The following is a 55,939-nucleotide window of genomic DNA, read 5'->3' on the forward strand; positions in this document are numbered from 1 at the left end:
GCCTGCAGGACCCGCTGGCGGAACTGGTCAAGGTGCCGCCCGAATCGATCGGCGTCGGCCAGTATCAGCATGACGTGGACCAGCGGCAGCTGGCCAAGACGCTGGAGGCGGTGGTCGAGGATGCAGTGAACGCGGTGGGGGTGGACCTGAACACCGCTTCGGCGCCCCTGCTTGCGCATGTGGCCGGGCTGGGACCGTCGCTGGCGCAGAACATCGTGGCCTGGCGCGACGAGAACGGCGCCTTCCCGTCCCGGGCGGCGCTGAAGAAGGTCGGCGGGCTTGGCCCGCGCGCCTTCGAGCAATGCGCGGGCTTCCTGCGCATCCGCGACGGCAAGGAGCCGCTGGACGCCTCGGCCGTCCATCCCGAGGCCTACGGCGTCGCCCGCCGCATCGTCGCCGCCTGCGGCCGCGACATCCGCCAGATCATGGGCAATGGCGCGGCGCTGAAGGGCATCCGGGCGGAGGCCTTCGTCGACGCGCATTTCGGCCTGCCGACCATCCGCGACATCCTTTCCGAGCTGGAAAAGCCCGGCCGCGACCCGCGCCCGAGCTTCGTTACCGCCAGCTTTGCCGAGGGGGTCGAGGATATCAAGGACCTGCGCCCCGGCATGGCGCTGGAAGGCACGGTGACGAATGTCGCGGCCTTCGGCGCCTTCGTCGATATCGGCGTGCATCAGGACGGGCTGGTGCATATCAGCCAGCTGGCCGACCGTTTCGTCAAGGACCCGAACGAGGTGGTGAAGGTCGGCGACGTGGTCAGGGTGCGGGTGACCGAGGTGGATGTGGCCAGGAAGCGCATCGGCTTGACCATGCGCAAGGATGGCGGTGCCGCCGCCCGCGAGGCGCAGAAGGAGCGCGGACCCAAGGCGCAGCCGGGACGCGGCCCGAAATCCGCCGCCCCTGCGGGCAAGGAGCAGCCCGGCGCCCTGGGCGCGGCGCTGCTGAACGCGCTGCGCAAGGATTAGGGGGCTCTGCCCCCGCCGCGCCTGCGGCGCGACTCCCCCGGGATATTTGGGCAAGAAAGAAGCCGATCAGGGGGTGAGCAGAGCGGCGCGAAACGCCGGATCGGACAGCACGACCTCTTTCGTGCCGAGTTCCGCCGCCTGGCGGAGCGCGCGCGCGGTCTGGATCTGTGCGAATTCGACCGCCTGCGCCAGGCTGCGGCCTTGCCCCAGCGCAGCGGTGATCAGCCCGGCGAACAGGTCTCCGGTCCCGGCCAGCGCCACCGGCAGATGCGGGGTTGGATGGCGCGTCAGCCCTTGCGGTCCCAGGATCACGCTTTCCAGCATGCCGGGCGCGGTTTCGCGCAGCCGGCAGCCGGTCACGATCAGCTGGGCCTCGGGCGCCATGCGCAGCCCTCGCGCGGCACGGTGGATATCGGCCAGCTCGGCGATGGGTTGGCCGGTCAGCCAGGCGACCTCGAACGGGTTGGGCGAGGCGATGTCGGCCATGGGCAGCAGCCGGTCGCGGAAGGTGTCGGCGATTTCCCGGGGCACATAGAGGCCCGGCTGCTCGTCGCCCAGCACCGGGTCGCAGTAATAGCGCAGGCGCGGGTTCGCGGCCTTGGCCCGGGCGACGAAATCGGCCGTCAGCTGCGCCACCTCGACCGAGCCGATATAGCCGGTCAGCAGGACATCCGCGCGCCCGGGCAGGCCGCGATCCCAGAGGCCCTGCAGGAGATCGGCAAAGAAATCGCCGGGCAGCGGCCGGCCGCGCAGGCTGGGATAATCCGGGGTGTTGGAGAAGATCACCGTCGGGACGGGCGCCACCTCCAGCCCCGCCGCCAGCATCGGGAACACCGCCGCCGAATTGCCGACATGGCCCATGACCACCTGGCTCTGGATCGAGATCATCAGCGGCCGGCTCATGCGCTGCCCTCCAGTCGCCTGGACCAGTCCTCGACCCGGCCGCTTTCCAGCCGGCGCACGGCATAGCGCCGCCAGCCCTCGGCCAGCACCTCCAGCGCGGCGATGCCCTGCAGCTCGTCCAGGTTCAGCCGGTCCACGTAGAGCGCATGCCAGAGCCGGCGCAATGTCCAGTCGGGCGCCACGCGGTCGATCCGCTCCAGCCGGTCGCCGGGGGCGACGATGCCGGGCTGCAGGACGCGGTAATACCAGCCGGTGCGGCCGCTTTGCTGCACGCGCCGCGCCATGTCCTCGACGCCGAAGCGGCGGTTCAGCTTCCAGCAGGGCTGGCGCCCCTGCGAGACCTGCACCAAGGCCGAGCCGAGCCGGAAGATGTCGCCCACCGCGACATCCGCCTCGATCAGCCCCCGGGTGGAGATGTTTTCGCCAAAGGCGCCGGGCGCCTCCAGCAATCCCCCGATTTCTCCGTTTTCTAAATACTCCACGGGGGGCCGGGGGTGTGAAACCCCCGGTGTTTCGGCCAGGCGCGGCCGTCCAAGCTCCACGCGCCAGGCTGCATAATGATCGAACGGATAGTGATGCACGGCCTTTTCCGGCCCGCCATGCACGCGGCGGTCGGCCTGTTCGTCGCCCTCGAATCCCTCGGGGCCAAGCGCCAGCGGCCGGTCCGCCGGGCGCTTGTCGATGCCGCTGAGCTGGTCGCTGCCGGGCAGGGGGGCGGCCTTGCCCGTCAGCAGGATGATCTGGGCCATGGTTCCCCCGGCTTGTCTGGATGCGGCCAGATTAGCCGAGGAACCGGCAGGCTCAAGGGATCATGGCCCGAGCGCGCCGGCTTCGGCCCGATTGCCGCTCTGCCCGTTCTCTGCGCGCGGCCCTGCGCATCTGCCCGCTTCCTGCGCAGATTGTGGCTGCGCGGTGGGGGAGGCGTCGGATGCGTTGCAGGCGCGGGGTTCCGCTGGCACCTGCTGGGACGGGAAAGAGCAGGAAGCAGATGGACAAGCGCCTTTCGATCGTCGTCATCGAGCCCGACCCGGAGCGCGCCGCCCCGATCGTGGACGGGCTGCGCGAGATCGGCGACCACGATATCCGCATCATCTCCGAGGAGACCGGGCTGGCGCGCCATATCGCCGAATGCCGGCCCGACATCGTGCTGATCGACCTGGCCAACCCCTCGCGCGACGTGCTCGAGGAGCTGGCACTGGCCTCGGGCCCGACCGAGCGGCCGGTGGCGATGTTCGTGGACCGTTCGGACGAGCACCTGACCCGGGCGGCGGTCGAAGCCGGGATCTCGGCCTATGTCGTGGACGGGCTGCGGCCGGACCGCATCAAGCCGGTGCTGGACGCGGCCGTCGCGCGCTTTCACATGTTCCAGCGCATGCGGGCCGAACTGGCCGCCACCCGCGCGGCGCTGGAGGAGCGCAAGGTGATCGACCGCGCCAAGGCCGTGCTGATGAAGGCGCGCGGCATCGACGAGGAGGCCGCCTATGCGCTGTTGCGCAAGACGGCGATGGATCAGGGCAAGCGCGTGGCCGAGATCGCGCAGCAGCTGGTCCTGGCCGCGGGGTTGCTGTCATGCCGCTGACGCCCCTGCGCCTGGGCTATGTGCCGCTGATCGACGCCGCGCCCCTGATCGTGGCGCGCGAGCTGGGCTTTGCCGCCGAGGAGGGGCTGGACTTCCAGCTGCTGCGGCTGGGCGCCTGGGCGCAGGCCCGCGACATGCTGGGTGCCGGGCTGATCGAGGCGGCTCATATGCTGGTGCCGATGCCGGTGGCGCAGGCGTTGGGGCTGGGGCCGGCGTTGCCGGACCTGGATCTGGTGATGTTCCTGTCGCAGGGCGGGCAGGCGGTCGCGGTCAGCGCCGCGTTGGCCGCCAGCATGCGCGAGCAGGGGCATGATTTCGATTTCTGGGATGCCCGCAAGGCGGGGCTCGCGCTGCACCGCGCCGCGCCCGGCCGGTTGCGGGTGGGCGTGCCGTTCCATTTCTCGACCCAGCTGGAGCTGATCCGCCACTGGCTCGGCGCCTGCGGCTTCGACCCGGCGCTGGAGGTCGTCACCGTGCCGCCGCCGCTGATGGCCGAATCCATGGCCGCGGGCGAGGTCGATGCCTTCTGCGTCGGCGAGCCCTGGGCGTCGAGCGCGGTGGACCGGGGGCTGGCCGCGCTGCTCTTGCCCGGCACGGCGATCTGGGCCTCGCCGCCGGAAAAGGGGCTGGTGCTGCGCCGCGACTTCACCGAAAGCCAGCCGCAGCTGACCGGCGCGCTGATGCGGGCGGTCTGGCGCGCCGGGCGCTGGCTCGACGAACCCGAGAACCGCGACACCGCCGCCGAGATCCTGTCGCGGCGCGAATATCTGGACCTGCCGGCCGAGCTGGCCGAGCGCGGGCTGACCGGGCGGCTGCAGGTGACGCCCTCGGGCGAGATCCGCCATGTGCCGGGCTTCGTCGCCTTCCATGCCGGGGCGGCGAATTTTCCCTGGAAAAGCCTGGCTGCATTCTTTGCGCAGCGCATCGCCCTGCGCCACGGGCTGGAGCCGGCGCCGGCGATGGAAAAGGCGATGGCGCATTTCCGCACCGATCTTTACCGCCGGCATCTGCGCGAGGCGGGGGCGGCCTTGCCCGGTGCCTCGGCCCGGCTGGAAGGCGCGCTGGCCGAGGACCGCGAGGTCGCGGCGGAAAAGGGCCAGATGATTCTGCGCGCCGATGCCTTTTTCGACGGCACCGTCTTCGAGCCGCCCTTCGCCGGTTGAGTGTTTTGCAGGCAGGCCGGGCGCGGGGTTGCCCGGCTTTCGGGCGCAGGCTGCCGCGGATGCTGCGATGCCGCATCAAGGCTTGATCCGGCCCGCGCCCTGACCCAATCTTGCCTCATGGCCCGGCGCAACGGCGCGCCAACGGCCCGCTCGCAATGATGCGGCACGGGTTTCCGCAAGGGCGCGGAGATCCTCTCCTCCGAAAGTGCAAATCCGCTGCGGCCTTCCGCCGCCCGGCCGCGCTTTCCGACAGCCTTCGCCATCAGCAACGCATCGGAGCCACCATGCCCGCCGTTCCCCCCGTTCCGCCCTCCGAGGCCAGCCGCGCTCTGGGCCTCTCGACCTTCGCCTTCACCATCTGCTTCGCGGTCTGGACGATCTTCTCGATCATCGGCCTGCAGATCCGCGAGCAGCTTTCCCTGACCGAGACCCAGTTCGGCCTGCTGATCGGCCTGCCGATCCTGACCGGCTCGCTGGTGCGCATCGCGCTGGGCGTGCTGACCGACCGGCTGGGCGGGCGGCGCGTCTATACGCTGACCATGCTGGCCGCCGCCGGCGCGACCTTCCTGTTGTCCTGGGCCAGCACCTGGCCGCAGATGCTGCTGGCGGCGCTGGGCGTCGGGCTGGCCGGCGGCTCCTTCGCCGTGGGCGTCGCCTATGTCTCGCGCTTCTATGCCGAGGGACGGCAGGGCACGGCGCTGGGCATCTTCGGCACCGGCAATGTCGGCGCCGCGGTGACCAAGTTCGCCGCGCCCTTCGTCATGCTGGCCCTGGGCTGGCAGGCGACCGCGCAGATCTGGGCCGGCGCGCTGGCACTGACCGCCGTGCTGTTCTGGCTGCTGAGCAAGGACGACCCGGTCACCGCCGCCGGGCAAGGCCGCAAGACGTCGCTGCGGGCCGAGCTCGCGCCGCTGGGCCAGATGCGGGTCTGGCGCTTCTCGGCCTATTACTTCTTCAGCTTCGGCGGCTTCGTGGCGCTGGCGCTGTGGCTGCCGCATTACCTGACGCAGGTCTACGGCTTCGGTGTCGGGACTGCGGGCATGATCGGCGCGGCCTATTCCATCCCCGGCTCGATCTTCCGCGCCTATGGCGGGGTGCTTTCCGACCGGATCGGCGCGCGGGCGGTGATGTACGCGACCTTCCTCGTCTCGCTGGCCGCGACGGCGATTCTGTCGATCCCGGCGGGCGTGCCGGTGCCGGTCTTCCTGGCGGTGATCTTCGTGCTGGGCTTCGTCATGAGCCTGGGCAAGGCCGCCGTCTACAAGCACATCCCCAGCTATTACCCCGGCCATGTCGGCGCGGTCGGCGGGCTCGTGGGCATGATCGGCGGCCTGGGCGGCTTTGCGCTGCCGCTGCTGTTCGGCTGGCTGCGCGACCAGACCGGGCTGTGGTCCAGCTGCTTCATGGCGCTGTTCCTGCTGGTCGGGCTCTGCGCGCTCTGGATGCACGCCTCGATCCGCCAGATGGGCCGCGCGCCGCTGCAAACCGCCTGAGAAAGGAGTCCCGCGATGAAGAAACTTGTCGTCATCGGCGCCGGCATGGCCTCGGGCCGCCTGCTGGAGCAGCTGTTCGAGGCCGCGCCCGGCGAATGGCATGTCACCCTGTTCAACGCCGAGCCGCGCGGCAACTACAACCGGCTGATGCTCTCGCCGGTCCTGTCGGGCGAAAAGACCTATGAGCAGATCGTCACCCACGACGCGGACTGGTATGCCGCCCATGGCGTCGATTGCCGCTTCGGCGAGCCGGTGGTGCGGATCGATCGCGCCAATCGCGCCGTCTATTCCAATTCGGGCGGTGCGCCCTATGACGCTCTGGTCATCGCCACCGGCTCGGCGCCCTTCATCATCCCGGTGCCGGGCAGCGACCTGCCGGGCGTGGTGACCTATCGCGACCTGGAAGACACCAATGCGATGATCGAGGCCGGTATCGCCGGCAAGGATGCCGTGGTGATCGGCGGCGGGCTCCTGGGCCTTGAGGCCGCGGCCGGCATGGCGGCGCGTGGGGCCCGCGTCACCGTCGTCCACCTGATGGGCCACCTGATGGAGCGGCAGCTGGACCCCGCCGCCGGCTACCTGCTGCAGCGCGATCTGGAGCGGCGCGGCATCAAGGTGCATTGCAAGGGCGCCACCAAGGCGATCCTGGGCCATGGCCGCGCCGAGGCGGTGCTGCTGGAAGACGGCACCGTCCACCCCGCCGACCTGGTCTGCATGGCCGTCGGCATCCGTCCGGAGGTGCGGCTGGCCAATGACGCGCATCTGGAGGTCGAGCGCGGCATCGTCGTCGACGACGCCCTGCGCACCAGCGACCCGCATATCTTCGCGCTTGGCGAATGCGTCGAGCATCGTGGCCAGGTCTTCGGCCTTGTCGCGCCGCTTTACGACCAGGCCAAGGTGCTGGCCCGGACCCTGCTGGGCGAGGAGGCCGCGTTCCGCCCGGTGCAGACCGCGACCAAGCTGAAGGTGACGGGCTGCGACCTGTTCAGCGCCGGCGATTTCGCCGAAGGCGAGGGGCGCGAGGACATCGTGTTCCGCGACCCCGGCCGCGGCATCTACAAGCGGCTGGTATTGGAGAACGACCGCATCATCGGCGTGGTCATGTATGGCGACACCGCCGACGGCAACTGGTTCTACGGGCTGATGAAGGACGAAACCGACATCAGCGAGATGCGCGACACGCTGATCTTCGGCCCGGCCTTCCAGGGGGGGACCGCGCTGGACCCTATGGCGGCCGTTGCAGCCTTGCCGCCTGAAGCGGAGATCTGCGGCTGCAACGGCGTCTGCAAGGGAACCATCGTCGCCGCGGTGCAGGGCGGCGCGCATACGCTCGATGCGGTGCGCGCCTGCACCAAGGCCAGCGGCTCCTGCGGCACCTGCACCGGGCTGGTCGAGCAGGTGATGAAGCTGACACTGGGCGACGGCTTCGTCGCGCCCGCGCCCGCCGGCATGTGCAAATGCACCGACCACAGCCACGAGGACGTGCGGCGGCTCATCAAGTCCATGGGGCTGAAGTCGATCCCGGCGGTCATGCAGGAACTGGGCTGGAAGACCGTGGGCGGTTGCCATTCCTGCCGCCCGGCGCTGAACTATTACCTGCTGGCCGAATACCCGCTGGACTATCGCGACGACCGCCAGTCGCGCTTCGTGAACGAAAGGAACCACGCCAATATCCAGAAGGACGGCACCTATTCCGTGGTGCCGCGCATGTGGGGCGGCGTCACCACCCCGCAGGAGCTGCGCGCCATCGCCGACGCGGCCGAAAAATATGCCGTTCCCATGGTCAAGGTCACCGGCGGCCAGCGCATCGACCTGCTGGGTGTCAAGAAACAGGACCTGCCGCATATCTGGGCCGACCTGAACGCCGCCGGGCTGGTCTCGGGCCATGCCTATTCCAAGGGGCTGCGCACGGTGAAAACCTGCGTCGGCAGCGAGTTCTGCCGCTTCGGCACCCAGGATTCGACGGGCCTCGGCATCCGGCTGGAAAAGCTGCTCTGGGGTTCGTGGACGCCGCACAAGGTCAAGCTGGGCGTCTCGGGTTGCCCCAGGAACTGCGCCGAGGCGACCTGCAAGGATGTGGGCGTGATCTGCGTCGACAGCGGCTACCAGATCAGCGTCGCCGGCGCCGCCGGGATGGAGGTGAAGGAGACCGAGCCCCTGGCCTCGACCCCCTGCGAGGACGAGGCGGTCGAGATCATCACCGCCTTCGTCCAGCTTTACCGCGAGCACGCGCGCTATCTGGACCGGCCCTATAAATGGGTGGCCAAGGTCGGGCTCGACTGGGTCAAGGAACAGATCGCCGACCTGCCGGCCCGCCGCGCGCTGGTCGAGCGCTTCGAGATCAGCCAGTCGGTCTATCGCCGCGACCCCTGGGCCGAACATTCCACCACCACCGAGACGCCCCGATGGGCGCCCCTTGCCGATCTGACCCTGGAGGCCGCGGAATGACCGTTTTCATCGATATCGGAGCCCTGGAGGACATTCCCCGGCAGGGCGCGCGGGTGATCCGCACCGCGCAGGGCTGCGTCGCCGTGTTCCGCACCCTGGACGACCGGGTGTTTGCGCTGGACGACCGCTGCCCGCACAAGGGCGGTCCGCTGTCCGAGGGCATCGTGCATGGCGATCGGGTGACCTGCCCGCTGCACAATTGGGTGTTCGACATGAACTCGGGCGCTGCGCAGGGCGCCGACGAGGGCGCGGTCCGCACCTGGCCCGTCCGCGTCGAACAGGGCCGCGTCCTGATCAGCGCCGAACTCGTCTCGCGCCCCCGCGCCGCCTGAAGGAGCACGCTCATGTCCTATGTCAATCCTGCCGATTTTGCGAAGAAGATGATCGATGCCGGCGAGGCCAAGGTCTTCATGTCCACCAAGGACACGCTGATCCGCGCCTATATGGCCGGAGCGATCCTGGCGCTGGCCGCCGCCTTCGCCGTGACCGTCACCGTGAACACCGGCGAGCCGCTGATCGGCGCGCTGCTGTTCCCGGTCGGCTTCTGCATGCTCTACCTGCTGGGCTTCGACCTGCTCACCGGGGTGTTCACGCTGGTGCCGCTGGCGCTGATCGACCGGCGCCCGGGGGTGACGGTCCAGGGCATGCTGCGCAACTGGGGCCTGGTCTTTGCCGGCAATTTCGCCGGCGCCTTCACCGTCGCGGTGTTCATGGCGATCATCGTCACCTTCGGCTTTTCCGAGGCGCCGAATGCGGTGGGCGAAAAGATCGGCCATATCGGCGAGGGGCGGACGCTCGGCTATGCCGCCCATGGCGCGGCGGGGATGCTGACGCTGTTCGTCCGCGCGGTCATGTGCAACTGGATGGTCTCGACCGGCGTCGTGGCGGCGATGATGTCCACCAGCGTCTCGGGCAAGGTCATCGCCATGTGGATGCCGATCCTGATCTTCTTCTACATGGGGTTCGAGCATTCCATCGTGAACATGTTCCTGTTCCCGGCGGGCCTGCTGCTGGGCGGGCAGTTCACCATCATGGACTATATGATCTGGAACGAGATCCCGACCGTGCTGGGCAACCTGGTCGGCGGGCTGACCTTTGTCGGCGCGATGATCTATGCCACGCATCACAAGACCTCGCCCCGGCGTGCGGCGGATACGCCCGCCGAAGCCCCCGCCGCCGTTCCTGCCGAGTGAGGGGCCCATGCAGACCATCCGCACCACCTGTCCCTATTGCGGCGTGGGCTGCGGCGTGCTGGCGACGCCCGACGGCAAGGGCGGGCTGGGCATCGCGGGCGACCCCGATCATCCGGCGAACCGGGGCCGGCTTTGCGTCAAGGGCTCGGCGCTTGGCGAGACGGTCGGCCATGCCGGTCGGCTGCTTACCCCGCGCATCCATGGCCGAGAGGCCGGCTGGGACGAGGCGCTGGATCTGGTCGCCCGCCGGTTTTCCGAAACCATCGCCGAGCACGGACCGGATTCGGTCGGCTTCTACGTCTCGGGGCAGCTGCTGACCGAGGATTACTATGTCGCCAACAAGCTGATGAAGGGCTTCATCGGCTCGGCCAATATCGACACCAATTCGCGGCTTTGCATGGCCTCGGCCGTCGCGGGGCACCGGCGGGCCTTCGGCACCGACACGGTGCCGGGGCTCTACGAGGATCTGGAACTGGCCGATACGGTGGTGCTGGTCGGCTCGAATCTGGCCTGGTGCCATCCGGTGCTTTACCAGCGGCTGGCCGCGGCGCGCGAGGCGCGGGGCACGCGGGTCGTGGTGGTCGATCCGCGCCGCACCGCGACTTGCGACATTGCCGACCTGCATCTGCCGCTGGCGCCGGGTTCGGATGCGGCGCTGTTCAACCTGCTTCTGGCAGAAATAGCCAGAAATTCAGACCACTGCATGGATAACCTCGACGGTGTCGAGGATACGCTGGCCGCTGCGCGCGCGACATCACCCGCGGCAACCGGGCTGGCGCATAGCCAGCTGCGGCAGTTCTTCGACCTGTGGCTGCACAGCGACAAGGTGATGTCGGTCTGGTCGCAGGGCGTGAACCAGTCCGACAGCGGCACCGACAAGGTGAATGCGATCCTGAACTGCCATCTCGCCAGCGGCCGCATCGGCCGGCCCGGCATGGGGCCGCTCAGCGTCACCGGCCAGCCCAATGCCATGGGCGGGCGCGAGGTCGGCGGGCTGGCCAACATGCTGGCCTGCCATCTGGAGATCGAGAACCCCGCGCATCGCGAGGCCGTGCGCGCCTTCTGGAGCGCCCCGCGCATGGCCGGGCGGCCGGGGCTGAAGGCCGTGGACATGTTCCGCGCCGTCGAGGACGGCCGGATCAAGGCGCTGTGGATCGTCTGCACCAACCCGGCTGCGACCATGCCCGAGGCCGATCGCGTCGCCCGCGCTATCGCCGGCTGCGATTTCACCGTGGTCTCGGACATCATGGCGCGGACCGACACCGTGCGGCTGGCGCATGTGGCCCTGCCGGCGACCGGCTGGGGCGAAAAGGACGGCACGGTGACGAATTCCGAGCGCCGCATCAGCCGCCAGCGCCGGACGCTGGCCCCGGCCGGGCAGGCGCGCGACGACTGGCGCATCCTGGCCGAGGTCGGTCGCCGCATGGGCTGGGCCGAGGCTTTCGGCTGGACCAGCCCGGCCGAGGTCTTTGCCGAACACGCGGTGCTGTCCGGCGTCGCAGGCAGCCTGGGCAGCGATTTCGACATCTCGGCCCATGCCGGCATCACCCCGGCGGAATATGACGTGCTGCAACCCTTCCTGTGGCCGCAATCGGCGGGCAGGCAGGGCGGGCGGTTCTTTGGCGACGGGCGGTTTCATACGCCCTCGGGCCGGGGGCGGATGGTCGCGGTCACGCCGCGCACGCCGCAGCCGGTGGATGGGGATCATCCGTTCCGGCTGAACACCGGCCGGGTGCGCGACCATTGGCACAGCATGACCCGCACCGGCCTGTCGCCGCGCCTGTCCCGCCATCTGGCCGAGCCCTTCCTGGAACTGCACCCAAGCGACGCGGCCCGGCTGGGTCTGGCACCCGCGAGTCTGGCCGAGGTCGAAAGCCCGCAGGGCCGGGCCGTGCTGCGGGTGCTGGTGACCGACCGGGTGGCGCCGGGCCATCCCTTCGCCCCGATGCACTGGACGGGAGAGACCGCGCCCTTGGGCCGGGTCGATGCGCTGGTGCCGGGGCTGACCGATCCGGTCTCGGGCCAGCCGGCGCTGAAATCGGCACCGGTGGCGATCCGGCCCTTTGCCGCGCGCTGGTTCGGCTTTGCCGTCTCGGCGGGTGCGATCCGGCCGGATTGCGCCTATTGGGCGCGGGCCACGCTGCCGCGCGGCGAGCAGGCCGAACTGGCCGGGCTGGAGGTGCCGCAGGACTGGACTGCCCATGCCCGCGCGCTGTTCGGCCTTTCGGACGAGCCGCTGGTGCTGCACGACCGCGCCCGCGGACAGGTTCGGCTGGCCTTCCTGCGCGAGGGCCGGCTGCAGGCGGCGCTGTTCGTGGCGCCCGGGCCGGTGGGCCTGTCGCGCAGCCATGTCGCGGATCTGCTGGGCGAGGAGGGCGCGGGGGCGCTGGCCGGGCGTCCCGGCGCTGACCGACCGGACGAAGGCGCGCTGGTCTGCGCCTGTTTCGGCATCGGCGTGAACAGCATCGTGCAGGCCATCGCCAGCCAGCGCCTGACCACGGTCGAGGCGGTGGGGCAGGCGCTGCGGGCGGGCACCAATTGCGGCTCGTGCCGGCCCGAGATCCGGGCGCTGCTGGACGCAGGCACCGCCTGCCGCGCAGCGGCTGAGTAGGGCCCTAGGCGCCGTCTCCGGCAAAGACCATGGCGCTGCCGGGCAGGGCGGCCAGCCGGATCATGCTGCCGGGCGCGGGCAGGACCAGCCCGGGAATGCGGGATTTCATCGCCGCCCCGCCGGGCTCCAGCCGGGTCTCGATCAGGCTTTCGCGGCCCAGATAGCGAGCGCGCTCGACCCGCGCCGGGGTGCCGCCGGTCTCGGCCGGGACCAGGTGCTGCGGGCGGATGACGACCTCGGCCCGGCTGCCTTCGGCAAGGCCGGGGGCGGGAAAGCTGCCCAGCACGGTCTGCACCCGGCCGCCCGCCACCCGACCCGAGACGATGTTCAGGTCCGAGAAAAATGCCGCCACGCCGCGATCCGCCGGGCGGTCGTAAAGCTCGTCCGGGCGGCCTTCCTGGATCAGCCGGCCCCGGCGCATGACCGCGATGCGATGGCCCATCAGCATCGCCTCCTCGGGGTCGTGGGTGACCATCAGCACCGTGGTCTCGGTCTCGCGCAGCAGGTCCAGCGCCGCGTCGCGCACCCCGTCGCGCAGCCGGTGGTCGAGGCTCGAGAAAGGCTCGTCCATCAGCATCAGGCAGGGGCGCGGCGCCAGGGCCCGGATCAGCGCGACGCGCTGCTGCTCGCCGCCCGAAAGCTCGTGCGGGTATTTCGCGGCATGACCGGACAGGCCGACCCGCTCCAGCAGTTCCCCGATTCGGGTGCGGTTCTGCCGGGCCGGGCCCTGCAGGCCGAAACCGACATTGGCCGCCACGTCCAGATGCGGGAACAGCGCGAAATCCTGGAACACCAGCCCCACCGGCCGCCGCTCGGGCGGCAGGAAGGCGCCGGCATCGGACATGGCCTGGCCGCCGATGCGGACGGCGCCGGAATCGGGCCGCTCGATGCCGGCGATCATCCGCAGCGTGGTGGACTTGCCGCAGCCCGAAGGGCCGAGCAGGCAGGTCACCTCGCCCCGTGCCACGCGGAAGCCGACATCCTCGACCGCCGAGACCGGGCCGAAGCGGCGGCACAGCGCCTCAACCTCCAGCATGGGCCGGAATGGCGCGGCATCAGGCGCGTCGTCCCGCGCGTCCATCTGGCTGGCCCAGGGGGGAGGGCTGGCGAATTGGTTCATCGGCATCCCTTCGTCTGGCGACCGTAACCGGATGATCTTTGTTTACTTTGCTAATTAGTTTAGTAAACATGTCGAGAAATCGCAAGGAGGACAGGCTGATGCGTGTTGGACTATCTGGACTGATCGGTGCCGTGCTGGCTGCGCAGGCGGTTGCCGCAAGCGCCCAGGAGCTGAATCTTTACACCACGCGTGAGCCGAATCTGATCGAGCCGCTGCTGGCCTCTTTCAGCGAATCGACCGGGGTGAAGGTGAACACCATCTTCCTCAAGGACGGGCTGGCCGAGCGGGTCGAGCAGGAGGGCGAGGCTTCGCCCGCCGACGTGCTGATGACCGTGGACATCGGCAACCTGGTCGATCTGGTCAATCGCGGCCTGACCCAGCCGGTCGAATCCGAGGCGCTGACCGCCGCCATCCCCGAGAACCTGCGCGACAAGGACGGCAACTGGTTCGCGCTGTCGCAGCGGGCGCGGGTGCTTTACGCCGATAAGGACCTGGACCTGTCCAGCTTCACCTATGAGGATCTCGCCAAGCCGGAATGGCAGGGCAAGGTCTGCATCCGCTCGGGTCAGCATCCGTATAACGTGGCGCTGACCGCCTCCTATATCGTGCATCATGGCGAGGAAGCCGCGAAGACCTGGCTGGAAGGCGTCAAGGCGAACCTGGCCCGCACCGCCGGCGGCGGCGACCGCGATGTGGCCCGCGACATCATGGGCGGCATCTGCGAGATCGGCATCGCCAATTCCTATTATGTCGGCCTGATGCGCAGCGGCGCCGGCGGTCCCGAGCAGGAGGAATGGGTCAAGGCGATCAAGGTCGTCCTGCCGACCTTCGAGGGCGGCGGCACCCAGGTGAACGTCTCGGGGGCGGCGGTGGCCAAGCACGCGCCGAACAAGGACCAGGCGGTGCAGCTGCTGGAATACCTGGTTTCGGACGAGGCGCAGAAGATCTATGCCGAGGCGAATTTCGAATATCCGGTCAAGCCCGGCGTCGCGGTCAGCCCGGTGATCGAGGATATTGCCGATCTCAATGCCGACGGCACCGACCTGACCGAGATCGCCCGCCAGCGCAAGGCGGCGAGCGAGCTGGCCGAGGCGGTGGGCTTCGACAACTGATCCCGTCGCTGAACCTGTGGCCGGCGCAGGCCCCATGACCCCGGAACTGGCACGAAGCTCCCGCCTCCGCGCGGGGGGTGGCTGGCAGGCGGCAGCTCTGGCTGTCGCCGTGCTGGTTCTGCTGCCGGTGCTGGCGCTGGGGCTGTTCGCGCTTCGGGGCAGTCCGGGGCTCTGGGCGCATCTGGTCAGCAACGTGCTGCCGGTCGCGGCGCGGCAGACGGTGATCCTGCTTCTGGGCGTCGGCTTCATCGTCGCGACGCTGGGCACGGTAACGGCCTGGCTGGTCGCGGCCTGCGACTTTCCCGGGCGGCGCATTTTCGGCTGGGCGCTGCTGCTGCCCTTGGCGGTGCCGACCTATATCGTCGCCTATGCCTATCTGGACCTTCTGCATCCGGTCGGCCCGGTGCAGGGCGCGATCCGCGGCTGGCTGGGCTATGCCAGCCCGCGCGAGTTCCGCCTGCCCGACATCCGCTCGATGCCGGGCTGCATCCTGCTGCTGGGGCTGGTGCTTTACCCCTATGTCTACCTGCCGGTGCGGGCGCTGTTCGCCATGCAGGCCGGCAACCTGCTGGATGCGGGCCGCACGCTGGGGGCGGGGCCGGTCGCCACCTTCCTGCGCGTGGCGATTCCGCTGGCCCGGCCCGCCGTCGCCATCGGCACGGCGCTGGCGCTGATGGAGGCGATGAACGATATCGGCGCGGCCGAGTTCCTGGGCGTGCGCACCCTGACCGTCTCGGTCTATTCGACCTGGATCAACCGCTCGGACCTGCCGGGGGCGGCGCAGATCGCGCTGGCGATGCTGGCCATCACCATGGCGCTGGTCATGCTGGAGCGGCGCGGCCGCAAGCGCCAGCGTTACGCGGCCGGCGCGCAGCCCCTGCGGCGCACGCGCCTGCGCGGCTGGCGGGCCTGGGGTGCGACGCTGGTCTGCGCGCTGCCGGTCGCCTTCGGCTTCGCGGCGCCGGCCTGGTATCTGGTCGGTGCGGCCTGGGCGCGATACCGCTTCGCCGGCCTGTCGCCGCGCATCCTCGAGGAGGCCGGCAACACCGCCTTCTTCGCCGCGCTGGCGACGCTGGTCGCGCTGCTCTTGGGACTGGTGGTAACCGGCGCGGCGCGGATGCGGCCCGGACGGCTGACCCAGACCATGGCGCGGCTTTCGACGCTGGGCTATGCGGTGCCGGGCACCATCCTGGCCATCGGGCTTCTGCCGGTGATCGCGCTGGCCGACCGCCAGATCGCCGCCGCCTCGCAGGCGCTGCTGGGCGTGGGGCCGGGGCTTTTGCTGCTCGGCTCGGGGGCGGCGCTGATCTATGCCTATGTCGCGCGCTTCCTTGCCATCGCCACCGGCGGCATCGAGGCGGGGCTGAGCCGGGTGCCGCGCTCGCTCGACCATGTGGCGCGGACGCTGGGCCGCAGCCCCGGCCAGGTGTTCCGCGAGGTGCATGTGCCGATCTCGCGACCGGCGCTGGCGGCCTCGGGACTGCTGATCTTCGTCGATTGCGTCAAGGAACTGCCCGCCACGCTGCTGCTGCGGCCGCTGAACTTCGAGACTCTCTCGACGCATCTTTACGGCGAGGCGGCGCGCGGCACCTACGAGGACGCCGCCATCGCCGCGCTGATCATCGTGGCCATCGGCATCCTGCCGGTCATGGTGCTGGCGCGGACGATCCGGCGATGACTGCGGCAGATTGTCCCTTTCGCGCGGCGCGGATTTCTGACAGGGCTGCGCGCATGCAGGTTCGGGGCGCATATCGTAATGCAGGGCTGACGCGCGGCGCACGGCTGTTCCGCTGGCTGGCGGTGCTGCCCTTCCTGCTGTTCTCGCTGATCCTGCCCGGCACCATGGTCGCCCGCGACGCGCAGGGCAGCATCACCGTGGTGCTCTGCTCGGGCGAGGGGCCGGTCGAGATGGCCGTGGCCGCCGATGGCAGCCTGGTCCCGGCCGGCAAGGCCTCGCATGGCGATCCGCATGGCTGCGACTGGGCACCGCATGGCCAGCCGCTTCTGGAGGGCACCATGCAGGCGGCTGCGACGCCGCTGTTGCAGGCGCTGCGCATGGCGCGGGCGCTGGACCGGCCCGGCCCGCCGCATCGCGTCGAGATGCTGGTCCCCTCGGCGCGGGGACCGCCGGCACGCGTCTGATCCGAGCTTTCCGATCCGCGCGGCCACGGGCCGGCGGTTCACGCCCTTATTCAGACGAGAACGATCATGAAGAACCCTGTCTTTGGCGCGTTCTGCGCCTCGGCGCTGGCCCTTGCCGCCGCGCCCGCCCTTGCCCATGCCACGCTGGAGCAGTCCGAGGCCCGCGCCGGCGCCGCCTATCGCGCGGTGATCCGCATCGGCCATGGCTGCGACGGCCAGGCGACCAACACCCTGCGCGTGCAGCTGCCCGAGGGCTTCTACAATGCCAAGCCCATGCCCAAGGCCGGCTGGACGCTGGAAACGGTCAAGGGCCCCTATGCCCAGCTCTTCGACAATCACGGCACGCCGATGACCGAGGGCACGCGGGAGGTGGTCTGGTCGGGCGGCGATCTGCAGGACGACTGGTATGACGAATTCGTCATCCGCGGCACGGTCGGCGCCGATGTGACTCCGGGAACGGTGCTGTATTTCTCGACCGTGCAGGAATGCGCGGACGGCAAGGAGGAATGGATCGATGTCACCGGCAGCAAGGAAGTCCCGAACCCCGCCCCGGGCGTGACGGTCACGGCGGGCAAGGTCGGGCATGGCCACGGCCATGATCACGGCGACCATGCGAAGGCCGGGCCGATCACGCTGGGCGACCTGACGCTGAGCGGGTCCTTCACCCGCGCCACGCCCCCCGGTGCCCCGGTGGCGGGCGGTTTCCTGACCGTCGCCAATGCCGGCGCGGACGACCGGCTGGTCTCGGCCAGCGTCGATTTCGCCGGCCGGGCCGAGATCCACGAGATGGCGATGGAGGGCGATGTCATGAAGATGCGCCAGCTTGCCGAGGGCCTGCCGATCCCGGCCGGGGCGACGGTTGAACTGAAGCCCGGCGGCTATCACCTGATGTTCATGGAGCTGAAGCAGCCGCTGGTCGAGGGCGAGACCGTGAATGTCACGCTGCATTTCGAGAAGGCCGGCGAGGTCGAGGTGCCGATGACGGTCGGGCCGATGAATGCCGGCAAGCACGGCGGAAAGGATGGTGGACATGGCGGACATTAAGCGGGGCTCGGGGTTGCGTCCCTTGCGCTATGCGCTCTGGGCGCTGGTGGTGCTGGCGCTGGCCGGACTGGGCTGGTTCCAGTTCGTCGCGCCCCGTGCGGGCTCGGGCTCGCTGAGCGATGCCGGCACCGCCTCGCTGGGTCGGGGCGATTACCGCCTCACCGCCACGGACGGCACGGAATTCACCCAGGCGACGCTGCAGGGCCAGCCCTCGGCGGTGTTCTTCGGCTTCACCCATTGCCCGGACGTCTGCCCGACCACGCTGGGCGACGTCGCGAGCTGGCAGGAGGAGCTGGGCGAGGCCGGCAAGGATCTGCGGGTGTTCTTCGTCACCGTCGACCCCGAGCGCGATACGGTCGAGGCGTTGCGCGAATATGTCTCGTGGGTGCCGGGCGTGGTCGGCGTCTCGGGCGCGCCGGAAGAGGTCGCCAAGGCGGTCAAGGCCTTCCGCATCTATGCCCGCAAATCGCCGCAAGAGGGCGGGGATTACAGCATGGACCATTCCTCGACCTTGCTGCTGTTCGACCGCGACGGCGATTATGCCGGGCTGATCGGCTATCAGGAGGACCGCGAGCGGGCCATGGCCAGCCTGCGGCGCCTGCTGGAAAGCTGACGCGCGCGGCGCCGGCCCGCCCCGCGCCGAGGATCCCTGGGCGGTGCCGCTTCCATGCGGCCTGCCCGAAGTCGCTTCTTCTGATATCCGAAATGTTTTGGAACGCACCGATGCGGCCGGTTTGACGAGGCTGTGGCCGATTCGCGCCGCGAAAGCGACCTGGCATCCGAAACGATCAGGGTGATGTTAGCGCATGACATAAGGGTGTGCATCCCGGTCCGCCGATCTCGCCCCGCCTTAGCGAATTTTTCCCGGGAATCGATGGTTTTTTGCCGCTCTCTTGCGGTTCTCCGCCCGCTTCTGCTCGCGTGCCGGCGGAATTCTTGACCGGAACAGCGCGATGCGCTAGGAATTACCGAAAGGTTTCGGATCGCATTTGAGAAAGGCGCGCAGGCGCCCGGATTGCAAGCTGGTGCTGGGGAGGCACCTTGAAAAAGGGGAGGAATTCATGGGGAAATTCAGCCGGGGGGCGCTGCGTCCGGTGGTATTGGCCGCGCTGATGGGCGGCATCGCGCTGCCCGCCGTGGCGGACGAGCTGTTCTATGTCGCGGGCGGCGTCGGCAAGCAGGCCCAGCACTTCAAGGAGCTTGTGAAGCCCTGGGAGGAACGCAGCGGCCATACCGTGACGCTGGTGCCGATGCCGCAGTCCAGCTCGGACCAGTTCGCGCAATACCGGCTGTGGCTGGCGGCGGGCACCAGGGACGTTGACCTGTATCAGACGGACGTAATCTGGGCGCCGCAGCTTTCCGAATATTTCGTCGATCTGTCCGAGGCGGCCAAGGACATCGTCGGCGAACATTTCCCCTCGGTCATCGAAAGCCAGACCACGGACGGCAAGCTGGTGGCGCTGCCGCTTTATACCGATGCCCCGGCGCTTTACTACCGCGCGGACCTGCTGGAGAAATACGGCAAGGAGGTGCCCGGCACCTGGGCCGAGCTGACCGAAACCGCCAGGCTGATCCAGGACGGCGAGCGGGCCGCGGGGCAGGGCGACCTGTGGGGCTTCGTCTGGCAGGGCAATGCCTATGAGGGGCTGACCTGCAACGCGCTGGAATGGGTGAAATCCTTTGGCGGCGGCCAGATCGTCGAGGCGGACGGCGCCGTCTCGATCAACAATCCGCAGGCAGTGGCGGCGCTGGAACTGGCGGCCAGCTGGATCGGCACCATCAGCCCGCGCGGCGTGCTGGCGCACAAGGAAGAAGAGGCGCGCGGCGTCTGGCAGACCGGCAACGCCGTTTTCATGCGCAACTGGCCCTATGCCTTCGCGCTGAGCGCGGGCGCGGACAGCGCGGTCAAGGGCAAGTTCGACGTGGCGCCGCTGCCGGCGGGCTCGGAGGAGACCGGATCGGCCTCGACGCTGGGCGGTTGGAACGTCGCGGTGTCGAAATTCTCGACCAAGCAGGAGGCGGCGGTCGATCTGGCGCTCTATCTCGCCTCGGCCGAGGCGCAGAAGCGCCGCGCGCTGCTGGACGGCAACCTGCCGACCGTGGTCGCGCTCTACGACGACCCCGAGATCGCCGAGGCGGTGCCGCTGATCCCGCGCTGGAAAGAGGTCTTCGCCAATGCCGTGCCGCGCCCCTCCGGGCCGGTCAAGAGCAAGTATAACGAGGTCTCGTCGAAATTCTGGTCGGCCGTGCATGACACGCTGTCGGGCAAGGGCACGGCGGCCGAGAACCTGGAACTGCTGGAGCTGGATCTGACCGATCTGCAAGGCTCGGGCTGGTAAGGCGCGTTGCGGGGGCTGGCGGGTTCGCGCCGGCCCCGACCGGCCCCTGCGGCCGATGAGGAGTTTCCCCCATGACTGACCCCATCGCGGGCCGCCCCGGCGGTCCCAGCCTGCGGCAGCGTCGGCAAAGGGCTGCCTTCTGGTTCCTGGCCCCCATGCTTTTCGCGCTGCTCTGCGTCGCGGCCTGGCCGCTGGCGCGCACCATCTGGTTCTCGTTCACCAACACCACGCTGTCGAACCTTTACGGCGGCGAGTGGATCGGCTTCGACAATTACCTGTCGATGCGCACGCTGTCCTCGGGGCGGGTGGTCTGGCGCGGCACGCTGGTCGATCCGGCCTGGTGGAACGCGGTCTGGAACACCGTCCGCTTCTCGCTGATCTCGGTCGGGTTCGAGACGGTGCTGGGCCTGATCGTGGCGCTGGTGCTGAATGCCGAGTTCAAGGGCCGCGCCCTGGTGCGCGCCGCCATCCTGATCCCTTGGGCGATCCCGACCATCGTCTCGGCCAAGATGTGGGCCTGGATGCTGAACGACCAGTTCGGGATCCTGAACGACATCCTGCTGCGGCTGGGGCTGATCGGCGAAAAGATCGCCTGGACCGCCAGCACCGAGACCGCGATGACCGCCGTGCTGATCGTCGATATCTGGAAGACCACGCCCTTCATGGCGCTGCTGATCCTGGCCGGCTTGCAGATGGTGCCGCGCGACATCTACGAGGCGGCGCGGATCGACGGCATCCATCCGGTCAAGGTGTTCTTCCGCGTCACCCTGCCGCTGATCAAGCCGGCGCTGATGGTGGCGGTGATCTTCCGCATGCTGGACGCGCTGCGCATCTTCGACCTGATCTATGTGCTGACGCCGAACAGCTCGGCCACCAAGACCATGTCGGTCATCAGCCGCGAGAACATGATCGACTTCGACAAGTTCGCCTATGGCGCGGCGCAATCGACGCTGCTCTTCGCGATCATCGCCGTCTTCGTCAGCGCCTATATCTGGCTCGGCCGCGTGGACCTGGGCGGGGAGGGCTCGAAATGACCCGTCACAAGCTGCTGAAACAGATCGGCTTTTACGCGCTGGTCGTGGTGATCGTCGTCTTTTCGGTCTTTCCCTTCTACTATGCCGTCGTGACCAGCTTCGCCTCGGGGACGGCGCTGTTTCGGGTGAACTACCTGCCTTCGGGATTCGACCTGCGCAACTACCAGGCGGTGCTGGGGTCGAGGAACTTCCTTTATTCCATCGGCAACTCGCTGATCATCGCGACGCTGACGGTCGGGTTGTCGCTGTTCCTGGGCGTCACCGCCTCATACGCGCTGGCGCGGGTGCGGTTCCGGGGGCGGGGGCTGCTGCTGATGACCATCCTGGCCGTGTCGATGTTCCCGCAGATCGCGGTTCTGGCAGGGCTGTTCGAGCTGGTGCGCTTTCTGGGCATCTTCAACACCCATTGGGCGATGATCCTGTCCTATACAATCTTCACGCTGCCCTTCACCGTCTGGGTGCTGACGACCTTCATGCGCGACCTGCCGGTCGAGATCGAGGAGGCGGCGATCGTCGACGGCGCCAGCCCCTGGATCATCATCACCCGCGTCTTCCTGCCGCTCTTGTGGCCGGCGATGGTGACCACCGGGCTTCTGGCCTTCATCGGCGCCTGGAACGAGTTCCTGTTCGCGCTGACCTTCACCAGCACCGAAAGCATGCGCACCGTGCCGGTGGCCATCGGCCTGCTCTCGGGCGCCTCCGAGCAGGAGATCCCCTGGGGTCCGATCATGGCCGCCTCGGTCATCGTCACGGTGCCGCTGATCGTCCTCGTCCTCATTTTCCAGCGCAAGATCGTGGCGGGCCTGACCGCCGGCGGCGTGAAAGGTTGAACCATGGCCAAGATCGAGTTGAAGAACGTCACCAAATCCTATGGCGGCTTGCAGGTCATCAAGGGCATCGACCTGGAGATCCGCAAGGGCGAGTTCATGGTCTTCGTCGGCCCGTCCGGCTGCGGCAAGTCCACGCTGCTGCGGCTGGTCTCGGGGCTGGAGGAGATCACCAGCGGCGACATGCTCTTCGACGGGCAGCGGGTGAACGACCTGGTGCCCTCGGATCGCGGCATCGCCATGGTGTTCCAGAGCTATGCGCTTTACCCGCACATGAAGGTCTATGACAACATGGCTTTCGGCATGAAGCTGGCCAAGGCCGGCAAAGCCGAGATCGACCGCCGCGTGCGCGAGGCGGCGCGGCTCTTGCAGATCGAGCATCTGCTGGACCGGCTGCCCAAGCAGCTGTCCGGTGGCCAGCGCCAGCGCGTCGCCATCGGCCGCGCTATCGTCCGCGACCCGCGCGTGTTCCTGTTCGACGAGCCGCTGTCGAACCTCGACGCGGCGCTGCGGGTGCAGACGCGGCTGGAGATCGCCCGGCTGCATCACGGCATGGAGGACGTGACGATGATCTACGTCACCCATGACCAGGTCGAGGCGATGACGCTGGCCGACCGCATCGCCGTGCTGCGCGACGGCAGGCTGGAGCAGGTCGGCACGCCCGCCGAGCTTTACGAGCGGCCGAACTCCACCTTCGTCGCCGGCTTTATCGGCAGTCCCAGGATGAACTTCCTGACCGACGGTTTCGCGCATGCGCATGACTGCGCCACCCTGGGCATCCGCCCCGAGCATATCGACATCGTCGAGGCTGGCCCCTGGTCGGGCGAGGTCGTCCATGCCGAGGATCTGGGCGCCGACCATTACCTTTTCGTCGAGATCGGCGCGGCCGAGCCCCTGGTCGTGCGCCAGCCCGGCAAGCTGGCCCGGCCGCTGGGCACGCGGCTGAGCCTGGCGCCGCGCTTGGGCCACCTGCACCGTTTCGACGCCAACGACGCGCCGATCCGCTGAAATCACCACCGCTCCCGCAGGGGAGCAACAAGGAGCGATGAATGACCATCCGAGTCACTGTCTGGGGCGAGAACGTCCACGAGCAGAAGAACAAGACCGTTGCGGGGATCTACCCGGACGGCATGCACAACACCATCGCCGCGGCGCTGAACCGCGACGCCGGCATCGCGGCCGGCAGCGTGACCCTGCAGGACCCCGAGCATGGGCTGACGGCCGAGAGGCTGGCCGAAACCAACGTGCTGATCTGGTGGGGCCATTGCGCCCATGGCGAGGTGCAGGACGCGGTGGTCGAGCGCGTGGCCGAGGCGGTCTGGTCCGGCATGGGCATGATCTTCCTGCATTCGGCGCATTTCTCGAAACCCTTCAAGCGGCTGATGGGCACGCCCTGCAACCTGACCTGGCGCGAGGCGGGCGAGCGTGAGCGGCTTTGGCTGACCTCGCGCAACCATCCCATCGCCGCCGGCCTGCCCGATCATTTCGAGCTGGAGCACGAGGAGATGTATGGCGAGCCCTTCGGCGTGCCCGAGCCGCTGGAGACCGTCTTCGTCAGCTGGTTCGCGGGCGGCGAGGTGTTCCGCTCGGGCCTGACCTACAAGCGCGGGGCCGGCAACGTGTTCTATTTCCGCCCCGGCCACGAAACCTATCCGACCTATCACGACGCCAATGTGCAGCGGGTGATCCTGAACGCGGTGAAATGGGCGCATAACCCGGCCGCGCGGCTGGCCGAGCCGACCGTCGCGCCCAATGTCCCGGTCGAGCAGGCGCTGGAGCCGATCGAGGAACGCGGTCCCAGGCTGCACGCCGCCGGCGAGGAGGGCTATCGCTGATGGTCCGGCTTCTCGTCATCGGCACCGGCGGCATGGCGGCGAACCATGCCCGCGCCTTCGCCGCCATCCCCGGCGTCGAGCTGGTGGGCGGCGTCGATCCGCGGCCCGGGCCGTTGGCCGCCTTCAATGCCGAGCATGGCATTCCGCGCGGCTTTGCCAGCCTGGACGAGGCGCTGGCCTGGGGCGGGTTCGACGCCGCGACCAACGTGACGCCGGATGCCGCGCATTATCCGACCACCATGCCGCTGCTGGCGGCGGGCAAGCATGTGCTGTGCGAAAAGCCGTTGGCCACCAATGCCGCGGATGCGGAAGCGATGGCCGATGCGGCGGCGCGGGCCGGGGTGGTGAACATGGTCAATCTCAGCTATCGCGACGTGCCGGCGCTGCAAAAGGCCGCGGCCATGGTCCGCGCGGGCGAGATCGGCGCGGTGCGGCATTTCGAGGCGAGCTACCTGCAAAGCTGGCTGACGCAGCCCAGCTGGGGCGACTGGCGGACCGACCCGAAATGGCTGTGGCGGGTTTCAACCGCGCATGGCTCCAAAGGGGTGCTGGGCGACGTCGGCATCCACATCCTCGATTTCGCCACCTTCATCGCCGGGCAGGACGCGGCGCAGGTTTCCTGCCTGCTCAAGACCTTCGACAAGGCGCCGGAGGGGCGGATCGGGGACTATGTGCTGGACGCCAATGACAGCGCCACCATGCAGATCGTGCTGGAAAACGGTGCGCTGGGGACGGTGGCGGCGACGCGCTTCGCCACCGGGCACCTGAACGACCTGCGGCTGCGGATCTACGGCGACCGGGGCGGGCTGGAGGTCTGCTTCGAGAACCGCGTCAGCCGGCTGCGCGCCTGCCTGTCGCCGGACCTGGAGATCGCCGCCTGGCACGAGGTCGACTGCCCGCCGGTGCCGACGATCTACCAGCGCTTCATCGCCGCGATCCGGGGCGAGGGCGCGGCCGATCCCGATTTCGCCCGCGGCGCGGCGCTGCAACGCCTGTTGGACCGGGCCGAGGAATCCTCGGTCGAGGCCGGGCTCAGCCTCGCTGTCTAGGCGCAACCGATCCGGCGGCGGCCCTCTCCTCCCTGCCGCCGCCGGACACCTTGCAAGGAGCATGGCATGACCCAGACCGTTCCCGCGCAGGCCCGCCGCGCGCCCCGCATCCGCCTTGGGATGGTCGGCGGCGGGCAGGGCGCCTTCATCGGCGCGGTGCACCGCATCGCCGCCCGCATCGACGACCGGTATGAGCTGGTCGCGGGCTGTTTTTCCTCGACGCCGGAAAAAAGCGCGGCCTCGGCGGCAGAGCTGGGTGTGAGCCGCGCCTATGGCGATTTTGCGCAGATGGCGATGCGTGAGGCGCGGCGCAAGGACGGGGTCGAGGCGGTGGCCATCGTCACCCCGAACCACCTGCACGCCCCCGTCGCCCGCGCCTTCCTGAAGCGCGGCATCCATGTCATCTGCGACAAGCCCCTGACCGCGTCCCTGCCCGAGGCGCGCAAGCTGGCCAAGGCGGCCGAAGGCTCGGATGCGCTGTTCGTGCTGACGCACAACTATACCGGCTATCCGATGGTGCGGCAGGCCCGCGCCATGACCTTGGCAGGCGAGCTGGGCGAGATCCGGCTGGTGCAGGTCGAATACGCGCAGGACTGGCTGGCCGAGCCCATCGAGCAGGCGGGCAACAAGCAGGCCGGCTGGCGCACCGATCCGGCGCGATCCGGCGCGGGCGGGGCCATCGGCGACATCGGCACCCATGCCTTCAACCTGGCCGCCTTCGTCACCGGGCTGGAACTGGAGGCGCTGGCCGCCGATCTGCACAGCTTCGTGCCGGGCCGGGCGGTCGACGACAACGGCCATGTGCTCTTGCGCTACCAGGGCGGGGCGCGCGGGATGCTGTGGTGTTCGCAGGTCGCCTCGGGCTGCGAGAACGCGCTGCGGCTGCGGGTCTATGGCAGCCGCGCCGGCATCGAATGGGCGCAGGAGGAGCCGAATGCCCTGTGGGTCACGCCGCTGGGCCGGCCGCGCTATCGGCTGTCGCGCGGCGGCGCCGGCACGGGGCTTGAAGCCGCGCGCCTGACCCGCATTCCCGCCGGCCATCCCGAGGGCTATCTGGAGGGTTTCGCGAATATCTATGCCGAGGCGGCGCGTGCCATCCTCGCCCGTCGCGAGGGCAGGGCGCCCGACCCGGCGGTGACGTTTCCCGGCATCCGCGAGGGGTTGGAGGGCGTGGCCTTCGTCGATGCCTGCCTGCGCTCCGGCAAGCGCAACGGCGCCTGGGTGGCGCTGGCGCTCTAGCCCGGAACCCCCGCCTTCCGCCGCATTGTCGCGCCGCTCCCATCGCGGCCATTGTTCCCGCCGTCCCGCCTATGCTACCTCGCGCCCCGAGAATGGAGGCGCGCGTGATCCTTTGCGAATTCGGTCCTGACGGCGGGCCGGTCCTGTTCCGGGACCCGCGGGAATTGCTGGTGGTGACCCGCCCCGAGGATGTGGCCTCCGCGCTCGGCCATCTCGAGGCCCGGCGCCGGCAGGGGGCCTGGATCGCGGGCTACCTGTCCTATGAGCTGGGCTATGCGCTGGAGCCGGTGCTGGCGCGCGAGATGCCGGCGGACCGGCGCACGCCGCTTATGGCTTTCGCCGTCCATGACGCGCCCGAACCGGCGCCGCCGCTGCCGGCGGGGGACGCGGCCCGGCTGGCACCGTTGAAGCCGATGATCTCGCAACAGGATTACGCGGCCGTCTTTGCCCGCACCCGCGACTATATCGCGGCCGGCGACTGCTACCAGATCAACCTGACCTTTCCCATCGGCTCGCGCCTGGTCTCCGGCTCGGCGCTGCAGCTTTACGCCGCGCTGGCCGCGCGCCAGCCGGTCGGATTCGGCGCCTATGCCGATCTGGGACAGGGGCCGGTGGTGGTCTCGCGCTCGCCCGAGCTGTTCTTCCGCCTCGATGCGCAGGGCCGGATCGAGGCGCGGCCGATGAAGGGCACCGCGCCGCGCGACCCCGATCCGGCGCGCGACGCGGCCTTGGCGGCGGCGCTGGCGGCATCGGAAAAGAACCGGGCCGAGAACCTGATGATCGTGGACCTGCTGCGCAACGACATTGCCCGCATCTCGCGCCTGGGCTCGGTGCGGGTGCCCGAGCTTTTCGCCGTGGACAGCTTCGCCACCGTGCACCAGATGAGTTCGCGCGTGGTCGGTCAGCTTGCGCAGCCGGCCGATCTGGGCGCGATGATGCGGGCGCTGTTTCCCTGCGGCTCGATCACCGGCGCGCCCAAGATCCGCGCCATGCAGATCATCCGCGAGGTCGAGCCGTTTCCGCGCGGGGTCTATTGCGGCGCGATCGGCTGGATGGCCCCGGACGGGGCGGCCTGTTTCTCGGTGGCGATCCGCACGCTGTCGGTCTGGCCGGATGGCGAGGTCATGCTGAATGTCGGCGGCGGCGTGGTGCAGGATTCGACCGCGGAAGGCGAATGGGAGGAGGCGCTATGGAAAGCCCGCTACGCGCAGGATCTGACGACCCCGAACTGCGGCTGATCGAGACGGTGCTGTGGGACGGCGCCGGCTGCCCGCGGATCGAGGGGCATCTGGCGCGGCTGGCGGCGGGGGCGCGGGCGCTCGGCTGGCCCTGCGACGCGCAGGCCGCCCGCGCCGCGCTGGTCGCGCCCGAGGGCCATCCGGCGCGGCTGCGGCTGACGCTGGACCGCCTGGGGCGGATCGAGGTGGCGCGTGCGCCCCTGCCGCAGTCGCGCCCGGAATGGCGGCTGGCGCTGGCCGGCACCCGGCTTCGCTCGGGCGATCCCTGGCTGCGGCTCAAGACCACACGCCGGGCGCATTACGACGCCGCCCGCGCCGCGCTGCCCGAGGGGATCGAGGAGGCGATCTTCCTGAACGAGCGCGGCGAGGTCTGCGACGGCACCATCACCACCGTCTTCTTCGACCGCGGGCAGGGGCTTTGCACCCCGCCGCTGTCCTGCGGCCTTTTGCCGGGCGTGCTGCGGGCGGGGATGCTGGCCGAGGGCGCCTGCCGCGAGGAAGTGCTGCCGGCCGGGGATCTGCCGCGCGTCCGGCTGTGGGTCGGCAATGCGCTGCGCGGGCTGATCCCGGCCGTCTGGGCGGGCTGAGCCGTTCAGGCCAGCGCGGCCAGCTCGCTTGCCGCACGCTTCAGCGCCGGCAGATGGGTCAGGGCGACCGCCATCGGCATGCGCTCGACCGGCGCGTGGAAGGTCAGCGCCGCCAGCACCCGCCCCCGCGCATCGAGCGCCGGCACCGAGACGCCGATCATGCCGGGAATGAACTCCTGCTCGTCGGTGGCATGGCCCTGCGCGCGGATGCGGGCCAGTTCCTCGCGCAGGCTTTCGGCGGTGGCGAAGGTGTTCGGGGTATGCGCCTGCAGCCGGGCATGGCGCAGGAAATGCTCGAGACTTTGCGGATTCATATGGGCCAGACAGACCTTGCCGGCGGCGGTGGCATGCAGCGGCACGCGGGTGCCCAGGCGGATCACCAATCGCAGCGGCCAGCTGGTCTCGACCCGGTCCACATAGACCAGCGAATCCCCTTCCGGGATCGAGATCGAGCAGGTTTCGCCCACCGAGGCGAACAGCCGCACCAGCACGTCATGCCGCGGCAGGTCGAACTGGGCGGCATGCATCACCCCCAGCATCATCTGCCGCAGCTTGTCGCCGGGCAGATAGCTGCGCCCGTCGAGCTGGCGCGACAGATAGCCCTCGTGTTCGAGCGTGGCGACGAGGCGGTGGATGGTCGGCTTGGGCAGGCCCAGGCTGGCATTGATCTCGGTCGCGGTCAGCGGCCGGGCTTCGCGGGCCAGCACTTCCAGGATCTGGAGGTTGCGCAGGCTGGGGGGAACCTGGGAACTGTCTTGAAACTCTTGCATGGCCTGGGAACCCGATCACTTCGCCGTTCTTTTTACCGCAGGACGGCGGGAGGTCCAGACGGCCCGGGCCGAACCGCGCCGTTTGGCGCCGATCGCCCGGCGCGAAGGGCCGGGGACTGCCCATGCCTTCGCTGCGCTGTAGCATTTGCGTTGCCCCAACGTCATCCTTCCGTTAGGAAACCCGACTCACGGGCTCTGACGGCTCTGGTATCCGGGGCCGGTCGCATTATATCCCGGGGGTGACAGCGACGCGGGCAGAGTGGGGGGACCAATGCTCGATCTGACGACCATCCGCAGCGAGCTCGGCTCGCATTACGATCTCGAGCCCTCGCTCGAGCTTGCCGAGCGCATGGCCGATGTCCATGCGCGGATGGGCCGCGTCATGCCCTGGCCGGACTGGGCGATCCATGCGCCCTATGTCGCGGCGATCAACAAGCTGAAAAAGGAACGCAATGCCGTGGTGCTGGCGCATAATTACATGACGCCGCAGATCTATCACGGCATCTCGGACGTGGTGGGCGACAGCCTGGCGCTGGCCATCGCCGCGACCAAGGTCGAGGAACAGGTGATCGTGCAATGCGGCGTGCATTTCATGGCCGAGACCTCGAAGATCCTGAACCCGCAAAAGACTGTGCTGATGCCCGACATGGAGGCCGGCTGCTCGCTGGCCGAAAGCATCACCGCCGAGGGCATCGCCGAGATGCGCGCCCGCTATCCCGGCGCGCCGGTGGTCAGCTATGTCAACACCACCGCCGAGGTGAAGGCGGCGTCCGACATCTGCTGCACCTCGGCCAATGCGGCGCAGATCGTCGCGGCGCTGGATGCCGAGACGATCATCATGACGCCCGACAAGTGGCTGGCGCAGAACGTCGCCAACAAGGTGCCGCAGAAGCGCATCGTCTGGTGGGACGGGGCCTGCATCGTGCACGAGCAGTTCACGGCGCAGGACCTGCGCGACTTCCGCGACTGGAATCCGGGGCTGAAGATCATCGCCCATCCCGAATGCCCGCCCGAGGTGGTGGCCGAAGCCGATTATGCCGGCTCGACCGCTAATATCCAGGACTGGGTCGAGGCCGAGCGGCCGAAGCAGGTGATGCTGGTCACGGAATGCTCGATGGCCTCGAACATCTCGGACGCCAATCCCGAGGTCGAATTCCTCGGGCCCTGCAACATGTGCCCCTACATGCAGAAGATCACCCTGGAAAAGGTGCTCTGGTCGCTGCACACCATGACCGGCGTGGTCGAGGTCGATCCCCAGGTCGCGGATCGCGCCCGGCTGGCCGTGCAGCGGATGATCGACCTGTCGCAGCGTCTGGCAGCCTGAGGTGCGCGAGGTTTCGACCGGCCGCGTCGTCATCGTGGGCGCCGGCCTGGGCGCGCTTTACGCGGCGCTGAAACTGGCGCCGCGCCCGGTGCTGATGATCTCGCCCGAGGTGCTGGGCCAGGGCGCAAGCTCGGCCTGGGCGCAGGGCGGGGTGGCGGCGGCCATGGACCCCACCGACAGCGCCGAGGCCCATGCCCGCGACACGCTCCGCGCCGGCGCCGGCACCGTCGATCCCGCCGTCGCGGCGCTGGTCACGGAGGAGGCGCGGGCGCATATCCTCGACCTGACCCGGCTCGGCACCCCTTTCGACCGCAGGCCGGATGGCGGCTATGTGCTGTCGCGCGAGGCGGCGCACAGCTTCGCCCGCGTCGTGCGGGTGCGCGGCGACCAGGCCGGGGCCGAGATCATGCGGGCGCTGGTCGCCTGCCTGCGCGAAGCCCCCTCGGTGCAGGTGCTGGAGGGCGTCATGGCCACCGGGCTGCGGGTCGAGGACGGCGGGGTCACGGGGGTCGAGGTGGCGCTTTCCGGCCCGCAAGGCTCGGCGCCGCTGCTGATCCGGGCGCCGGCGGTGCTGCTGGCGGGCGGCGGCTCGGGCGGGCTTTATGCGCTGACCACCAACCCGCCGCGCATCCGCGGCCAGGTGATCGGCATGGCGGCGCGGGCCGGAGCCGAGATTGCCGATGCGGAATTCGTGCAGTTCCATCCCACCGCCATCGATTGCGGCGAGGATCCGGCGCCGCTGGCGACCGAGGCGCTGCGGGGCGAGGGCGCGCATCTGGTCAACCGGCTGGGCGAACGCTTCATGCTGGCGGTGCATCCCGATGCCGAACTGGCGCCGCGCGACGTGGTGGCGCGTGCGATCTATGCGCAAAGCCAGGCCGGGCTGCGGCCGATGCTGGACACCCGCGCCTGCCTGGGCGACCGCATCCTGACCGAGTTTCCGGCCGTGGCGGGGGCCTGCGCGCGGGCGGGGATCGACCCGACGCGCGAGCCGATCCCGGTGGCGGCGGCCGCGCATTACCACATGGGCGGCGTGGCGGTGGACAGCGACGGCAGCGCCAGCCTCGACCGGCTCTGGGTCTGCGGCGAGGCGAGTTCGACCGGGCTGCACGGCGCCAACCGGTTGGCCTCGAACGGGCTTCTGGAGGCGCTGGTCTATGCCCGCCGCTGCGCGCTGTCCATCGAGGCGCGGCTGGGCCCGGCGCAGGGCGCGGACCCGGTGTCGCTGCCCGACCTGCCGCCCGGCCCGGTGCCCGACCCGGCGCTGGTCGCCCGCCTGCGCCGCGCCATGACCGAGGGCGCGGGGGTCTTGCGCGATGCCGGGGGCCTGACCCGCTGCCTGCGCGAGATCGCCGCCATCGAGGCGGCGCAGCCCGATTGCCCGGCGCTGCTGAACATGACCGCCACCGCCACGCTGATCGCCGCCGCGGCGCTGATGCGGCAAGAAAGCCGCGGCGCGCATTGCCGCACCGATTTCCCGCAGACCCTGCCCGAAGGCCGCCGCTCGCGCCTGACGCTGGCGCAGGCGCTGGCCCTGCGCGCCTCGCTTGAACCGGAGACGACATGACCGAGATGCCCCCGCTGCCCGACCTGGTGCTGGAGCCGCTGCTGCGCGCCGCGCTGACCGAGGATCTGGGCACCTATGGCGACATCACCACCCGCACGGTGATCCCGGCCGGCACCCGTTACCGGGCGCGGATCGTGGCGCGCGAGGCGGGCGTGGCCTCGGGGATGCAGCTGGCCGGCATCGCCTTTCGCCTGATCGACCCCGCGCTGGACTGGCGGCCCCAGCGTCCCGACGGCAGCCGTTTCCAGCCCGGCGACACGCTGGCCGAGATCGAGGGCGAGGCGGCCTCGATCCTTTCGGCCGAACGGGTGGCGCTGAACTTCGCCGGCCGGCTGTCCGGCATCGCCACCCAGACGGCGGCATTCGTGGCCGAGACGGCGGGAACGAAGGCGCGCATCACCTGCACCCGCAAGACCACCCCCGGCCTGCGGCTGGTCGAGAAGCAGGCGGTGCTGCATGGCGGCGGCTTCAACCACCGCTTCAGCCTGTCGGACGCGATCCTGATCAAGGACAATCACATCGCCGCGGCGGGCGGCATCCGGCCGGTCCTGCAAGCCGTGAAGGCCTGCGCCTCGCATATGATGCGGGTCGAGATCGAGGTGGACCGCCTCGACCAGCTCGCCGAGGTGCTGGAGGAGGGCGGCGCCGATATCGTGCTGCTGGACAACATGGAGACGGCGGACCTGCGCGAGGCGGTGGCGATGACCGCGGGCCGCGTGGTGCTGGAAGCCTCGGGCAACATGCGACTCGGCCGCGTGGCCGAGGTGGCGGCGACGGGGGTGGACTACATCTCGGTCGGGGCGCTGACCCATTCCGCCCGCACGCTGGATCTGGGGCTGGATTTCTGACCAAAATTCCGGCAGGCCGCGAATTCCGAACCTGTTCAGCAGCGTGAAGCCGATATCTCGAAAATGACCGGTCGCGGCCGGGTTTTTCGGCGCCCCGCCCGGCCGGGGCGTTTCTGCCATGTTCCGCCGAAAATCGGTTAACGCTAACATTTTCCCTTGCACGGCTTGCAGTCTGTCGTGCTTTAAGCAGAGTCGAGGGAAAGCCCCGGATTTCCTTGCGGGCGCGATGACTGGACAGGGGAAAGCATGGCCAAGGACGAGATGCCCAAGAGCGATTTCCGCGACGCGATGCTGTGGCACCTGACCTATACGCTGGGCAAGGACCCGGATCACGCGCAGCTTTTCGACTGGCGGCTGGCGCTGAGCCATGCGGTGCGCGACCGTATCGTGGACCGCTGGATGGCGTCGACCCGCGCCACCTATCGCGCCGATGCCAAGCGGGTCTATTACCTGTCGATGGAATTCCTGATCGGCCGGCTGCTTCAGGACAATATCGTCAACCTGCAACTGGCCGACGAGGCGCAGGCGGCGATCGAAAGCTTCGGCCTCGCCTATTCCGACGTGCTGCTGGACGAGCCCGACGCGGCGCTCGGCAATGGCGGGCTGGGGCGGCTGGCAGCCTGCTTCATGGAGTCGCTCGCCACGCTGGGCTGCCCGGCCTATGGCTACGGCATCCGCTACGAACACGGGCTGTTCCGCCAGAGCTTCGCCGAGGGGCGGCAGGTGGAAGCGCCCGAGGACTGGCTGGAACAGCCCTTCGTCTGGCAGTTCGAACGCCCCGAGGCGCGCTTCACCCTGGGCTTCGGCGGCCGGGTCGCGACCCGCGACGGCCGCGCGGTCTGGGAGCCCGAGAATTTCGTGCAGGCCGAGACCTATGACACGCCGGTCATCGGCTGGCGCGGGGCCTGGGCCAATACGCTGCGGCTCTGGGCCGGGCGGGCGGTGGATCCCTTCGACCTGGACCGCTTCAACGCCGGCGACTTCACCGCGGCCGCCGAGGCCGAGGCGCTGGCGCGCACCATCTCGCGCGTGCTCTATCCCGAGGATTCGACCGAAGCAGGCAAGCGGCTGCGGCTGACGCAGGAATATTTCTTCTCGGCCGCCTCGATCCGTGACATCCTGCGCCGCTTCGAGGCCGATCACGCCGACCTGCGCCTGCTGCCGCAGAAGGTGGCGATCCAGATGAACGACACCCATCCGGCCGTCGCCGCGCCGGAACTGCTGCGCATCCTGCATGACGAACGCGGCCTGCCCTTCGACGAGGCGCTGGCGATTACCCGCGGCTGCGTGAACTACACCAACCACACGCTGCTGCCCGAGGCGCTGGAAAGCTGGGGCGAGGGGCTGTTTTCGGACCTGCTGCCGCGCCACCTGCAGATCATCGACCGCATCGACGCTGAGGATGCACGCGAACATTCCGACCGCCGCAACACGGCGCGCGGCGATGGCAAGGTGCGGATGGGCGAGCTGTCCTTCATCCTGTCGAACCGCGTCAACGGCGTCTCGGCCCTGCATACCGGGTTGATGAAGACCACGGTCTTTGCCGACCAGCACCGCATCTGGCCCGACCGCATCGTGAACCAGACCAACGGCGTCACCCCAAGGCGCTGGCTGCTGGGCTGCAATCCGCGCCTGTCGCGGCTGATCACCCAGACCATCGGCGACGGCTGGGTGGGCGATCTGGAGCAGTTGCAGGCGCTGGAACCCCATGCCGCCGATGCCGGCTGGCTGGAGGAATTCGCCGCCGTGAAGGCCGCCAACAAGGCCGACCTGTGCGACTGGATCACCCGCGAACATGGCGTGACGCTGAATCCGCAGGCGCTGTTCGACGTGCAGATCAAGCGCATCCACGAATACAAGCGCCAGCATCTGAACATCCTCGAAGCCATCGCGCTGTGGCAGGAGATGCGCGAGAACCCCTCGGCCGACTGGACGGCGCGGGTCAAGATCTTCGGCGGCAAGGCGGCGCCCGGCTACTTCTTCGCCAAGGACATCATCCGGCTGATCAACGACGTGGCCGCCGTCATCAATGCCGATCCGGCCACGAACGGGAAGCTGCAGGTGATCTACCTGCCGAATTACAACGTCACCCTGGCCGAGCGGCTGATTCCGGCCGCCGACCTCTCCGAACAGATTTCCACCGCCGGCAAGGAGGCGTCGGGCACCGGCAACATGAAATTCGCCCTGAACGGCGCGCCGACCATCGGCACGCTCGACGGCGCCAATGTCGAGATCCGCGAGCGCGTGGGGGCCGAGAACTTCTTCCTGTTCGGCCTGACCGCCGAAGAGGCCGAGGCCCGCCGCGCCGTCCCCGATCATGCCGCGAAGGCGGTCGCCGGCGACCCGCGCCTGCCCCGCGCCGTCGAGGCGATCCGCAGCGGCGCCTTCAGCGCGGGCGAGCCCGACCGCTATGCGAATATCGTCGAGAACCTGACGCGGGCGGATTATTTCCTCGTCGCCTCGGATTTCGCCGATTACTGGCGGGCGCAGCGCGAGGTCGATTTCGCCTATGCCAACCGCACGGAATGGACGCGCATGGCGGCGCTGAACGTGGCACGCTCGGGCTGGTTCTCGTCGGATCGCACCATCCGCGGCTACATGCAGGACATCTGGAACGCGCAAAGCCTGCTCGGGCAGGAGTGATGCCGCAAGGGGGAACCATGGCGCAGATCGACCCGAAAGACGTCGCCGACCCCGCGGTGCTGGACCGCGTCGTCGCGGGGCGCTTCGACGATCCCTTCGCGGTCCTTGGCCCGCATCTGCGGGACCGCGTCCGCCATGTCACCGCCTTCGATCCCGGCGCGCAGGAGATGGCGGCCGTCGTAGGCGGCAAGGCGCATCCGCTGGCGCCGGTCGAGGGCTATCCCGGTCTGTTCCACGGCAAGGTGCCGGGCGCGAAGCCCTATCTGTTGCGGGGCCGCCGCGACGGTGAGGAATGGCTGGTCGAGGACGCCTATCGCTTCGGCCCGGTCCTGGGCGAGCTTGACGAACACCTGCTGGGCGAGGGGCGGCACCAGCGGCTCTGGCAGGCGCTCGGCGCGCATGTGATCGAACAGCAGGGCACGCGCGGCACGCATTTCGCGGTCTGGGCGCCCAATGCCCGCCGCGTTTCGCTGATCGGGGATTTCAACGCCTGGGACGGCCGCCGCCATGTCATGCGCCGGCGCGGCGCGACCGGCGTGTGGGAGATCTTCATGCCCGGCCTGGGCGAGGACACGGCCTATAAATACGAGATCCTCGGCGCCTATGGCGGGCTGGCGCAAAAGGCCGATCCGGTCGGCTTCGGCGCCCAGCATCCGCCGGCCACCGCCTCGGTGGTGCGCGACATCGCGGGCTATGGCTGGTCGGATGGCGGCTGGATGGGCACGCGGGCCGAGGCGCAGCGCATCGACCGCCCGATCTCGATCTACGAGGTGCATCTGGGCAGCTGGCGCAGGAAGGACGGCGGCCGGCCGATCTCCTACCGCGAGGCGGCGGTGGAGCTGGTCGATTACGCCCGCGACATGGGCTTTACCCATATCGAGCTGTTGCCGGTCAGCGAATATCCCTTCGACGGCTCATGGGGCTATCAGCCGGTCGGGCTGTTTGCGCCGACGATCCGCTTCGGCCCGCCGCACGAATTCCGCGACCTGGTGAACGCGGCGCACAAGGCGGGGCTGGGGGTGATCCTGGACTGGGTGCCGGGCCATTTCCCGACCGATCCGCATGGGCTGGTGCAGTTCGACGGCACCGCGCTTTACGAACATGCCGACCCGCGCGAGGGTTTTCATCAGGACTGGAACACCCTGATCTATAATTACGGCCGGGCCGAGGTGATGAACTACCTGACCTCGAACGCACTTTATTGGCTTCGGGAATATCACCTCGACGGGCTGCGGGTGGATGCGGTGGCCTCGATGCTCTATCGCGATTATTCCCGCGCCGAGGGGCAATGGATCCCCAACAAGGACGGCGGGCGCGAGAATTACGAAGCCATCGCCATGCTGCAGGAGATGAACCGCCTGACCTATGGCGAGGAACCGGGCATCATGACCGTGGCCGAGGAATCGACCAGCTACCCCAAGGTCTCGCGGCCGGTGCATGAAGGGGGCCTGGGCTTCGGCTTCAAGTGGAACATGGGCTGGATGAACGACACGCTGGATTACATCAAGCGCGAGCCGATCCATCGCAAGCACCATCACCACCAGATGACCTTCGGCCTGCATTACGCCTTTTCCGAGAATTTCATCCTGCCGATCAGCCATGACGAGGTGGTGCACGGCAAGGGCTCGATGCTGACCAGGATGCCCGGCAGCGAATGGGAGAAATTCGCCAACCTGCGCGCCTATTACGGCTTCATGTGGGGCCATCCGGGCAAGAAGCTGCTGTTCATGGGCCAGGAGTTCGCCCAAGGCTCGGAATGGAACCACGATGCCGAGATCGACTGGGCCTGCATCGGCAACCCGCTGCATTACGGCATGCAATTGCTGGTGCGCGACCTGAACGCCATCTATCGCGCAACGCCCGCGCTTTACGCGAAGGATTGCGACGGCGCCGGCTTCCAGTGGATCGAGGCCAATGACGCGGCCCATTCCATCTATGCCTGGATCCGGCGCGGCGGCCCGGGCGATCCCGAGGTGGTGGTGGTCTGCAACTTCACCCCGGTCGAGCGCAGCGGCTGGCGCATGGGCTTTCCGCAGGCGGGCCGGTGGCGAGAGGTGCTGAACACCGATGCCGAGGTCTATGGCGGGGCCGGGCGCGGCAATCTGGGCCGCGTCGCCGCCCTGCCGGGCGAGAGCCATGGCCAGCCCGCCCATGCCGACCTGGTGCTGCCGCCGCTTTCGACGCTGATCTTCGTGAAGGACGATACGGTGTAACCATCCCGCGCGCAGGCGCCGGGTAAAGAGGGAGGGGATAGAGATGGCCCAGCGTGAGGAAAGGCTTTCCAGACGATCCATGGCCTTCATTCTGGCCGGCGGCCGCGGTTCGCGCCTGCGCGAGCTGACCGACAAGCGGGTCAAGCCCGCGGTCTATTTCGGCGGCAAGTCGCGGATCATCGACTTCGCGCTGTCGAACGCGCTGAACTCGGGCATCCGCAAGATGGCGCTGGCCACGCAATACAAGGCCCACAGCCTGATCCGCCATGTCCAGCGCGGCTGGAACTTCTTCCGCGCCGAACGCAACGAATTCCTCGACATCCTGCCCGCGTCCCAGCGTTACGACGAATCGATGTGGTATCGCGGCACGGCGGATGCGGTGGCGCAGAACATCGACATCATCGACAGCTATGGCGTGGACTATGTGCTGATCCTGGCCGGCGACCATATCTACAAGATGGATTACGAGCTGATGATCCGCCACCATGTCGAGGCGGGCGCGGACGTAACCATCGGCTGCCTGACCGTGCCGCGGGCCGAGGCCTCGGCCTTCGGCGTCATGGCGGTGGACGGCAAGGACGTCATCACCAGCTTCCTGGAAAAGCCCAAGGACCCGCCCGGCACGCCCGACGACCCGGATGTGACGCTGGCCTCGATGGGCATCTACGTGTTCCGCTGGGACTTCCTGCGCGACCTCTTGATCCGCGACATGCAGGACGACAATTCCAGCCACGATTTCGGCAACGACCTGATCCCGCAGATCGTCAGGAACGGCAAGGCGCAGGCGCATCGCTTTGCCGACAGCTGCGTGCGTGCGCCCGAGGATCCGGTCTATTGGCGCGACGTGGGCACGGTCGACGCCTTCTGGCGGGCGAATATCGACCTGACCGACTTCAACCCCGACCTGAACCTCTGGGACCGCGACTGGCCGATCTGGACCTATTCCGAGCTGGTGCCGCCCGCCAAGTTCATCCATGACGAGCCGGATCGCCGCGGCAGCGCCGTCAGCTCGCTGATCTCGGGCGGCTGCATCATCTCGGGCAGCGAGATCCGCGAGTCGCTGTTGTTCACCCAGGTCCATACCAATTCCTATTCCAGCCTGGAACGCGCGGTGGTGCTGCCTTACGCCAATGTTGCCCGACACGCGCGTTTGACCAATGTGGTCATTGACCGCGCCGTCAGAATCCCCGAAGGGCTCGTGGTCGGCGAGGACCCCGACGAGGACGCGAAATGGTTCCGCGTCTCGGAAGGCGGCGTCACGCTGATCACGCAGGACATGCTGGATCGAAGGGAAGCGTCTTTATGAGGGTTCTGTCCGTCGCCTCGGAATGCGTGCCGCTGGTCAAGACCGGGGGCCTTGCCGACGTGGCGGGTGCGCTGCCGGCGGCGCTGGCCGGGCACGGGGTCGGGATGCGGGTGCTGCTGCCCGGCTATCCGGCGGTGCTGGCCGCGCAGGCCAAGGCGCCGGTGCTGCGCGAGATCCCCGAGCTGTTCGGCGGCCCGGCCTGCATCCGGCGCGGCGCGCTGGGGGATGCGGTGCTTTACATCCTCGATGCGCCGCATCTTTTCGACCGGCAGGGCGGCATCTATCTGGGGCCGGACGGCCGCGACTGGCCCGACAATCCGCAGCGTTTCGCCGCGCTTTGCAAGGCCGCCGCCCTGATCGCCGCCGAGGGGGTCGAGGACTGGCGCCCGCAGGTGCTGCACCTGCACGACTGGCAGGCGGGGCTGGCCCCTGTCTATCTGCGCCAGGCCGGAATACGCGACGTCAGGACGCTGCTGACCATCCACAACATCGCCTTTCAGGGCCTCGCGCCGGCGCATATGCTCTCGGCGCTGCAACTGCCGGCGCATCTCTTCAACCCGCGCGGCTTCGAATACTGGGGCCGGATCTCGGCGCTGAAGGCGGGGATCGTCTTTGCCGACAAGGTCTCGACCGTCAGCCCGACCTATGCCGAAGAGCTGATGACCCCGGAATTCGGCATGGGGATGGAGGGCGTGCTGGCCGACCGCGCCGGCGATTTCACCGGCATCCTGAACGGCATCGATCTGGACGCCTGGAAGCCGCCCTATGCCACGCCCGAAGGCAAGGCGCCGCATCGCGCGGCGCTGCGCAAGGAATTCGGCCTGCCCGAGGCCGAGGGGCCGCTTTGCGTGGTCGTCTCGCGCCTGACCGGGCAGAAGGGGCTGGACCTGCTGATCGAGGCGCTGCCGGCGCTGCTGGAAAACGGCGGCCAGCTTGCGGTGCTGGGCTCGGGCGACCCCGGGCTGGAAGCGGCGTTTTCGCAGGCCGCCGCCCGCCATCCCGGCGTTGCGCTGCGGCTGGGCTATGACGAGCCGCTGTCGCGCCGCATGATCGCCGGCGGCGACGCCATCCTGGTGCCCTCGCGCTTCGAGCCTTGCGGGCTGACGCAGCTTTACGGGCTGCGCTTCGGCACCCTGCCGCTGGTGGCGCTGACCGGCGGGCTGGCCGATACCGTCATCAACGCCTCGGCGGCGGGGCTGGCTGCGGGCGTGGCAACCGGGGTGCAATTCCACCCGGTCGATGCCCGGGCGCTGTCCCGGGCGCTGTCGCGGCTCTGCGCGCTCTGGCGCCAGCCTGCCGTGTGGCAGCGCATGATGTGCAATGCCATGGCGCAACCGGTCGGCTGGGACGCTTCCGCCCGCGCCTATGCCGATCTGTTCGGGGCGATGGCCGCCTGATGACCCAGCTGCGCATCCTCGAGGGCCGGGCGGAACCGCTGGGCGCCACCTTCGACGGCGAGGGCGTAAACTTCGCCGTGTTCTCGGAACATGCGCGGCGGGTGACGCTGTGCCTGTTTTCGCCCGACGGCCGGGCCGAGACGCACCGGCTGGACCTGCCGGAACGCGACGGCGACGTCTGGCACGGCTATGTCCCCGGCCTGCGCCCCGGCCAGCTTTACGGGCTGCGCGCCGACGGCCCCTATGCGCCGGCCGAGGGGCACCGCTTCAACTATCACAAGCTGCTTCTCGACCCCTATGCCAAGCGGCTGACCCGGCATCCGGTCTGGCACGACGCGCTGATGGGCTATACGGTCGGCGCGCCCGAGGGCGACCTGAGCTTCGACAAGCGCGACAGCGCCCGCTTCATGCCGCGCTGCGTGGTCGAGGACCCGTCCTTCGCCTGGGGCCCCGACCAGCCGCCGCACCGCGACATTGCCGAGACGGTGATCTACGAAGCCCATGTCAAGGGCCTGACGCAGCTGCACCCGGACGTGCCGCATCGCGGCACATTCCTGGGCCTCGCCTCGGACCCGGTGCTCGATCACCTGCAATCCCTGGGCATCACCGCGCTGGAGCTGCTGCCGGCGCAGGCCTTCCTGAACGACCGTTTCCTGCTGGAAAAGGGGCTGGTGAACTATTGGGGCTACCAGACGCTCGGCTTCTTCGCCCCCGATCCGCGCTATCTGGCCAAGGACCAGATCGCCGAATTCCAGCACATGGTCGCCCGCATGCATGCCGCCGGCATCGAGGTGATCATGGACGTGGTCTACAACCACACCGGCGAGGGCAACGAGCTTGGCCCGACGCTGAGCTTCCGCGGCCTCGACAATCGCAGCTATTACCGGCTGCAAGAGGATCCGCGCTATTACATCAACGACACCGGCACCGGCAACACGCTGAACGTCAACCACCCGATGGTGCTGCGCATGGTCATGGATTCCTTGCGCTATTGGGTCGAGGTCATGCATGTGGACGGCTTCCGCTTCGACCTTTGCGCCACGCTGGGCCGGCGGGTGCGGGGCGGCTTCGACCGCAGCGCCTCGTTCTTCGATGCGATCCGGCAGGACCCGGTATTGACGCGGGTGAAGCTGATCGCCGAGCCCTGGGACATCGGCCCCGGCGGCTATCAGCTGGGCGGCTTCCCGCCGCCCTTCCTGGAATGGAACGACAAGTATCGCGACGGCATCCGCCGCTTCTGGCGCGGCGACGCCCGGCAGGTGCCGGAACTGGCCGACCGCATGGCGGGTTCCGCCCGGCAGTTCGATCATTCCGGCCGGCCGGCCACGGCTTCGGTGAACTTCCTGACCGCGCATGACGGCTTCACGCTGATGGACGTGGTCAGCTATTCCGAAAAACACAATGCCGCCAATGGCGAGGAGAACCGCGACGGCCATTCCGAGAATTTCTCGGACAACATGGGCGCCGAGGGGTCCAGCGACGACCCCGCGATCCTGGACGCCCGCGCGCGGCGACGCCGCAACCTGCTGGCGACGCTGCTTTTGTCGCAGGGCACGCCGATGCTGCTGGCCGGGGACGAGCTGGGCAATTCGCAGGCCGGCAACAACAACGCCTATTGCCAGGACAACGAGATCGGCTGGGTGCAATGGCAGGGCGCCGACCCGGCCTTCCTGGACTTCACCCGCCGGCTGATCGCCTTTCGCCGCGCCCATCCGATCCTGCGGCAGAAACGCTTCCTTCATTCGCGCCCGCGACTGACCGACGGGCTGCCCGACCTGTTCTGGCTGCGCCCGGACGGCGCGCAGATGACCCCGGCCGATTGGGGCAACCCCGAGCTGCGCGTGCTTTGTGCCGAGCTGCGCATGGCCGCCGGCACCCCCGACTATGCGCAGCGCGAGGAGGCGCTGTTTCTGGTCTTCAACAACGGCGCCCCGCTGGATGTGGTGCTGCCCGAGCGCCCCGAGGGCTGGCGCTGGCGGCTGCACCTGGATACCAGCCGCCCCGACCTGGCCCCGCATGTGGTCGAGGCCGAGCGGCTGGCGGTGGACGGCCAGTCCGTGCTCGCCTTCGATCTGGAGCGCGAGGATGACTGATCCGCGCCTGACCCTGGCCGGGCGCATGGGCGTGCTGCCGGGCTTTCACGACCTTGCCGGGCAATGGCGCGAGACCTCGGTCGAGACGGCGGTGGCGCTGCTTGCCGCCATGGGCCTTGCCGTGCCCACCGCGGCCGAGGCGCAGGCGGCGCTGGACGACCATGCCGACCGCCTGCCGCAGGACGTGATCTGCGCCGCCGGTGCGCGCCCGGACCTGGCCGTCGGCGACTGGCGGCTGACCTTCGAGGATGGCACCGAGGCCGAGGGAAACGGCCAGCTGCCCGAGCTGCCGCTGGGCATCCACCGCCTGCGGGCCGGGGGCCGGGACTATACGCTGCTCGCCGCGCCGCCGCGCCTGCCGGGGCCGGCGCGCTGCTGGGGGCTGGTCGCACCGCTTTACGGCATTTCGGAAAGCGGGATCGGCAGCTATGCCGACCTTGCGGTGCTGGCCAAGGGGATGGGCCGGCAAGGGGCGGCATTTCTGGGCATCAACCCGGTCCATGCCGGCTTTCCGACCGAGCCGCAGCTTTTCAGCCCCTATACCCCCTCGCATCGCCGGCGGCTGAACGTGATCCACCTGCCCGGCGGCCCCGGCACCACCGGCCCGCGCATCGACTATGCCCGCGAGATCCCCGCCCGCAGGGCGGCGCTGCGGGCGGAATACGACGCCTTTCCCGGCGATCCCGGTTTCGACACCTGGCAGGCGGCGGAGGGCGAGGGCCTGCAACGCTTCGCCCTGCATCAGGCGCTCTCGGCCCGGCTGGGGGCCTTCTGGGGCGACTGGCCGGCGACCCTCGCCTCGCCCGACACGCCCGCCGCCATCGCCGCGCGGGCCGAACTCGCGGGCGAGATGCGCTTTCACGCCTGGCTGCAATGGCGGGCCGAGCGGGCCTTGGCGGCGGCCGGGCAGGCGGCGCGCGACGGCGGCATGGCGCATGGGCTCTATCTCGACCTCGCTGTCGGCACCCATCCCTTCGGCGCCGAAACCTGGGAGGATCGCGCGAGCTTCGCCTTCGGCGCCTCGCTCGGCGCGCCGCCCGACGCCTTCGCGCCGCAGGGGCAGAACTGGTCGCTGGCACCCTTCAACCCCTTGGGCCTGCGCGCCCAAGCCTATGCGCCGCTGGCCGAGACCCTGCGCCGCCAGTTGCAATTCGCCGGCGTGCTGCGCATCGACCACATCCTGGGCTTCGAGCGCGCCTATTGGGTGCCGGCCGCCGCGCCCGGCGCCTATGTCGCCATGCCGCGCGACGCCATGCTGGCCGTGGCCCGGATCGAGGCGGCGCGCGCCGGCAATGCGGTGATCGTCGGCGAGGATCTGGGCAACATCCCCGACGGCCTGCGCGAGGCGCTGGCGGTTTCCGGCATCCTCGGCTGCCGCGTGGCGATGTTCGAGCGCGACGGCTGGCATCCGCCCGCCTTCCGCCCGGCCGAATCCTATGACCGGGACGCCATCGCCAGCTTCTCGACCCACGACCTGCCGACCTGGCGCGGCTGGCGGCAGGGCGCCGACGTCGATGCCCGCGCCCGCATCGCCGGGCAGGAAACCGCCGCCGGGCAGCAAGAACGCGCCGAGGAGGTCGCCGCCTTCGACCGGCTGCTGCCCGATCCCGGTATCGATGCGCTGCACGGCTTCCTGGCCCGCACGCCGTCGCGTCTGGTGGCGGTGCAGGCGGAACCGCTGCTCGACAGGGCCGACCAGCCGAACCTGCCCGGCACGGTCGGCGAATATCCGAACTGGCAACTGCGCCTGCCGGTGGCGGCCGGGGATTTCCCGGCATTGCCCTCGGTCGCGCGGACTGCCAGCATCATGCGCGACCACGAACGCTAAGGAGAGGTCAATGACCGTTCACACCGTCCCGACCAAGCCCATCGCGGGGCAAAAGCCCGGCACCTCGGGCCTGCGCAAGAAGACCCCGGTCTTCATGCAGCCGCATTACCTGGAAAACTTCGTGCAGGCGATCTGGAACGGCACCGGCGGCGCCGCGGGCAAGACCTATGTGCTGGGCGGCGACGGGCGCTATTTCGGCGACCGCGCCGCGCAGGTCATCCTGCGCATGGCGGCGGCCAGCGGCGCGAAGAAGGTGATCGTCGGGCAGGGCGCGCTGCTTTCCACCCCCGCCGCCTCGCACCTGATCCGGCTGCGCGGGGCGGATGGCGGCATCATCATGTCCGCCAGCCACAATCCCGGCGGCCCGACCGAGGATTTCGGCGTCAAATACAATATCGGCAATGGCGGCCCGGCCCCCGAGCCGGTGACCGAGGCGATCTTCGGGGCCACCAAGACCCTGACCGAATACCGTATCCTCGACGCGCAGGACGTCGACCTGTCCCGGCCGGGCATCACGACCCTGGGCGGCATGGAGATCGAGGTCGTCGATCCCGTCGCCGACTATGCCGAGCTGATGCGCTCGATCTTCGATTTCGCCAAGATCCGCGCGCTGTTCGCGGACGGCTTCCGCATCCGCTTCGACGCCATGCACGCGGTGACCGGCCCCTATGCCAGGGCGATCCTGGAAGGCGAGCTGGGCGCGCCCGCGGGCTCGGTGGTGAATGCCGTCCCGAAGCCCGATTTCGGCGGCGGCCATCCCGATCCGAACCCGATCTGGGCCAAGGAGCTGATGGACGCGATGTTCGGTCCCGACGCGCCGGATTTCGGCGCCGCCTCGGATGGCGACGGCGACCGCAACATGATCGTCGGCCGCAACTGCTATGTCACGCCCTCGGACAGCCTTGCGGTGCTGGCGGCGAATGCGACGCTGGTCCCGGCCTATGCCGGGGGCCTCAAGGGCGTGGCGCGGTCCATGCCGACCTCGCGGGCGCTGGACCGGGTGGCGGAAAGCCTGGGCGTGGCCTGCTACGAGACGCCGACCGGCTGGAAGTTCTTCGGCAACCTGCTCGACGCCGGCAAGGCGACGCTCTGCGGCGAGGAAAGCGCCGGCACCGGCTCGGACCATGTGCGGGAAAAGGACGGGCTTTGGGCGGTGCTGTTCTGGCTGAACCTGCTGGCCGAGCGCCGGCAGTCGGTGGCCGAGATCATGCAGGACCACTGGACGCAATACGGCCGCAACTATTATTCCCGCCACGATTACGAGGCGGTGGATGCCGGCGCCGCCGGCGAGCTGATGGCGGCGCTGCGCGCGCGCCTGGCCGATCTGCCCGGCCAGTCCGCCGCCGGGCTGCGCATCGAGGCGGCGGACGAGTTCGCCTATGACGACCCGGTGGACGGCTCGCGCACCGAAGGCCAGGGCCTGCGCATCCTGACCGAGGGCGGCGGGCGCATCGTGCTGCGGCTCTCGGGCACCGGGACGGAGGGCGCGACGCTGCGCGTCTACCTGGAGCGGGTCGAGACCGACCCGGCCCGGATGCAGGACGAGCCGCAGGGCGCGCTGGCCGGCATCATCGCCGCCGCCGACGAGATCGCCGGCATCCGCGAGCGCACCGGCCGCACCCAGCCCGACGTCATCACCTGACCGGGCGGTGCCTTCGGCCCGGGTCGAAACGCCGAAACGGCCTTGTCGGAAATGCGGCGGCGGGATCAGCCCGCCGCCAGTTCGTCCCAGCAGGCCAGCGCGTGGCCGGCATACATCATGCCCGGCCCGCCGCTCATCTGGATCGCCATGGCCAGCACCTCGGCCAGTTCCTCGCGGCTGGCGCCGGCCTTCATCAACGCCTCGACATGGAACAGGATGCAGGGCTCGCAACGCTGCACGACGGCCATGCCGAGCGCGATCATCTCCTTTGTCCTGAGGTCCAGCGCGCCGCCGTCATGCACCGCCTTCGACAGCACGCCGAATCCCTGCATCGCCTCGGGGATGGCCCTGTTCATCACCCGCAACTCGCCCCGCATTCCGTCGATCTTGGTCTTGTAGCTCATGGATCGCCCTCCTTTTCCGGCAGGCCCGTGCTAGCCCGGCCGGAAGCGGCGTGGCTTGATCCAGATCAAGATATATGCGAATTTACGCAAGTAAGATGGAGTCAGACGCGGCGACCGCGCACCCAGGTCTCGCGCATCACCGGGGTGTCGTCCATCATCGCGAAGCGGATCAGGTCGGCGCGCAGCCCCGGCGCGATCCGGCCGCGATCCACCAGCCCCGCCGCCTGGGCCGGATTGGCGGTGACCGTCGCCATGGCGCGCGGCAGGTCGTCCCAGATCCGCGCCAGGATCAGCGCCCCGGCCAGCAGGGCCGAGGGCACGTAATCCGAGCTGAGGATATCCAGATGCCCGGCCCGCGCCAGATCGGCGGCCGAGACATTGCCGGAATGGCTGCCGCCGCGGATCAGGTTCGGCGCCCCCATCATCACCATGATGCCATGGGCGTGACAGGCTGTCGCCGCCTCGGGCGTGGTCGGGAACTCGGCCAGACGCACGCCGTGGCCGGCCGAGACCGCTACATGTTCGGCGGTGGTGTCGTCATGGCTGGCCAGCACCGCGCCCAGCCGATGCGCGATCTCGACCGCCGCCGCCTCATGCGCATCGCCGAACCGGGTGCGCAGGGCCTTCAGCCGGGCGACGTGATCGGCGAATTCCGCGTCGGAAAGCTTGTATTTCCCCTGCACGTATTGCGCGAGCTTGGCGATGTCGCGGAACTGGCGCTGGCCCGGGGTGTGGTCCATCAGGCTGATGATCCCGACCCGGTCTTCGGGGCCGAACTCGTCCAGCTCGGCCAGCAGGGTCTGCGAGCAGACCTCGGCGCGCAGATGCAGGAAATGGCTGATGCGCAGCACGCCGCGGGCGCGGATGGCGGCCAGTTCATGCGCCAGCTCGCGGGCATATTTGTCGTAATCCTCGTCCGGCCCCTCGCTCGGGATCGAGCCCACGCGCATGGCGTCGAAGACGGTGGTGATGCCGCAGCCCGCCAGTTCCGCGTCATGCGCCAGGATGGCGCCGGCATGGGGCCAGTTCACGCCCGGGCGCGGGCGCATGTGGCGCTCGAGATTGTCGGTATGCAGCTCGACCATGCCGGGGGCGAGGAAGTCGCCGCCCATGTCCAGGGCGCCGGCGGGGACGGCCGCGCCCGGCAGGATCTCGGCGACGGCGCCGTCCTCGATCACCACGGCCCCGGGAGTCACGGTCTCGGGCAGGATCAGGCGGGCATTGGCGAGGATGGTTCGGGTCATCTGCGGACTTTCGGGTTTCGGCAGGCAAGGGGTGGCCGATCGCGGCGCCGTGGTCAAGCGCGGCGGGGGCGGCGGGGGCTCTGCCCCCACGCCGGGCCGACCCCTCGACGGGGCCGGCCCGGCATTCCCCCGGGGTATTTGGAAAACAGAGAAGATGCGGAAAGGCTCAGCCGCAGAGCGCGTCCACCCAGGCCGGCACCATCTCGGTCGCGGGGCCGGTGCGGTGCTCGGCGAAATCGCCTGCGACGGCCGAGGCGGCCAGGTTCAGTTCCACCGTGCGGGCGCCGGCGCGGCGGGCGTGCTGCGCGAGCCCGGCAGCCGGATAGACCTGGCCGGAGGTGCCGATGGCGGCGAAGATCTCGGCCTGTTCGACCGCCGCCCAGATCCGCTCCATGTGATAGGGAATCTCGCCGAACCAGACGATGTCGGGCCGGGTCAGCGCCTTGCCGCAGCCGGGGCAGGGGTCCAGCGCCCGCATCACCAGCGCCGCCGGCCAGCGATGCCCGCAGCCGGCGCAGAGCGCGCCCAGCAGGCTGCCATGCATGTGGATCACTTCGGGCGAGCCGCCGCGTTCGTGCAAATCGTCGACGTTCTGGGTGACCAGCGTGACCTGGTGATGCTGCGCCAGCCGGGCCAGCGCGCGATGCGCGGCATTGGGCTGGGCGCGGGCGGCATCGGCGCGGCGCATGTTGTAGAAGCGATGCACCAGCACGGGGTCGCGCCGGAAGCCCTCGGGTGTGGCCACATCCTCGATGCGATGCGCTTCCCACAGGCCGTCCGTGGCGCGGAAGGTGCGGATCCCGCTTTCGGCCGAGATGCCGGCCCCGGTCAGGACGGTGATCCGCATCGGCGCCTCAGTTCGAGCAATAGGCCTCGGCCGTGGCGGCGAAATTCTTGTAGCGCGCCCAGAAGGCGTTGTCGGCGTCGCTTTTCGACATCCGCACCTCTTGCGCCGCATCGGCGTCGCGGAAGAAGCGGGCGGCGCGGCGCTGGTCGGCGCGCGACAGCGTCTGGTCGGCGACCTGCTGGATGCAGCGGCAAGCCTGGCCGTTGCGGGCGCCGCGTTCGGAACGCACGCAGGCGGAATCGATCGGACCGGCGACGGCGAGCGGCGCGGTCAGCACCACCGCCGCGGCGGCGATCATCACTCGGTTGAACATCTCTGTCTCCTCGGCTCATGCCGCGGCGGCGGGGCTGGGCACCCTCTTTCGGCCGCGGATCTTATCCGGGAAAGCTTAGCAGAAGCCGCATTGCCTCTCAATTGCGGCAGGCACGCCGGGCCGTGCCAAGGATGGCGGCTGCGGCCGCCGGGACCGCAAGATATGCCGTCAGGCGGGCTGTGGAGTATAGCCCGCCTCGCGAATCACCTGCTCGGCGCGGGCGGCATCCAGCCCCTCGACCGCGACGCTGCGCGAAGGCAGGTCGCAGGCGGCCCGGCCCCCCGCCTCGGCCACCGCCTTTTCGATGGCGGTGGTGCAATGGCCGCAGCTCATATCCTCGACGCGGAATTTCATCGGTTCATCCCCTTGCCCGCCCGGACTTTCACTTGCCCGGGAACCAGCCTATGATCGCGTCGCGGCGCCGCGGGCGCAACTCCCCCTCATGAGGCTGCGACCGATGGTCACCGAAAACTTCCGTGGCGCGATCCTGATGGTCGTCTCGATGGTGCTCTTCGCCTTCGAGGACATGTTCATCAAGCTGCTTGCGGCCGAACTGCCCTATGCGCAGGTGCTGGGCCTGATCGGGCTGCTGGGCTTTCTCGCCTTCGGCGCCATGCTGAAGCTCAAGGGCGGGCGGCTGTTCACCCGCGACCTGATCCGCCCCATCGTGCTGTTCCGCGGGTTGATGGAGGCGGTGGGCTCGATCGGCATCGTCGTGGCGCTGGCGCTGACGGAACTCTCATCGACCTCGGCGATCATGCAGGCGCTGCCCCTGGCCATCGTGCTGGGCGCGGCGCTGTTTCTGGGCGAGCCGGTCGGCTGGCGGCGCTGGAGCGCGATCATCGCCGGCTTCCTCGGCGTGCTGCTGGTGATCCGGCCGGGGCTGGCGGGGTTCCAGCCGGTGTCGCTGATGGCGCTGCTGGCGGTGCTGGGGCTGGCGGCACGCGACATCGCCACCCGCCGCGTGCCGGCGCATATCCATTCCGACCAGCTCGCCGCCTCGGCCTTCTTCGCCATCCTGATCGCCTCGGTGCTGATGGGGCTGGTGCTGGGGCAGGACTTCGTCATGCCGAGCCTGCGGCAATGGCTGCTGTTCCTGGCCTGCATCACCGTCGGCGTCGGGGGTTATGCGCTGCTGGTGGCCGCCACCCGGCTGGGCGAGGCCTCGGCGCTCGCCCCCTATCGCTATGCGCGGCTGGTCTTCGCCCTGATCCTCGCCTTCCTGGTCTTTGGCGAGCGTCCGGATGCGCCGACGCTGACCGGCGCCGCGATCATCGTCGCCTCGGGCTGCTACACCATGTGGCGCGAGGCCGCGTTGCGCCGCCGCCGGCTGCGCGAGGCCGGTTTCGTCACCGCCGCATGAACCCTCTTTCCGCAACGCCAAAGCCCTAGTATAGCCCGGCCATGACCGACCTTGACCTCATCCGCAATTTCTCGATCGTGGCCCATATCGACCACGGCAAATCCACCCTGGCCGACCGGCTGATCCAACTGACGGGCACGGTCGCCGAACGCGACATGAAGGCCCAGCTGCTCGACAGCATGGATATCGAGCGCGAGCGGGGCATCACCATCAAGGCCAACACCGTGCGCATCGAATATCCGGCGAAGGACGGGCGCACCTATGTGCTGAACCTGATCGATACCCCCGGCCATGTGGACTTCGCCTATGAGGTCAGCCGAAGCATGCGCGCGGTCGAGGGCAGCCTGCTGGTGGTGGATGCGACGCAGGGGGTCGAGGCGCAGACGCTGGCCAATGTCTATCAGGCCATCGATGCCGGGCACGAGATCGTGCCGGTGCTGAACAAGATCGACCTGCCCGCCGCCGAGCCCGACCGCGTCAAGGAGCAGATCGAGGACGTGATCGGCATCGATGCCCATGACGCCATCGAGATCTCGGCCAAGACCGGGCTGGGCATCCCCGACGTGCTTGAGGCCATCGTCACCCGCCTGCCGGCCCCCAAGGGCGACCGCGACGCGCCGCTGAAGGCGATGCTGGTCGATTCGTGGTATGACCCCTATCTGGGCGTCGTGGTGATGATCCGGGTCATGGACGGGGTGATCCGCAAGGGCGACCGCATCCGCATGATGCAGACCAATGCCGTCTACGGCATCGACAAGCTCGCCGTGCTGCGTCCGCAGATGCAGGACATCGCCGAGCTTGGCCCGGGCGAGATCGGCGTGCTGACCGCCTCGATCAAGCAGGTGCGCGACACCCGCGTCGGCGACACCATCACGCATGAGCGCAAGGGCACCGATAAGCCGCTGCCGGGTTTCAAGCCCGCCCAGCCGGTGGTGTTCTGCGGCCTCTTCCCGGTCGATGCCAACGACTTCGAGGCGTTGCGCGACGCCATCGAGAAGCTGGCCCTGAACGACGCCAGCTTCAGCTACGAGATGGAGACCTCGGCCGCGCTCGGCTTCGGCTTCCGCTGCGGCTTCCTGGGCTTGCTGCACCTGGAAGTGATCCGCGACCGGCTGGAGCGCGAATACGACCTGGACCTGATTACCACCGCGCCCTCGGTGGTGTTCCGGCTGCACATGCGCGACGGCGAGGTGCGCGAGCTGCACAACCCCGCCGACATGCCCGACCTGACTTATGTCGACCATATCGAGGAGCCGCGCATCAAGGCCACGATCATGGTGCCGGACGAATACCTGGGCGACGTGCTCAAGCTCTGCCAGGACCGGCGCGGCATCCAGATGGACCTGACCTATGCCGGCAACCGCGCCATGGTGGTCTATGACCTGCCGCTGGCCGAGGTGGTGTTCGACTTCTACGACCGGTTGAAATCCGTGACCAAGGGCTATGCCAGCTTCGACTACCAGATCAGCGAATACCGCGAGGATTATCTGGTGAAGATGTCGATTCTGGTGAACGATGAGCCGGTGGACGCGCTGTCGATCATGGTGCATCGCGACCGCGCCGAATCGCGCGGCCGGGCGATGGTGGAAAAGCTCAAGGAGCTGATCCCGCGGCACATGTTCAAGATCCCGATCCAGGCGGCCATCGGCAGCCGCGTCATCGCGCGCGAGACGCTGTCGGCGATGCGCAAGGACGTGACCGCGAAATGCTACGGCGGCGACGCGACCCGCAAGAAGAAGCTGCTGGAGAAACAGAAGGCCGGCAAGAAGAAGATGCGCCAGTTCGGCAAGGTCGAGATCCCGCAGACCGCCTTCATCCAGGCGCTGAAGATGGACGGCTGAGAAGACAAGGCCGCGTCCCCCTCTCTCTCGACCAGGCTGCAAGGCCATGCCCCCCGCTATGCCTCTTGCCGTCATGCTCCGGGCCTTCGCGACCTGACACCATCGTCCCGGTCGCCGGTCTTGGCCTCTCCTGCCGCTCGCGGCAGCTCGGGACCGCCGGGCACACCGTTCATCCGCTGCGGCGTGGCGGTCTGCGCAGCCTTGGCCTTGGCGCGCCGGGTGCTGCGGGGCGCCGTCTTCCCATCGCCGCGAGGGCGGCCCGTTCGGCGTCCCAGCCTGCTGCGCCTCGATATCCCCGCCATGGCTCGTGACCTCGCGCGGCGGCGCTGAAAGGGGATCTCGATCCCGGCCGGCCGGAAGCGCGGTTGGACACCCTGGCCTTGCCCGGAAGGGGCCGGCCATCGTCGGCCGATGCCGCAAACCGGCCGGCGTTGGCCGCATGGCCGCCGCCGCGCCTGCCCGGCTTCGCAGCACCGCCCGCCAGCGTTTTCGCGGCGGCGATATCCTGGGTCAGTAGGGCGCGGGTGCCGCTGTCACTGGCGGCGGCGCATAGGGGTCCTGTCCCATCTGCACCTGGCTGTTGGCGGCCTGCTCGCTCAGCAGTTGCCCGGCGGTCTGCATGTCGCGCCCCGCGCCCTGCATGGTTTCGCAGCCTGCGACCGCCATCCCTGCCATCAGCAAACCGATCGTCAGAATCCGACGCATTTTTTGTTCCTTTCTTGCTGCTCGTTTCTGCGCGAAGCCTAAACCAGCCAAGAACCCCCTCAAGCCAGAGCGCGGCGTCCCCCGCCGCAATCGGCAAGGAATGACCCGCCCGCAGCGGGGTTTCCGGCGGATCCCGGCCGATGCCCGGCTCGGTGCCGCCTGCCGGACCGGGCCGGTCGCAGGAAAAAGGTCGCGGATTGATGCAAATCAAAGGCGGCATCGCCGGATCATGCTTTGAATCGGCAGCCGACAGGAGAATCTGCATGGATCTGAATGCCCGCAAGGCCACTCTCGCCGCGCGCCGCGAGGCCATCGTCGCCGATCTTGCCCGCATCCGGGACGAGCTCGACGCCCCGCTGCCGCAGGAGTGGGGAGAGGCCGCCGTCGAGCAGGAGGATGACGAGGTCCTTCAAGCCCTTGGCAATGCCGAACAGGTCGAGTTGCGCCGGATCGACGCCGCCCTTCGCCGCATGGAAGAGGGCGAATACGGGTTCTGCACGCGCTGCGGCGACACCGTCCAGCCGGCAAGGCTGGACCTGCTGCCCGATACGCCGTTCTGCGCCGGCTGCGCGCCGCGGGGTTAAGGCCGCGATCACATGCCGGATTGGGCCTCGTGGCTTTCCCGCGTGATCACCTGCCCTGCGCTCTGAATGTCGCGTCCCGCCCCCTGCACCGTCTGGCAGGCGGCCAGAGCAAGCAGGGCAAGCACAGGCGCCGCATGAAGGATTCGTTGCATATTCAATCTCCTGCCAGGGTTTGCTTTCCGGTTATAACGCCCGCGACCGAAGCCGGTTCCGGCGGGCGTTAACGGCCTCTTAACCGCGGGCTGCTAGACAGGCGGCATGCGTATGATTCTGATGCTTGTCCTGTTCCTTTCGGCCTGCGCCTCGCCGGCACCGCAATTCCTGGGCGCCACGCGGCACGACATCACGCTGGACGGGATCCGCTTCGCCGTGTTTCACGACGGCCCCCAGGCAGAGGTGATCCGGCTGGGCTATCTGACGCGCCGCGAACGCGCGCCGGTGCCGGCGCTCATGGTGATCGCGGCCGAGCGCACGACCGGCTGCACGGCGATCCCGAACAGCCTGCGCAGCCGCATTCCCGGCGATACCGGCGAGGCGCGGCTGTCGCTGCGCTGTCCCGGCGGCTGAACCTGCACCGGGGGCGCTGCGGCCCGGTCAGTCCAGAAATTCCGCGACCGCCTCGGCAATCTCGGCCGGGCGGTCGGCATGGAGCCAATGCCCGGCGCCGGGAATGACGCGGATCTCGGCCTGCGGGAAATGCTCGCGGATCGCCTGGACCTGCGGCGCCCGGCAATAGTCCGACTCCGCGCCGGCAAGGAACAGGGCCGGACCGGTAAAGCTGCCCTTGGGAACGTCGGGCCAGCCGGTCAGCCGGGGCATCTGGTCGCGCAGCGCGGGCAGGTTGAACTTCCAGCGCGGCGGATCGGCCTTCAGGTCCAGAGATTGCAGCAGAAAGGCGCGCACGCCCGGATCGGCGATCCGTTCGGCCAGCCGCGCATCGGCTTCGGAGCGCAGGCGCAGGCCGGTCAGGTCCACCGCTTCCATCGCATCGATATGGTCGCTCTGGCTGTGGCCATAGGCAAAGGGCGCGATGTCCAGGACCACCAGGCGGCGCAGCAGCTCCGGGCGGGTCAGCGCCAGCATCATCGCGGCCTTGCCCCCCATCGAATGGCCCAGGACGTCCGCCTGGCCGCCCTGCGCGGCGATCACCTCGGCCAGGTCGCCCGCCAGGGCGGGATAGCCGTGATCGGGGTCGTGGAAGCTGTCGCCATGGTTGCGCATGTCGACCGAGATCACCCGCCGGGTCTCGGCCAGCCGGCGGGCGAGGCCGCCCAGATTGCGCCCCGAACCGAACAGCCCATGTGCCAGCAGCACCGGCGGCCGATCCGAATCTGTTCCTGTGACGGTCGTGTTCAGCATCATGGCCCGCAACCTAACGGCACTGGCGAAGCGGCGCCAGAGGCGTTAGCCTTGCCGAAAAACGGGATTGGTGGGGGCGATGGGCATCGAGAGGATCCGGCCGATGGCCGACGAGGTGGCCAGCCTGATGGCGGCGCGGTTCGGCGGCCTGCGGCGCGGCCAGCAGGCCGATCTGGAAAGCATGCTGCGCAAGCGCGGCGGGGCGCTGCCGCGGCGCCTGCGGCGCGAGGCGCGCTTCATGGCCGAGGCCGACCGCATGGCAGGCCAGCCGAAGCTGGCGCGGCAGGTCGATTTCGAGCGGCTGGCGCGGGCGCACAGGGCGCTGACGGGCTATCTGCGGCCGCTGGGGCAGGGATCGCGGCTGCAGGGCGGCGCGCTCTCCCTGGCGTCCAGCGTTCTTTTCGGGCTGCTGCTTTTGGCCTGCGTTGCGCTGTGGATCATGGTGCGGCGCGGGCTGGTCTGAGCCTGCGCCGCGGCGGGCTCACATGCCGCTGTAAAGCGGGAAGCGCGCGCAAAGCGCCTCGACCTCGGCCTTGACGCGGGCCTCGACCTCGGCATTGCCCGCCTCGCCATGCGCGGCCAGCCCGTCCACCACCTCGACGATCCAGCGGGCGATCTGGCGGAACTCCTCCTCCTTGAAGCCCCGCGTGGTGCCGGCCGGGGCGCCCAGACGGATGCCCGAGGTCACGAAGGGCTTCTCGGGATCGAAGGGCACGCCGTTCTTGTTGCAGGTGATATGGGCGCGGCCCAGGGCCGCCTCGGTCGCCTTGCCGGTCACGCCCTTGGGGCGCAGGTCCGCCAGGCACAGGTGGTTGTCGGTGCCGCCCGAGACGATGTCGATGCCGCCGCGCATCAGCTCGTCCGCCATGGCGCGGGCATTGGCGACGACCTGCGCGGCATAGTCCCTGAACTCGGGGCGCAGCGCCTCGCCGAAGGCCACCGCCTTGGCGGCGATCACATGCATCAGCGGGCCGCCCTGCAGGCCGGGGAACACGGCCGAGTTGATCTTCTTGGCGATCTCGGCATCGTTGGTCAGCACCATGCCGCCGCGCGGGCCGCGCAGCGATTTATGCGTGGTCGTGGTCACCACATGGGCATGCGGCAGCGGCGAGGGATGCTGGCCGCCCGCCACCAGCCCGGCGATATGGGCCATGTCGACCATCAGCCAGGCGCCCACCTCGTCGGCGATCTTGCGGAATTCGGCCCAGTCCCAGATCCGCGAATAGGCGGTGCCGCCGGCCAGGATCAGCCTGGGCTTCGTCTCATGGGCCTTTTTGCGGATCTCCTCCATGTCCAGCAGCTGGTCCTGCTGGCGCACGCCGTAGCTGACGACGTTGAACCACTTGCCCGACATGTTGACCGGCGAGCCATGCGTCAGGTGGCCGCCCGAATTCAGGTCGAGCCCCATGAAGGTGTCGCCCGGCTGCAGCAGCGCCAGGAACACCGCCTGGTTCATCTGGCTGCCGCTGTTCGGCTGGACATTGGCGAAGCCGCAATCGAAGAGCTGCTTGGCGCGTTCGATGGCCAGCTCCTCGACCACGTCGACATATTGGCAGCCGCCGTAATAGCGCTTGCCGGGATAGCCTTCGGCATATTTGTTGGTCAGGACCGAGCCCTGCGCCTCAAGCACCGCCTTCGAAACGATGTTCTCGGACGCGATCAGCTCGATCTCGTCGCGCTGGCGGCCAAGCTCCTGGCGGATCGCCCCGAAAATGGCAGGGTCGCGG

The 55,939-nt window shown here is 69.1% G+C and carries 50 protein-coding genes (1 of these 50 cut by a window edge); 37 read left to right on the plus strand and 13 right to left on the minus strand.

Annotation, left to right across the window (positions count from 1 at the left end):
• On the plus strand, nt 1-965 hold the final stretch of the coding sequence (locus L632_RS0107145; protein WP_156933630.1) for a Tex family protein. The gene continues 1,348 nt to the left of window position 1, outside the view; only the last 965 of its 2,313 coding nucleotides appear in the window; the start codon falls outside the window, past its left edge; its stop codon occupies nt 963-965.
• 66 nt (nt 966-1,031) lie between these two features.
• On the opposite strand, the gene pdxY is transcribed toward L632_RS0107145, so the two are convergent.
• A complete protein-coding gene (gene pdxY / locus L632_RS0107150; RefSeq protein ID WP_028713871.1) occupies nt 1,032-1,868 on the minus strand; it encodes a pyridoxal kinase in 837 nt (278 codons plus the stop codon).
• Nucleotides 1,865-2,617 (minus strand): MOSC domain-containing protein, encoded by a 753-nt coding sequence (locus tag L632_RS0107155; RefSeq protein ID WP_028713870.1) that lies wholly within the window; start codon nt 2,615-2,617, stop codon nt 1,865-1,867. Before L632_RS0107155 ends, pdxY begins: the two co-directional genes overlap by 4 nt.
• 239 nt (nt 2,618-2,856) lie before the next feature.
• Here L632_RS0107155 and L632_RS0107160 point away from each other — a divergent pair, with 239 nt between their 5' ends.
• The 7 genes from L632_RS0107160 to L632_RS0107190 all read left to right on the plus strand — a co-directional run bounded on the left by L632_RS0107160 (nt 2,857) and on the right by L632_RS0107190 (nt 12,355).
• Nucleotides 2,857-3,447 (plus strand): ANTAR domain-containing response regulator, encoded by a 591-nt coding sequence (locus L632_RS0107160; protein WP_028713869.1) that lies wholly within the window; start codon nt 2,857-2,859, stop codon nt 3,445-3,447.
• Complete coding sequence (locus L632_RS0107165) at nt 3,438-4,610, plus strand: CmpA/NrtA family ABC transporter substrate-binding protein (protein ID WP_028713868.1); 1,173 nt, start codon at nt 3,438-3,440, stop codon at nt 4,608-4,610. The genes L632_RS0107160 and L632_RS0107165 overlap by 10 nt, the downstream gene beginning before the upstream one ends.
• 284 nt (nt 4,611-4,894) lie before the next feature.
• On the plus strand, nt 4,895-6,103 hold the full coding sequence (locus L632_RS0107170; RefSeq protein WP_028713867.1) for a nitrate/nitrite transporter: 1,209 nt from the start codon (nt 4,895-4,897) through the stop codon (nt 6,101-6,103).
• A 15-nt stretch (nt 6,104-6,118) separates the two neighbouring features.
• A complete protein-coding gene (nirB, locus tag L632_RS0107175; protein ID WP_028713866.1) occupies nt 6,119-8,551 on the plus strand; it encodes a nitrite reductase large subunit NirB in 2,433 nt (810 codons plus the stop codon).
• Entirely contained in the window at nt 8,548-8,883 is a 336-nt protein-coding gene (gene nirD / locus L632_RS0107180; RefSeq protein ID WP_028713865.1) for a nitrite reductase small subunit NirD, read from the plus strand. The genes nirB and nirD overlap by 4 nt, the downstream gene beginning before the upstream one ends.
• A gap of 12 nt (nt 8,884-8,895) precedes the next feature.
• The gene (locus tag L632_RS0107185; protein ID WP_028713864.1) at nt 8,896-9,744 is read left to right on the plus strand and encodes a formate/nitrite transporter family protein; all 849 of its coding nucleotides are present in this window, start codon (nt 8,896-8,898) and stop codon (nt 9,742-9,744) included.
• Nucleotides 9,745-9,751: 7 nt separating this feature from the next.
• Nucleotides 9,752-12,355, plus strand: a complete 2,604-nt coding sequence (locus L632_RS0107190) for a nitrate reductase (RefSeq protein ID WP_028716539.1) — start codon at nt 9,752-9,754, stop codon at nt 12,353-12,355.
• Between the two features lie 4 nt (nt 12,356-12,359).
• On the opposite strand, the gene L632_RS0107195 is transcribed toward L632_RS0107190, so the two are convergent.
• Nucleotides 12,360-13,475 carry an ABC transporter ATP-binding protein gene (locus L632_RS0107195; RefSeq protein WP_028716540.1) on the minus strand — a complete coding sequence of 372 codons (1,116 nt, stop codon included), beginning with the start codon at nt 13,473-13,475 and terminating at the stop codon, nt 12,360-12,362.
• 98 nt (nt 13,476-13,573) lie between these two features.
• On the opposite strand from L632_RS0107195, the gene L632_RS0107200 reads away from it, so the two are divergent.
• The 14 genes from L632_RS0107200 (at nt 13,574) to L632_RS0107265 (ending at nt 27,921) form a co-directional block, all read left to right on the plus strand.
• The gene (locus L632_RS0107200) at nt 13,574-14,587 is read left to right on the plus strand and encodes a Fe(3+) ABC transporter substrate-binding protein (RefSeq protein ID WP_028713861.1); all 1,014 of its coding nucleotides are present in this window, start codon (nt 13,574-13,576) and stop codon (nt 14,585-14,587) included.
• A 109-nt stretch (nt 14,588-14,696) separates the two neighbouring features.
• Nucleotides 14,697-16,265: an iron ABC transporter permease gene (locus tag L632_RS0107205; RefSeq protein WP_232215722.1), complete on the plus strand. Its 1,569-nt coding sequence runs from the start codon at nt 14,697-14,699 to the stop codon at nt 16,263-16,265.
• Nucleotides 16,266-16,318: 53 nt separating this feature from the next.
• A complete protein-coding gene (locus tag L632_RS0107210) occupies nt 16,319-16,729 on the plus strand; it encodes a DUF2946 family protein (RefSeq protein ID WP_028713859.1) in 411 nt (136 codons plus the stop codon).
• A gap of 66 nt (nt 16,730-16,795) precedes the next feature.
• Nucleotides 16,796-17,773 (plus strand): DUF1775 domain-containing protein, encoded by a 978-nt coding sequence (locus L632_RS0107215; protein WP_028716541.1) that lies wholly within the window; start codon nt 16,796-16,798, stop codon nt 17,771-17,773.
• A complete protein-coding gene (locus L632_RS0107220; RefSeq protein ID WP_028716542.1) occupies nt 17,760-18,386 on the plus strand; it encodes an SCO family protein in 627 nt (208 codons plus the stop codon). Before L632_RS0107215 ends, L632_RS0107220 begins: the two co-directional genes overlap by 14 nt.
• 448 nt (nt 18,387-18,834) lie before the next feature.
• The gene (locus tag L632_RS0107225; RefSeq protein ID WP_036697565.1) at nt 18,835-20,112 is read left to right on the plus strand and encodes an ABC transporter substrate-binding protein; all 1,278 of its coding nucleotides are present in this window, start codon (nt 18,835-18,837) and stop codon (nt 20,110-20,112) included.
• A 71-nt stretch (nt 20,113-20,183) separates the two neighbouring features.
• Nucleotides 20,184-21,146 carry a carbohydrate ABC transporter permease gene (locus tag L632_RS0107230; RefSeq protein WP_028713855.1) on the plus strand — a complete coding sequence of 321 codons (963 nt, stop codon included), beginning with the start codon at nt 20,184-20,186 and terminating at the stop codon, nt 21,144-21,146.
• Nucleotides 21,143-21,976 carry a carbohydrate ABC transporter permease gene (locus L632_RS0107235; RefSeq protein ID WP_028713854.1) on the plus strand — a complete coding sequence of 278 codons (834 nt, stop codon included), beginning with the start codon at nt 21,143-21,145 and terminating at the stop codon, nt 21,974-21,976. The genes L632_RS0107230 and L632_RS0107235 overlap by 4 nt, the downstream gene beginning before the upstream one ends.
• 3 nt (nt 21,977-21,979) lie before the next feature.
• Nucleotides 21,980-22,981, plus strand: coding sequence for an ABC transporter ATP-binding protein (locus tag L632_RS0107240; protein ID WP_028713853.1), 1,002 nt, complete (start codon nt 21,980-21,982; stop codon nt 22,979-22,981).
• Between the two features lie 41 nt (nt 22,982-23,022).
• Nucleotides 23,023-23,808, plus strand: a complete 786-nt coding sequence (locus L632_RS0107245) for a ThuA domain-containing protein (RefSeq protein WP_028713852.1) — start codon at nt 23,023-23,025, stop codon at nt 23,806-23,808.
• Complete coding sequence (locus L632_RS0107250) at nt 23,808-24,857, plus strand: Gfo/Idh/MocA family protein (RefSeq protein WP_028713851.1); 1,050 nt, start codon at nt 23,808-23,810, stop codon at nt 24,855-24,857. Before L632_RS0107245 ends, L632_RS0107250 begins: the two co-directional genes overlap by 1 nt.
• Nucleotides 24,858-24,923: 66 nt before the next feature.
• Nucleotides 24,924-26,096, plus strand: coding sequence for a Gfo/Idh/MocA family protein (locus L632_RS0107255; protein WP_156929504.1), 1,173 nt, complete (start codon nt 24,924-24,926; stop codon nt 26,094-26,096).
• A 104-nt stretch (nt 26,097-26,200) separates the two neighbouring features.
• Nucleotides 26,201-27,334 carry an aminodeoxychorismate synthase component I gene (locus tag L632_RS0107260; protein ID WP_028713849.1) on the plus strand — a complete coding sequence of 378 codons (1,134 nt, stop codon included), beginning with the start codon at nt 26,201-26,203 and terminating at the stop codon, nt 27,332-27,334.
• Nucleotides 27,286-27,921: an aminotransferase class IV family protein gene (locus L632_RS0107265; RefSeq protein WP_028716543.1), complete on the plus strand. Its 636-nt coding sequence runs from the start codon at nt 27,286-27,288 to the stop codon at nt 27,919-27,921. Before L632_RS0107260 ends, L632_RS0107265 begins: the two co-directional genes overlap by 49 nt.
• Nucleotides 27,922-27,926: 5 nt before the next feature.
• On the opposite strand, the gene L632_RS0107270 is transcribed toward L632_RS0107265, so the two are convergent.
• A complete protein-coding gene (locus L632_RS0107270) occupies nt 27,927-28,691 on the minus strand; it encodes an IclR family transcriptional regulator (protein WP_028713847.1) in 765 nt (254 codons plus the stop codon).
• 271 nt (nt 28,692-28,962) lie between these two features.
• Here L632_RS0107270 and nadA point away from each other — a divergent pair, with 271 nt between their 5' ends.
• From nadA to L632_RS0107320, 10 genes are all read left to right on the plus strand, one after another.
• A complete protein-coding gene (gene nadA / locus L632_RS0107275) occupies nt 28,963-30,015 on the plus strand; it encodes a quinolinate synthase NadA (protein ID WP_028713846.1) in 1,053 nt (350 codons plus the stop codon).
• A 1-nt stretch (nt 30,016) separates the two neighbouring features.
• Complete coding sequence (locus tag L632_RS0107280) at nt 30,017-31,582, plus strand: L-aspartate oxidase (RefSeq protein WP_028713845.1); 1,566 nt, start codon at nt 30,017-30,019, stop codon at nt 31,580-31,582.
• Nucleotides 31,579-32,430, plus strand: a complete 852-nt coding sequence (gene nadC / locus L632_RS0107285; RefSeq protein ID WP_028713844.1) for a carboxylating nicotinate-nucleotide diphosphorylase — start codon at nt 31,579-31,581, stop codon at nt 32,428-32,430. Before L632_RS0107280 ends, nadC begins: the two co-directional genes overlap by 4 nt.
• Before the next feature lie 246 nt (nt 32,431-32,676).
• A complete protein-coding gene (locus L632_RS0107290) occupies nt 32,677-35,073 on the plus strand; it encodes a glycogen/starch/alpha-glucan phosphorylase (protein ID WP_028716544.1) in 2,397 nt (798 codons plus the stop codon).
• A gap of 17 nt (nt 35,074-35,090) precedes the next feature.
• Nucleotides 35,091-37,286, plus strand: coding sequence for a 1,4-alpha-glucan branching protein GlgB (glgB, locus tag L632_RS0107295; protein ID WP_028716545.1), 2,196 nt, complete (start codon nt 35,091-35,093; stop codon nt 37,284-37,286).
• Nucleotides 37,287-37,329: 43 nt separating this feature from the next.
• Nucleotides 37,330-38,592, plus strand: coding sequence for a glucose-1-phosphate adenylyltransferase (gene glgC, locus L632_RS0107300; RefSeq protein WP_084648067.1), 1,263 nt, complete (start codon nt 37,330-37,332; stop codon nt 38,590-38,592).
• Nucleotides 38,589-39,989: a glycogen synthase GlgA gene (gene glgA / locus L632_RS0107305; RefSeq protein WP_028716547.1), complete on the plus strand. Its 1,401-nt coding sequence runs from the start codon at nt 38,589-38,591 to the stop codon at nt 39,987-39,989. The genes glgC and glgA overlap by 4 nt, the downstream gene beginning before the upstream one ends.
• Entirely contained in the window at nt 39,989-42,082 is a 2,094-nt protein-coding gene (gene glgX / locus L632_RS0107310) for a glycogen debranching protein GlgX (RefSeq protein WP_028716548.1), read from the plus strand. The genes glgA and glgX overlap by 1 nt, the downstream gene beginning before the upstream one ends.
• Entirely contained in the window at nt 42,075-43,910 is a 1,836-nt protein-coding gene (locus tag L632_RS0107315) for a 4-alpha-glucanotransferase (RefSeq protein ID WP_028716549.1), read from the plus strand. Before glgX ends, L632_RS0107315 begins: the two co-directional genes overlap by 8 nt.
• 10 nt (nt 43,911-43,920) lie before the next feature.
• Nucleotides 43,921-45,552, plus strand: coding sequence for an alpha-D-glucose phosphate-specific phosphoglucomutase (locus L632_RS0107320; protein WP_028716550.1), 1,632 nt, complete (start codon nt 43,921-43,923; stop codon nt 45,550-45,552).
• Between the two features lie 65 nt (nt 45,553-45,617).
• On the opposite strand, the gene L632_RS0107325 is transcribed toward L632_RS0107320, so the two are convergent.
• The 5 genes from L632_RS0107325 to L632_RS0107345 all read right to left on the minus strand — a co-directional run bounded on the left by L632_RS0107325 (nt 45,618) and on the right by L632_RS0107345 (nt 48,714).
• The gene (locus L632_RS0107325; protein WP_028713836.1) at nt 45,618-45,956 is read right to left on the minus strand and encodes a carboxymuconolactone decarboxylase family protein; all 339 of its coding nucleotides are present in this window, start codon (nt 45,954-45,956) and stop codon (nt 45,618-45,620) included.
• A gap of 101 nt (nt 45,957-46,057) precedes the next feature.
• On the minus strand, nt 46,058-47,200 hold the full coding sequence (locus L632_RS0107330) for an alpha-D-ribose 1-methylphosphonate 5-triphosphate diphosphatase (protein WP_028713835.1): 1,143 nt from the start codon (nt 47,198-47,200) through the stop codon (nt 46,058-46,060).
• A 166-nt stretch (nt 47,201-47,366) separates the two neighbouring features.
• On the minus strand, nt 47,367-48,047 hold the full coding sequence (locus tag L632_RS0107335) for an NAD-dependent deacylase (protein ID WP_028713834.1): 681 nt from the start codon (nt 48,045-48,047) through the stop codon (nt 47,367-47,369).
• 7 nt (nt 48,048-48,054) lie between these two features.
• Nucleotides 48,055-48,360: a hypothetical protein gene (locus L632_RS0107340; protein WP_028713833.1), complete on the minus strand. Its 306-nt coding sequence runs from the start codon at nt 48,358-48,360 to the stop codon at nt 48,055-48,057.
• Nucleotides 48,361-48,528: 168 nt separating this feature from the next.
• Nucleotides 48,529-48,714 (minus strand): heavy-metal-associated domain-containing protein, encoded by a 186-nt coding sequence (locus tag L632_RS0107345; RefSeq protein ID WP_028713832.1) that lies wholly within the window; start codon nt 48,712-48,714, stop codon nt 48,529-48,531.
• A 103-nt stretch (nt 48,715-48,817) separates the two neighbouring features.
• Between L632_RS0107345 and L632_RS0107350 the strand changes: the two genes are divergently transcribed.
• Both L632_RS0107350 and lepA read left to right on the plus strand, forming a co-directional pair.
• Nucleotides 48,818-49,723: a DMT family transporter gene (locus L632_RS0107350; RefSeq protein ID WP_036697533.1), complete on the plus strand. Its 906-nt coding sequence runs from the start codon at nt 48,818-48,820 to the stop codon at nt 49,721-49,723.
• 41 nt (nt 49,724-49,764) lie between these two features.
• Nucleotides 49,765-51,564: a translation elongation factor 4 gene (gene lepA, locus L632_RS0107355; protein ID WP_028713830.1), complete on the plus strand. Its 1,800-nt coding sequence runs from the start codon at nt 49,765-49,767 to the stop codon at nt 51,562-51,564.
• A 510-nt stretch (nt 51,565-52,074) separates the two neighbouring features.
• On the opposite strand, the gene L632_RS23775 is transcribed toward lepA, so the two are convergent.
• Nucleotides 52,075-52,269 (minus strand): entericidin A/B family lipoprotein, encoded by a 195-nt coding sequence (locus L632_RS23775; RefSeq protein ID WP_036714297.1) that lies wholly within the window; start codon nt 52,267-52,269, stop codon nt 52,075-52,077.
• Between the two features lie 263 nt (nt 52,270-52,532).
• Here L632_RS23775 and L632_RS0107365 point away from each other — a divergent pair, with 263 nt between their 5' ends.
• Nucleotides 52,533-52,853: a TraR/DksA C4-type zinc finger protein gene (locus tag L632_RS0107365; protein ID WP_028713829.1), complete on the plus strand. Its 321-nt coding sequence runs from the start codon at nt 52,533-52,535 to the stop codon at nt 52,851-52,853.
• Nucleotides 52,854-52,861: 8 nt separating this feature from the next.
• Here L632_RS0107365 and L632_RS0107370 read toward each other — a convergent pair whose 3' ends face one another.
• Complete coding sequence (locus L632_RS0107370; protein ID WP_028713828.1) at nt 52,862-53,005, minus strand: entericidin A/B family lipoprotein; 144 nt, start codon at nt 53,003-53,005, stop codon at nt 52,862-52,864.
• A gap of 112 nt (nt 53,006-53,117) precedes the next feature.
• Here L632_RS0107370 and L632_RS0107375 point away from each other — a divergent pair, with 112 nt between their 5' ends.
• Nucleotides 53,118-53,420, plus strand: a complete 303-nt coding sequence (locus L632_RS0107375; protein ID WP_028713827.1) for a hypothetical protein — start codon at nt 53,118-53,120, stop codon at nt 53,418-53,420.
• Nucleotides 53,421-53,447: 27 nt separating this feature from the next.
• Here the strand turns inward: L632_RS0107375 and L632_RS0107380 are convergent, their stop codons facing one another.
• On the minus strand, nt 53,448-54,215 hold the full coding sequence (locus L632_RS0107380) for an alpha/beta fold hydrolase (protein WP_156933631.1): 768 nt from the start codon (nt 54,213-54,215) through the stop codon (nt 53,448-53,450).
• A 100-nt stretch (nt 54,216-54,315) separates the two neighbouring features.
• Between L632_RS0107380 and L632_RS0107385 the strand changes: the two genes are divergently transcribed.
• Entirely contained in the window at nt 54,316-54,675 is a 360-nt protein-coding gene (locus L632_RS0107385; RefSeq protein WP_230376230.1) for a hypothetical protein, read from the plus strand.
• A gap of 18 nt (nt 54,676-54,693) precedes the next feature.
• On the opposite strand, the gene glyA is transcribed toward L632_RS0107385, so the two are convergent.
• Nucleotides 54,694-55,939: serine hydroxymethyltransferase (glyA, locus tag L632_RS0107390; RefSeq protein WP_028713778.1), on the minus strand; the 1,246-nt coding region annotated here is incomplete at its 5' end.

The sequence above is a fragment of the Paracoccus sp. J39 genome (genome assembly GCF_000518925.1).
Taxonomy (GTDB): Bacteria; Pseudomonadota; Alphaproteobacteria; order Rhodobacterales; family Rhodobacteraceae; genus Paracoccus.

Bases quoted from the DNA above. Each gene is read 5' to 3' on its own strand.
- L632_RS0107320 (WP_028716550.1), top strand. From the start codon at position 43,921: ATGACCGTTCACACCGTCCCGACCAAGCCCATCGCGGGGCAAAAGCCC.
- L632_RS0107335 (WP_028713834.1), bottom strand. From the start codon at position 48,047: ATGCGGATCACCGTCCTGACCGGGGCCGGCATCTCGGCCGAAAGCGGG.
- glgB (WP_028716545.1), top strand. From the start codon at position 35,091: ATGGCGCAGATCGACCCGAAAGACGTCGCCGACCCCGCGGTGCTGGAC.
- L632_RS0107185 (WP_028713864.1), top strand. From the start codon at position 8,896: ATGTCCTATGTCAATCCTGCCGATTTTGCGAAGAAGATGATCGATGCC.
- L632_RS0107195 (WP_028716540.1), bottom strand. From the start codon at position 13,475: ATGAACCAATTCGCCAGCCCTCCCCCCTGGGCCAGCCAGATGGACGCG.
- L632_RS0107255 (WP_156929504.1), top strand. From the start codon at position 24,924: ATGACCCAGACCGTTCCCGCGCAGGCCCGCCGCGCGCCCCGCATCCGC.
- L632_RS0107330 (WP_028713835.1), bottom strand. From the start codon at position 47,200: ATGACCCGAACCATCCTCGCCAATGCCCGCCTGATCCTGCCCGAGACC.
- L632_RS0107350 (WP_036697533.1), top strand. From the start codon at position 48,818: ATGGTCACCGAAAACTTCCGTGGCGCGATCCTGATGGTCGTCTCGATG.
- glgC (WP_084648067.1), top strand. From the start codon at position 37,330: ATGGCCCAGCGTGAGGAAAGGCTTTCCAGACGATCCATGGCCTTCATT.
- nirB (WP_028713866.1), top strand. From the start codon at position 6,119: ATGAAGAAACTTGTCGTCATCGGCGCCGGCATGGCCTCGGGCCGCCTG.
- L632_RS0107380 (WP_156933631.1), bottom strand. From the start codon at position 54,215: ATGATGCTGAACACGACCGTCACAGGAACAGATTCGGATCGGCCGCCG.
- L632_RS0107240 (WP_028713853.1), top strand. From the start codon at position 21,980: ATGGCCAAGATCGAGTTGAAGAACGTCACCAAATCCTATGGCGGCTTG.
- L632_RS0107265 (WP_028716543.1), top strand. From the start codon at position 27,286: ATGGAAAGCCCGCTACGCGCAGGATCTGACGACCCCGAACTGCGGCTG.
- L632_RS0107345 (WP_028713832.1), bottom strand. From the start codon at position 48,714: ATGAAATTCCGCGTCGAGGATATGAGCTGCGGCCATTGCACCACCGCC.
- L632_RS0107370 (WP_028713828.1), bottom strand. From the start codon at position 53,005: ATGCAACGAATCCTTCATGCGGCGCCTGTGCTTGCCCTGCTTGCTCTG.
- L632_RS0107325 (WP_028713836.1), bottom strand. From the start codon at position 45,956: ATGAGCTACAAGACCAAGATCGACGGAATGCGGGGCGAGTTGCGGGTG.
- nadC (WP_028713844.1), top strand. From the start codon at position 31,579: ATGACCGAGATGCCCCCGCTGCCCGACCTGGTGCTGGAGCCGCTGCTG.
- L632_RS0107230 (WP_028713855.1), top strand. From the start codon at position 20,184: ATGACTGACCCCATCGCGGGCCGCCCCGGCGGTCCCAGCCTGCGGCAG.
- L632_RS0107170 (WP_028713867.1), top strand. From the start codon at position 4,895: ATGCCCGCCGTTCCCCCCGTTCCGCCCTCCGAGGCCAGCCGCGCTCTG.
- L632_RS0107155 (WP_028713870.1), bottom strand. From the start codon at position 2,617: ATGGCCCAGATCATCCTGCTGACGGGCAAGGCCGCCCCCCTGCCCGGC.
- L632_RS0107190 (WP_028716539.1), top strand. From the start codon at position 9,752: ATGCAGACCATCCGCACCACCTGTCCCTATTGCGGCGTGGGCTGCGGC.
- L632_RS0107385 (WP_230376230.1), top strand. From the start codon at position 54,316: ATGGCCGACGAGGTGGCCAGCCTGATGGCGGCGCGGTTCGGCGGCCTG.
- nirD (WP_028713865.1), top strand. From the start codon at position 8,548: ATGACCGTTTTCATCGATATCGGAGCCCTGGAGGACATTCCCCGGCAG.
- L632_RS0107165 (WP_028713868.1), top strand. From the start codon at position 3,438: ATGCCGCTGACGCCCCTGCGCCTGGGCTATGTGCCGCTGATCGACGCC.
- glgX (WP_028716548.1), top strand. From the start codon at position 39,989: ATGACCCAGCTGCGCATCCTCGAGGGCCGGGCGGAACCGCTGGGCGCC.
- L632_RS23775 (WP_036714297.1), bottom strand. From the start codon at position 52,269: ATGCGTCGGATTCTGACGATCGGTTTGCTGATGGCAGGGATGGCGGTC.
- L632_RS0107200 (WP_028713861.1), top strand. From the start codon at position 13,574: ATGCGTGTTGGACTATCTGGACTGATCGGTGCCGTGCTGGCTGCGCAG.
- L632_RS0107215 (WP_028716541.1), top strand. From the start codon at position 16,796: ATGAAGAACCCTGTCTTTGGCGCGTTCTGCGCCTCGGCGCTGGCCCTT.
- L632_RS0107220 (WP_028716542.1), top strand. From the start codon at position 17,760: ATGGCGGACATTAAGCGGGGCTCGGGGTTGCGTCCCTTGCGCTATGCG.
- pdxY (WP_028713871.1), bottom strand. From the start codon at position 1,868: ATGAGCCGGCCGCTGATGATCTCGATCCAGAGCCAGGTGGTCATGGGC.
- nadA (WP_028713846.1), top strand. From the start codon at position 28,963: ATGCTCGATCTGACGACCATCCGCAGCGAGCTCGGCTCGCATTACGAT.
- L632_RS0107160 (WP_028713869.1), top strand. From the start codon at position 2,857: ATGGACAAGCGCCTTTCGATCGTCGTCATCGAGCCCGACCCGGAGCGC.
- L632_RS0107315 (WP_028716549.1), top strand. From the start codon at position 42,075: ATGACTGATCCGCGCCTGACCCTGGCCGGGCGCATGGGCGTGCTGCCG.
- L632_RS0107235 (WP_028713854.1), top strand. From the start codon at position 21,143: ATGACCCGTCACAAGCTGCTGAAACAGATCGGCTTTTACGCGCTGGTC.
- L632_RS0107290 (WP_028716544.1), top strand. From the start codon at position 32,677: ATGGCCAAGGACGAGATGCCCAAGAGCGATTTCCGCGACGCGATGCTG.
- L632_RS0107365 (WP_028713829.1), top strand. From the start codon at position 52,533: ATGGATCTGAATGCCCGCAAGGCCACTCTCGCCGCGCGCCGCGAGGCC.
- L632_RS0107245 (WP_028713852.1), top strand. From the start codon at position 23,023: ATGACCATCCGAGTCACTGTCTGGGGCGAGAACGTCCACGAGCAGAAG.
- L632_RS0107375 (WP_028713827.1), top strand. From the start codon at position 53,118: ATGATTCTGATGCTTGTCCTGTTCCTTTCGGCCTGCGCCTCGCCGGCA.
- glgA (WP_028716547.1), top strand. From the start codon at position 38,589: ATGAGGGTTCTGTCCGTCGCCTCGGAATGCGTGCCGCTGGTCAAGACC.
- L632_RS0107225 (WP_036697565.1), top strand. From the start codon at position 18,835: ATGGGGAAATTCAGCCGGGGGGCGCTGCGTCCGGTGGTATTGGCCGCG.
- L632_RS0107270 (WP_028713847.1), bottom strand. From the start codon at position 28,691: ATGCAAGAGTTTCAAGACAGTTCCCAGGTTCCCCCCAGCCTGCGCAAC.
- L632_RS0107210 (WP_028713859.1), top strand. From the start codon at position 16,319: ATGCAGGTTCGGGGCGCATATCGTAATGCAGGGCTGACGCGCGGCGCA.
- L632_RS0107340 (WP_028713833.1), bottom strand. From the start codon at position 48,360: ATGTTCAACCGAGTGATGATCGCCGCCGCGGCGGTGGTGCTGACCGCG.
- L632_RS0107250 (WP_028713851.1), top strand. From the start codon at position 23,808: ATGGTCCGGCTTCTCGTCATCGGCACCGGCGGCATGGCGGCGAACCAT.
- lepA (WP_028713830.1), top strand. From the start codon at position 49,765: ATGACCGACCTTGACCTCATCCGCAATTTCTCGATCGTGGCCCATATC.